General features: G+C 56.3%; 45 protein-coding genes (1 of these 45 running past the window's edge). 34 read left to right on the top strand and 11 right to left on the bottom strand.

The window, feature by feature from the left end:
- Positions 1–1,433, top strand: partial view of a DUF3369 domain-containing protein gene (locus tag HQL76_12375; GenBank protein MBF0109962.1) — the 3' portion only. The gene continues 133 nt to the left of window position 1, outside the view; the window shows 1,433 of its 1,566 coding nt (coding positions 134–1,566); its start codon lies beyond the left edge, outside the window; it ends in the stop codon at positions 1,431–1,433.
- A gap of 1,312 nt (positions 1,434–2,745) precedes the next feature.
- Here HQL76_12375 and HQL76_12370 read toward each other — a convergent pair.
- Together HQL76_12370 and HQL76_12365 are read right to left on the bottom strand one after the other, a co-directional pair.
- Entirely contained in the window at positions 2,746–3,654 is a 909-nt protein-coding gene (locus HQL76_12370) for an FkbM family methyltransferase (GenBank protein MBF0109961.1), read from the bottom strand.
- Complete coding sequence (locus HQL76_12365) at positions 3,651–5,354, bottom strand: diguanylate cyclase (GenBank protein ID MBF0109960.1); 1,704 nt, start codon at positions 5,352–5,354, stop codon at positions 3,651–3,653. The genes HQL76_12370 and HQL76_12365 overlap by 4 nt, the downstream gene beginning before the upstream one ends.
- 462 nt (positions 5,355–5,816) lie before the next feature.
- Between HQL76_12365 and HQL76_12360 the strand changes: the two genes are divergently transcribed.
- The 16 genes from HQL76_12360 to HQL76_12285 all read left to right on the top strand — a co-directional run bounded on the left by HQL76_12360 (position 5,817) and on the right by HQL76_12285 (position 26,974).
- On the top strand, positions 5,817–7,868 hold the full coding sequence (locus tag HQL76_12360; protein MBF0109959.1) for an EAL domain-containing protein: 2,052 nt from the start codon (positions 5,817–5,819) through the stop codon (positions 7,866–7,868).
- A gap of 233 nt (positions 7,869–8,101) precedes the next feature.
- Complete coding sequence (locus tag HQL76_12355) at positions 8,102–9,100, top strand: Rpn family recombination-promoting nuclease/putative transposase (protein MBF0109958.1); 999 nt, start codon at positions 8,102–8,104, stop codon at positions 9,098–9,100.
- Positions 9,101–9,630: 530 nt separating this feature from the next.
- Complete coding sequence (locus HQL76_12350) at positions 9,631–14,622, top strand: PAS domain S-box protein (GenBank protein MBF0109957.1); 4,992 nt, start codon at positions 9,631–9,633, stop codon at positions 14,620–14,622.
- Positions 14,619–16,394 (top strand): EAL domain-containing protein, encoded by a 1,776-nt coding sequence (locus tag HQL76_12345; GenBank protein ID MBF0109956.1) that lies wholly within the window; start codon positions 14,619–14,621, stop codon positions 16,392–16,394. The genes HQL76_12350 and HQL76_12345 overlap by 4 nt, the downstream gene beginning before the upstream one ends.
- The gene (locus HQL76_12340) at positions 16,363–16,707 is read left to right on the top strand and encodes a hypothetical protein (protein ID MBF0109955.1); all 345 of its coding nucleotides are present in this window, start codon (positions 16,363–16,365) and stop codon (positions 16,705–16,707) included. Before HQL76_12345 ends, HQL76_12340 begins: the two co-directional genes overlap by 32 nt.
- Positions 16,708–16,836: 129 nt before the next feature.
- The gene (gene truD, locus HQL76_12335) at positions 16,837–17,934 is read left to right on the top strand and encodes a tRNA pseudouridine(13) synthase TruD (protein ID MBF0109954.1); all 1,098 of its coding nucleotides are present in this window, start codon (positions 16,837–16,839) and stop codon (positions 17,932–17,934) included.
- A 132-nt stretch (positions 17,935–18,066) separates the two neighbouring features.
- A complete protein-coding gene (locus tag HQL76_12330) occupies positions 18,067–18,711 on the top strand; it encodes a 2OG-Fe(II) oxygenase (GenBank protein MBF0109953.1) in 645 nt (214 codons plus the stop codon).
- A 17-nt stretch (positions 18,712–18,728) separates the two neighbouring features.
- On the top strand, positions 18,729–19,562 hold the full coding sequence (locus tag HQL76_12325; GenBank protein ID MBF0109952.1) for a tyrosine-protein phosphatase: 834 nt from the start codon (positions 18,729–18,731) through the stop codon (positions 19,560–19,562).
- Positions 19,559–20,887 carry a radical SAM protein gene (locus tag HQL76_12320; protein MBF0109951.1) on the top strand — a complete coding sequence of 443 codons (1,329 nt, stop codon included), beginning with the start codon at positions 19,559–19,561 and terminating at the stop codon, positions 20,885–20,887. The genes HQL76_12325 and HQL76_12320 overlap by 4 nt, the downstream gene beginning before the upstream one ends.
- Positions 20,880–22,040, top strand: a complete 1,161-nt coding sequence (locus HQL76_12315; GenBank protein MBF0109950.1) for a histidinol-phosphate aminotransferase family protein — start codon at positions 20,880–20,882, stop codon at positions 22,038–22,040. The genes HQL76_12320 and HQL76_12315 overlap by 8 nt, the downstream gene beginning before the upstream one ends.
- Entirely contained in the window at positions 22,037–23,455 is a 1,419-nt protein-coding gene (locus HQL76_12310) for a hypothetical protein (protein MBF0109949.1), read from the top strand. The genes HQL76_12315 and HQL76_12310 overlap by 4 nt, the downstream gene beginning before the upstream one ends.
- Positions 23,452–24,213: an SDR family oxidoreductase gene (locus HQL76_12305; GenBank protein ID MBF0109948.1), complete on the top strand. Its 762-nt coding sequence runs from the start codon at positions 23,452–23,454 to the stop codon at positions 24,211–24,213. The genes HQL76_12310 and HQL76_12305 overlap by 4 nt, the downstream gene beginning before the upstream one ends.
- Complete coding sequence (locus HQL76_12300) at positions 24,210–24,872, top strand: 2OG-Fe(II) oxygenase (protein ID MBF0109947.1); 663 nt, start codon at positions 24,210–24,212, stop codon at positions 24,870–24,872. Before HQL76_12305 ends, HQL76_12300 begins: the two co-directional genes overlap by 4 nt.
- Entirely contained in the window at positions 24,872–25,906 is a 1,035-nt protein-coding gene (locus tag HQL76_12295) for an NAD(P)-dependent oxidoreductase (protein MBF0109946.1), read from the top strand. Before HQL76_12300 ends, HQL76_12295 begins: the two co-directional genes overlap by 1 nt.
- Positions 25,890–26,471 (top strand): AAA family ATPase, encoded by a 582-nt coding sequence (locus tag HQL76_12290; GenBank protein ID MBF0109945.1) that lies wholly within the window; start codon positions 25,890–25,892, stop codon positions 26,469–26,471. Before HQL76_12295 ends, HQL76_12290 begins: the two co-directional genes overlap by 17 nt.
- Positions 26,468–26,974 carry a hypothetical protein gene (locus tag HQL76_12285; GenBank protein ID MBF0109944.1) on the top strand — a complete coding sequence of 169 codons (507 nt, stop codon included), beginning with the start codon at positions 26,468–26,470 and terminating at the stop codon, positions 26,972–26,974. Before HQL76_12290 ends, HQL76_12285 begins: the two co-directional genes overlap by 4 nt.
- Before the next feature lie 45 nt (positions 26,975–27,019).
- Here the strand turns inward: HQL76_12285 and HQL76_12280 are convergent, their stop codons facing one another.
- The gene (locus HQL76_12280) at positions 27,020–28,948 is read right to left on the bottom strand and encodes a bacteriohemerythrin (protein MBF0109943.1); all 1,929 of its coding nucleotides are present in this window, start codon (positions 28,946–28,948) and stop codon (positions 27,020–27,022) included.
- A gap of 495 nt (positions 28,949–29,443) precedes the next feature.
- Between HQL76_12280 and HQL76_12275 the strand changes: the two genes are divergently transcribed.
- Both HQL76_12275 and HQL76_12270 read left to right on the top strand, forming a co-directional pair.
- Complete coding sequence (locus HQL76_12275; GenBank protein ID MBF0109942.1) at positions 29,444–29,710, top strand: type II toxin-antitoxin system HicA family toxin; 267 nt, start codon at positions 29,444–29,446, stop codon at positions 29,708–29,710.
- A complete protein-coding gene (locus tag HQL76_12270) occupies positions 29,694–29,927 on the top strand; it encodes a type II toxin-antitoxin system HicB family antitoxin (GenBank protein ID MBF0109941.1) in 234 nt (77 codons plus the stop codon). Before HQL76_12275 ends, HQL76_12270 begins: the two co-directional genes overlap by 17 nt.
- Positions 29,928–30,409: 482 nt before the next feature.
- On the opposite strand, the gene HQL76_12265 is transcribed toward HQL76_12270, so the two are convergent.
- The 5 genes from HQL76_12265 to nifH form a co-directional block, all read right to left on the bottom strand.
- Positions 30,410–30,829, bottom strand: coding sequence for a hypothetical protein (locus HQL76_12265; protein ID MBF0109940.1), 420 nt, complete (start codon positions 30,827–30,829; stop codon positions 30,410–30,412).
- A gap of 53 nt (positions 30,830–30,882) precedes the next feature.
- Entirely contained in the window at positions 30,883–31,095 is a 213-nt protein-coding gene (gene nifT / locus HQL76_12260; GenBank protein ID MBF0109939.1) for a putative nitrogen fixation protein NifT, read from the bottom strand.
- Between the two features lie 15 nt (positions 31,096–31,110).
- A complete protein-coding gene (gene nifK / locus HQL76_12255; protein MBF0109938.1) occupies positions 31,111–32,685 on the bottom strand; it encodes a nitrogenase molybdenum-iron protein subunit beta in 1,575 nt (524 codons plus the stop codon).
- Positions 32,686–32,749: 64 nt separating this feature from the next.
- Complete coding sequence (gene nifD / locus HQL76_12250) at positions 32,750–34,180, bottom strand: nitrogenase molybdenum-iron protein alpha chain (protein ID MBF0109937.1); 1,431 nt, start codon at positions 34,178–34,180, stop codon at positions 32,750–32,752.
- Positions 34,181–34,221: 41 nt separating this feature from the next.
- Positions 34,222–35,121: a nitrogenase iron protein gene (nifH, locus tag HQL76_12245; protein MBF0109936.1), complete on the bottom strand. Its 900-nt coding sequence runs from the start codon at positions 35,119–35,121 to the stop codon at positions 34,222–34,224.
- A 146-nt stretch (positions 35,122–35,267) separates the two neighbouring features.
- On the opposite strand from nifH, the gene HQL76_12240 reads away from it, so the two are divergent.
- The 8 genes from HQL76_12240 to HQL76_12205 all read left to right on the top strand — a co-directional run bounded on the left by HQL76_12240 (position 35,268) and on the right by HQL76_12205 (position 43,637).
- Positions 35,268–36,128 (top strand): NAD(+)--dinitrogen-reductase ADP-D-ribosyltransferase, encoded by an 861-nt coding sequence (locus HQL76_12240; GenBank protein MBF0109935.1) that lies wholly within the window; start codon positions 35,268–35,270, stop codon positions 36,126–36,128.
- A gap of 248 nt (positions 36,129–36,376) precedes the next feature.
- Positions 36,377–37,966, top strand: a complete 1,590-nt coding sequence (locus tag HQL76_12235) for a sigma 54-interacting transcriptional regulator (GenBank protein MBF0109934.1) — start codon at positions 36,377–36,379, stop codon at positions 37,964–37,966.
- A gap of 234 nt (positions 37,967–38,200) precedes the next feature.
- Positions 38,201–39,550 carry a nitrogenase cofactor biosynthesis protein NifB gene (gene nifB / locus HQL76_12230; protein ID MBF0109933.1) on the top strand — a complete coding sequence of 450 codons (1,350 nt, stop codon included), beginning with the start codon at positions 38,201–38,203 and terminating at the stop codon, positions 39,548–39,550.
- 10 nt (positions 39,551–39,560) lie between these two features.
- A complete protein-coding gene (locus tag HQL76_12225; protein ID MBF0109932.1) occupies positions 39,561–39,848 on the top strand; it encodes a 4Fe-4S binding protein in 288 nt (95 codons plus the stop codon).
- Positions 39,845–40,420, top strand: coding sequence for a nitrogen fixation protein NifQ (locus tag HQL76_12220; protein ID MBF0109931.1), 576 nt, complete (start codon positions 39,845–39,847; stop codon positions 40,418–40,420). Before HQL76_12225 ends, HQL76_12220 begins: the two co-directional genes overlap by 4 nt.
- Positions 40,375–41,325, top strand: a complete 951-nt coding sequence (draG, locus tag HQL76_12215; GenBank protein MBF0109930.1) for an ADP-ribosyl-[dinitrogen reductase] hydrolase — start codon at positions 40,375–40,377, stop codon at positions 41,323–41,325. Before HQL76_12220 ends, draG begins: the two co-directional genes overlap by 46 nt.
- Positions 41,326–41,349: 24 nt before the next feature.
- Positions 41,350–42,534 carry a hypothetical protein gene (locus HQL76_12210; GenBank protein ID MBF0109929.1) on the top strand — a complete coding sequence of 395 codons (1,185 nt, stop codon included), beginning with the start codon at positions 41,350–41,352 and terminating at the stop codon, positions 42,532–42,534.
- On the top strand, positions 42,531–43,637 hold the full coding sequence (locus HQL76_12205; protein MBF0109928.1) for a hypothetical protein: 1,107 nt from the start codon (positions 42,531–42,533) through the stop codon (positions 43,635–43,637). The genes HQL76_12210 and HQL76_12205 overlap by 4 nt, the downstream gene beginning before the upstream one ends.
- Positions 43,638–43,648: 11 nt before the next feature.
- Here HQL76_12205 and HQL76_12200 read toward each other — a convergent pair whose 3' ends face one another.
- Positions 43,649–44,065, bottom strand: a complete 417-nt coding sequence (locus tag HQL76_12200; GenBank protein MBF0109927.1) for a hypothetical protein — start codon at positions 44,063–44,065, stop codon at positions 43,649–43,651.
- A gap of 21 nt (positions 44,066–44,086) precedes the next feature.
- Here HQL76_12200 and HQL76_12195 point away from each other — a divergent pair, with 21 nt between their 5' ends.
- The 6 genes from HQL76_12195 (at position 44,087) to HQL76_12170 (ending at position 54,466) form a co-directional block, all read left to right on the top strand.
- Positions 44,087–46,075 carry a hypothetical protein gene (locus HQL76_12195; GenBank protein MBF0109926.1) on the top strand — a complete coding sequence of 663 codons (1,989 nt, stop codon included), beginning with the start codon at positions 44,087–44,089 and terminating at the stop codon, positions 46,073–46,075.
- Between the two features lie 339 nt (positions 46,076–46,414).
- Positions 46,415–48,274: a TolC family protein gene (locus HQL76_12190; protein ID MBF0109925.1), complete on the top strand. Its 1,860-nt coding sequence runs from the start codon at positions 46,415–46,417 to the stop codon at positions 48,272–48,274.
- The gene (locus tag HQL76_12185) at positions 48,238–49,119 is read left to right on the top strand and encodes an efflux RND transporter periplasmic adaptor subunit (protein ID MBF0109924.1); all 882 of its coding nucleotides are present in this window, start codon (positions 48,238–48,240) and stop codon (positions 49,117–49,119) included. The genes HQL76_12190 and HQL76_12185 overlap by 37 nt, the downstream gene beginning before the upstream one ends.
- Complete coding sequence (locus HQL76_12180; protein ID MBF0109923.1) at positions 49,116–50,483, top strand: HlyD family efflux transporter periplasmic adaptor subunit; 1,368 nt, start codon at positions 49,116–49,118, stop codon at positions 50,481–50,483. The genes HQL76_12185 and HQL76_12180 overlap by 4 nt, the downstream gene beginning before the upstream one ends.
- Positions 50,480–52,588 (top strand): HlyD family efflux transporter periplasmic adaptor subunit, encoded by a 2,109-nt coding sequence (locus HQL76_12175; protein ID MBF0109922.1) that lies wholly within the window; start codon positions 50,480–50,482, stop codon positions 52,586–52,588. The genes HQL76_12180 and HQL76_12175 overlap by 4 nt, the downstream gene beginning before the upstream one ends.
- Before the next feature lie 117 nt (positions 52,589–52,705).
- Positions 52,706–54,466 carry a GGDEF domain-containing protein gene (locus HQL76_12170; GenBank protein ID MBF0109921.1) on the top strand — a complete coding sequence of 587 codons (1,761 nt, stop codon included), beginning with the start codon at positions 52,706–52,708 and terminating at the stop codon, positions 54,464–54,466.
- Positions 54,467–54,557: 91 nt separating this feature from the next.
- Here HQL76_12170 and zapE read toward each other — a convergent pair whose 3' ends face one another.
- A complete protein-coding gene (zapE, locus tag HQL76_12165; protein MBF0109920.1) occupies positions 54,558–55,631 on the bottom strand; it encodes a cell division protein ZapE in 1,074 nt (357 codons plus the stop codon).
- Between the two features lie 160 nt (positions 55,632–55,791).
- Positions 55,792–56,385, bottom strand: coding sequence for an HD domain-containing protein (locus tag HQL76_12160; protein ID MBF0109919.1), 594 nt, complete (start codon positions 56,383–56,385; stop codon positions 55,792–55,794).
- Positions 56,386–56,587: 202 nt separating this feature from the next.
- On the opposite strand from HQL76_12160, the gene HQL76_12155 reads away from it, so the two are divergent.
- Complete coding sequence (locus HQL76_12155; GenBank protein MBF0109918.1) at positions 56,588–57,640, top strand: hypothetical protein; 1,053 nt, start codon at positions 56,588–56,590, stop codon at positions 57,638–57,640.
- Positions 57,641–57,671 lie beyond the last annotated feature (31 nt).

The raw sequence follows: 57,671 nt of genomic DNA, 5'->3' as shown, positions 1-57,671 counted from the left end.
AGGTCACCCGGATGATTCTCAAAACCTTTTCCTTCGACGGTCAGCGACTGGAGTTGATCAGCGGGTATTCGGGCGCGGAGGCGATGGAACTGTTGCGGCGGCATCCCGATGCGGCGGTCGTCCTGCTGGATGTCGTGATGGAAGAGGAAGATTCGGGGCTCAAGGTGGTTCGTTGGATCCGGGATGTGGCGCAAAACCGGTTTGTCCGGATCATCCTGCGCACCGGTCAACCGGGACAGGCCCCCGAGGACCAGGTCACGACCGAATACGACATCAACGATTACCGTGAAAAGGCGGGCCTGACCGATACCTCGCTCGCCACCTCCCTGATCTCCGCCCTGCGCTCCTACCGCGACATCCGCGCCCTCGACCGGACCCGGAATGGCCTGGAGAAAATCATCAAGGCCACGGGAAACCTGTTCGATGTCCAATCGCTCGACGAATTGGCGGCGGGAATACTCACCCAATTGACTGCCTTCTTCAACCCGGAAGGTTCGTCCCATGCCTCGGGCCCGGTCGAATGTTTCGTGGCGGCCCAGGAAGATGGGGTATCGTGCATCCATGCCGCCCTGGGGACCCATGCCCTCTTCATCGGAAAACCGGTGGAAGACGTGGTCACGCCATCCGTTCTGGAATTGATCGAAGAAGGACGAAAATCCCGCGGCAACCAATATCGCGACCGGGCTTATCTTGGCTATTTTCTTTCACGCAAGGAAAAGGAACACCTGATCTACCTGCAATTGGAGCAACCCCTCTCGAAAGCGGACCATGACCTGTTGAACATTTTTTCGCTCAACATTGCCGCTGCCTTCGAAAATTTGGCCCTGAACAAGGAGATCATCAACACCCAGAAGGATGTCATCTTCGTCCTCGGGGAGGTGATCGAGGCCCGTTCCGGGGAAACCGGACATCATGTCCGCCGCGTGGCCGAATGTTCCCGTCTCATGGCCCGACTCCTGGGCCTTGCCCCCCAGGAAATCGAACTCCTGTGGCTTGCCTCACCCATGCACGACCTGGGAAAAATCGGTATTTCCGATACGATCCTCAACAAGCCGGGTCCACTGACCGACGAAGAGTGGCACATCGTCCGGCAACATCCCGAAATCGGTTCCACCGTCCTCCAGGGGCAAAAACGCGAAGTGTTCCAATCGGGAGCGATCATATGTTCGCAACATCACGAAAAATGGGACGGCTCGGGATACCCGCGTGGACTCAAGGGCGATGACATTCATATATTCGCACGCATTACCGCCCTCATCGATGTATTCGACGCCCTGTACCATGCCCGGGCCTACAAACCCGCATGGTCCCTGGACCGGATTCTGCAACTTCTGGCGGAAGAAAAAGGGCGGCATTTCGAACCCAGGCTGGTCGATCTTTTCATGGACCACCTTGACGCTTTCATCACGATCCAGGCCAAATACTCCGGGTAGAGCCGAGTTGACCTCCGACCCTCCGGGGGGGGGGACCTGGGCAGCTACCTTTTTCCAAGACATGAACCCATGACAACCAGGAATCGGCAAGCCATGCCGCCCGGCATCGAACCCGCGAACGTCGAAAACATCCCCACCCGGTCCCCTCCCTGGATTACCTGGCTGGTTGCGGGACTCGTGTCGCTCGCCGCCTGCTGGGCCTCCACGGGAACCCTGGCCCCCTATGCCACCACCTCGCGCACCCCTTTGGAACTCCCCTGCGGGTACCTGGCCAACATCGATCACTTCGTCCATCGGCAACCGTTTCTGATGCTGGAGGGAGCACCAAAGGAATACTGGCAATCGGCAATGCTGTTGCGACGGATCCTCTATCCACTCATGGCCTGGCCTCTGGCGGAAACCTTGGGATATGAAATTGGCGGCGTCGTGACCAATGTCCTTCTGACTCTTCTGACGGCGGGAATTTGGATCGGATTCGTATACCGACGCTTCGGCCTCGGGGGAAGTATCGCTTCGGCATGGTTGTTGGCGACCTATCCGGGAATCGCCTATTGGGTCGGACTCCCCTACAGCTACGCCACCATCGTCCCCGCCATGCTCCTGGCAGGAATCCTGCTCTGGTCAATGGCCGAAAACCCCATGACGCCAAAACGGTTGTTTCTGTCAAGTTCGGGAATCGGCATCCTGTTTACCGCCTACGATGGCTTACTGACCATCCTTGTTCCCGCGGTGTGCTGGATATTATGGCGTAACGGTCGCGGACGCCTCCTGCCACTTTCACTCCTCGGACTGCTCTGGCCGCTTCTTTTGACCCTGGCGGTACTTCGTTGGGGCTTGCACAGCGGCCTTCACAACACCAACTCCCAATCCTACGGCCTGATCATCGAAAGCTGGGCCCGCATCGGCGCCTCCTGGCCGGAGGTCTGGTCCAGGATCACCGAACTGCCGCTCCTGACGGCGCAAATGTTTCTGTTCAGCAACTTTTCATTCCTCCCCATGGCCTTTCTGTTGGTTTTCCTGCTCATGCATCGGTATCCGGGAATGCGGCTGCATGTGGCGGAAGAGGGAATCCTGTTGGCGACGGCGGCATTCTTTCTTTTTCTGAATCTGGCCCCGAACTACCCCGGCTGGCAAATGCGGGGGGAATGGATCGCCCGCATCTATCAACCCGTCTTTGTGGTTTTCATTCTCTATCTGTCCCGCAGCCTGGGGCCGGTCGCCTTGGCGGAAGTAAACCGCCGACGTCTCGTCATGGTCACGGTTGCCCTGACGGTCCTGGCCAACGGCTGGATCGTGTTCGGCGGGTTGACCGTCAGCCGTATGAGTGATTTTGCCTACCGCAATTTTTATCAACACGGAGAACCGTTCCGTTATTCCTACAACCTGGAGAAGTACGGAGTTCGTCCTTTGGGGTTCTGTCGGCAACCTGATCCTTGAAAAGAAACAGGCAGTCCATGTATCCACATTCTTCCAGAACCGATAAACAGGTTTCGACGGTCATGGAGACAATTCGCCCCCCTGCTCCGTCGATCCGATGCGGAAGGTACCTCCAGTCGGTCAACAAGGTCAGAGTTCGCGACGTTCCCGGATCCCCCCAGGTCAATTCCACCAATAATGCCGGATGGCAGCGGTGGATCAACCGTTGGGCCCCGCGAAGGACCCGTTCCTCGCTTCCCTGGACATCGATCTTGATCAGACCGACCTGCGGCTCCCCCTGCCCCGCCACAAGGGCGTCCAAAGAGATCAGCACAACGGAAATGCCCTGGCTCGCCAGACGATGATCGGCGGGATGGTGGGGATTGAGCTGCAAAAACCCTGTCCCATCCCGTTCCGCCGCCGCCATGTTGAAGGACAGGACGCGATCTCCCCGAGGATGGGCCGCCATCCGCCGTCGAAGACTGGAAAAATTGACCCCCTCCGGTTCCAGGGCGACAACCCGACCCGCACCCCGCACCCAATGGGCAAAATAAAGGGAGAAAAAACCGATGTTGGCCCCGACATCGATGATCCAGGCATCGGGCGCGACCCATTGCCGCAAAACCCCGATCCCCCGAGCCTCGAAAAACCGTTTGTACATCAGATACAGGGTTTCAAACACCCACCGGCCCGCAGCAGTACGCAGGATCCCCGACCGGTCGATCAGAGGATAGAGCCACAGAAGAAAACGCTGCACCATGGAAAAGGAACGGCGACGATCCTCCCCCCCTGGACGATGGCTCATTCCAGTTCGACCAGATCGACGGGGATGGCGGAACAAACCCGGTTGCGACCGCGGCGTTTGGCCTCGTACAGGGCCTCATCCGCTTTTTTGATGACCTCCTCGGGTTTGCTGACCTCGCATGAGGGCAACACCACCATGCCAATGCTGACCGTCACCTTCAGACCATCGACCACCAGCCGTTCGATCCGGCGGCGAAAACGTTCCGCCACCACATAGGTCCCGCGAGGATCGGTATCGGGCAGGATGACGCAGAATTCCTCACCCCCGAAACGGCATGGAAAATCAACCTTGCGAAAATGATCCATCATCTCGCGTCCAAGCGCCTGCAAAACGCGATCCCCCTGATCGTGGCCATGGGAATCGTTGAACTTCTTGAAATGATCGACATCGAACAACAAAAAGCCGAGAAAATGGTTGTAGCGCTGAGACCTCTTGATTTCCTTGATCAGGGTATCATCCATGAACCGACGGTTGTACAACTGGGTCAGGGCATCGACCGTGGCCAACAGTCTCAGTTTATCCTCCAGCATTTTTTCCTCGGTGACATCCCGCAACATGAACGAGCTGCCGATGGGACGCTGCATGTCGTCGAAGAGGGTGGCGGTATGAATTTTCATCGCCCGCTTGTTGTAGACCACCAGATCCGGGATGTCCCGTCCCTGCCGGTCCAGCATCGCTTTCATATACTCCGGGTCATCGAGAATGTTTTCCCATCCCCCAGCCATGACCTGTTGGGAACTCTTGCCCAGCAGTCGTTCCGCCGAGGGATTGACCAGAACGATGCGATGTTCCCGGTCGGTGACGATGATGCCATCCAATGCCCCGAGGATGATGGTGGAAAGCTTGTCCTGCTCCCGATGCAACCCCTCGTAGGTCTCCCGCAACCGGATGGTCATCCGGTTGAACGAACGGGCGATTTCGCTGATTTCGTCCTTTCCCGGAACATTGATCGACAGGTCCAACCGCCCTCCCGCAACCTGTTCCATCGCCTCCTTCACCCGGCCCAGCGGCGCAACCAGGGAGTAACGGATCATGATGTAGAGCAAAAACAGCATGAGCAGTCCCGATACCGCCGCAATGCTGGAAGCCTGGATCCGCGTCGCCCGGATGTCCTGCTCCACCCGGCTCAGGGAGGTCGTCAGTTGCAGGATGCCGCGCAGACGATGATCATTACCATGGCAATAGGTGCATTTTTCGTCATTCTCGATCGGCGCCAGGTAGACGAGAAGTTGCACCCCATCGGCGCTCGTGGTGTACTTGGGCAGGATGTGCATTCGCTCGCGCACTTCAACCAGATCGGGATCGTGTTCATCCATGATCCGCAGCGTCTCCTCCTTGTCCCTCGGGCCAAAGGTGCGATCCCCAAGACGCCTGTTGACATCATCGATGGTCCGGTTGTCGCGAAAGGCCTCCAGACCGTCGGCGCGAAGGATGCGAAATTCGAGAATATCGGCGTTGTGCCGGACATCCGCGGCAAAATCCTGGGTGATGGAAGCGTGTCCGGCATTCATGATCGTCCGCAGAGCGCTGATCATGTTGTTGACCATCAGGGTCATGGTCCGCTCGTTCTGCGCCAGAATGGCCGTCTGCTGATGATCCACGTAAAACAGGATGATCCACAGGACAAGAAGACTGACGGCGCTGGCAGTGGACAACAAAACGCGCGCACTGATGCTGAGTGACTGATAGGCTTTAATCATGGATCGCGTATTCATCGAATTTCCGGTCGTTTTGCATTGGCGATCCCAGGCGTAAAGAAAGCCACCCTCGGGGTCTGCTGGCATTCATCCGCACCGGGAGTCCCCCGGGAAAAACCGGGTGGACCATCGCCCCCGATTTCTCCAATCATTTGACACCCCAAGGTCGATGTCAATACGCCACAATCTGGAATGGTATTTTTTTTGGTGATACCATACCTTGACTTCGGTCAATCTTGTTATCCCATCCACCACCCACCCCAAACATTGGATTCATGGTCGCGGAATGCCCCCCGCCCCGGCAACTCTTGATCAGCGCTCCATGGACAATTGAAAATAACGAAGGACTGTGGCATTCAGGTAGAATCTTCATGATATACTGGGTGTCTGGAAACGCCCCCACTCTTTAGTTGGAGAGACGCTTCCCGGCCTCAAGCATGACACTCCGATGCGGGAGAACGGCTCGTGTCCATACGACTCTGGATTTTCGTGATCCTTCCGGCGATGGTTTTGGGCGCCAGCTGCCTGTTGCCCTGGTCGCCGCTGCCGCGATTTCTCCTTCATGAAGAGGGGATGACCACCATGCTGTTGCTGTACCTCGGGATGGTCACCGTCTCCTGGTTGGCGTTTCGCAGCGCCTATTCAGGGTTTGCCCTGGGACGCGGCCTTTTTTCGGCAGGCCATTCTCCGGAATCGATCCGCAAGGCCATTTTCCGGGCGCGGATTTCGACGCAGGAACGTTATCAACTGGTCCGACAATTGCGCCGGGAAGTCCAAATCCTCAAGGAAAAAGAACAGGAACTCGATATTTCCCGACAGGTATTGCTTCACCTCAAGGAGGGGGTGGTCATCACCGATCCCCAGGGAACGGTGACTTCGATCAATGCCGCCTTCACCGACATCACCGGATATGCCGAAGGGGAAATCCTCGGTCTGAACATGCGTCTGCTCCACAGCGGGCGACAATCGGAAAAGTTCTATGTACACATGTGGCAGGATCTGCTCTCCCGCGGCCTGTGGACGGGAAATCTCTGGAACAAACGAAAAAACGGCAACCTCTATCCTCAATGGACCGTCATCAAGGTGATCCGCAATCGCGATGGCCAGGTGTCCAACCTGGTGGGCATCCTCTCCGACCTCACTGCCATCAGCGAAACCGAACAACAGATCGAATTCATCGCCCATTACGACCCGCTCACGGAACTGCCCAACCGCATCCTGTTCAAGGATCGCCTCAATCAAGCCATCGCCCACGCCCGACGGGACAAACAATGGGTCGGAATCCTCTGGGTCGGTCTGGATCGTTTTCAACAAGTCAACGCCAATGGTGGTCGCTACCTGGGAGACCAGGTTCTCAAGACCATGGCCCAGAGACTGAAAGGAGGCATGCGCGGCGGCGATACCATCGCCCGTATCGGTGGCGACGAGTTCGCCATTCTGATCAATCATGCCGAGGAACTGAGCCAATTCGGTCTGACCGCCGAAAAAGTCCTCTCGCTGGTGGGCAGCACCCTCCAGTTCGGAGAACATACCCTTCATTTCTCCGCCAGCATCGGCATCACCGCCTTCCCCATGGATGATTGCGATGCCGAATCCATGCTCAAACATGCCGAAACCGCCATGAAACAGGCCAAGATCCGCGGCGGCAACCACTTCAAGTTCTATACCCAGGAAATGGGCGAACTGGCAATGCAACGGTGGAACCTGGACAAGGGGCTCAAGCGGGCACTGGAACGCAAGGAATTCTTCCTGCTTTACCAACCCCAGTTCTGCGTCCGGACCGGAGCCATGGTCGGCGTCGAAGCCCTGGTACGCTGGCAAAGCCCGCAATTCGGGCTGGTCTCCCCAGGACAATTCATTTCCCTGGCCGAGGAAAACGGCCTGATCGTCCCGATCGGAGAATGGATCCTCAAGGAAGCCTGTCTCCAGAACAAACGGTGGCAGGAGGCAGGATTGCCCCCCATCCACATGGCCGTCAACGTCTCTCCCCGGCAATTCCAGAATCCCAACCTTGAATCTCAGGTCGAGCAGGCCCTGAAAATCTCCGGTCTGGATCCCCAGTGGCTGGAACTGGAAATCACCGAAAGCCTGTTCCTCGAAGACCAGGACCGGGCCATTGCCGTCCTCAACCGCTGGCGCGAACGAAACCTGAGAATTTCCATCGACGATTTCGGCACCGGATATTCCTCGTTGAGCTACCTGCGCAACTATCCGGTTCATACCCTGAAAATCGACCGCTCCTTCATCAACGACATCGCCATCGACTCGGAAAGCGCCGCCATCGCCAACGCCATTCTTTCCATCGCCCGCAGCCTGAAACTCAAAGTCGTCGCCGAAGGGGTGGCGACCCCGCAACAACTGGAATTCCTCCGTCGCTCCGATTGCGACAAGGTCCAGGGATTTCTTTTCAGTCCTCCGGTCGGCACCGAGGAAATCACCACGCTGCTGCATGAATCACCCCGGTTCAACCATTCCCTTCCCCATCCCGCCGCCACATCCTCGTCCAAAGCCGCCTGATCCTTCGGATCCACTTCGATCCGAAAACACCCAAGCGGTGTTTGATAACCACAATAAAATAAAAAACACTATATCGATTTTTCAATCATGAGTGCAACAGACCTGAGATCGCATATTTTGCTTGCCGAAATAAATGGCTTGTTGGAAGATGGCACTGGTACGGGTTGGCGGTCCGTTCGGAATGGATCAATGACCACTCATGAAAAAATCATCGGAAAGTCAATGGAACCACGATGGCTGATTACGATTCCGGATACAAGCAGTTGTTCAGCCATGCCGACATGGTTCGGGACCTGCTTCAAGGATTCATCAGGGAGGAGTGGATCGGGCAATTGGACTTTTCCAGCCTGGAAAAAGTCAGTGGCAGCTACGTCACCGACGACCTTCGCGACCGGGAAGACGATATCATCTGGCGCATACGCTGGGGGCAGACGTGGCTCTACGTGTATCTCCTTCTGGAATTCCAGTCCACGGTGGACTGGATCATGTCGGTTCGGATGACCGCTTACGTAATGTTGTTGTACCAGGATCTGGTCAAATCCGGGCAGGTGAAACACGGAGAAAAACTTCCCGCAGTGCTCCCAGTCGTTTTATACAACGGAAAGCCCGAATGGACAGCCGCCCTGGAGGTATCGGACCTGATCACTTCGATTCCCGGAGGACTGGATCCGTTTCGTCCCCGGATGCGGTATCTTCTGATCGATGAGACCCGATACGGTGATGCCGAACTGGAATCGATGCAAAACCTGTCCGCGGCGCTGTTTCGGCTGGAAAAAAGTCGAACGCCGCAGGAGATCAGGAATGTATTGAAAAACCTGATTGACTGGCTCAAGGCCCCAGGACAATCAAGCCTGAGACGAGCGTTTACAGTCATGTTGGGGCGGGTGTTGCTGCCAAAACGACTGCCAGGACAGTCGATCCAGGAATTCAACGACTTACAGGGGATGGATGCGATGCTGGCTGAAACGGTACAAGAATGGACCCAACAGTGGAAGTCAGAGGGGCTTCAAGAAGGCCTCAAGAAAGGCCTCAAGGAAGGCCGCAAGGAAGGCCTCAAGGAAGGCCGCAAGGAAGAGGCGGCAGCGATTCTTCTCAAGCAAATTCGCCGCAAATTTGGCCATGTTCCCGACGGGACAACTGAAAAGATAAAATCGGCGGAAGTGGAGGTCCTGGAAATATGGAGCGACAACTTTGTGTTCGCCACCTCCCTGGATGACGTGTTTTCATCTTGACCAGTGCCAGATCCTTACGTGTCATCCGGAAGTTTCGTATTGTGTCCACGGGGTTCTGTCCGGAATTCCGGGTCCAAAGCCGCTGCCTGATTCCCAAGCTCCACTTCGACCCGAAAACACCCGAAAGGTGTTTTCCAGGTTTTCACACCAATAAACCGCAACCAGCGTGGGATACATAGTTTTCAAACGTCATTCCCTGCTACGGCGGGAATCCAAAACGTTGATCGGTCGCGTTGAATTCTTGATTCCCGCTTTCGCTTGGAATGACAGACACGACGCATCTCGTGCGGATTGCGGTTTAGACGTTCATGAACAATCTTTCTTTGAAATATGGCCTATCGTTTGGCATAATTTCCAGATAAACTTTGGGAAAGATGCCTTCGCCAAAGACAAACACGGTCCCGTAACGTCACCGTGCCCTGTACGCCGTTCCAACCCTGACACCAATAAAAAAAACGGTCCCGCCAGGAATGATTTTCGACAGAAAGAAAACAGGCATTCCGTCCCATTTGGTGTCGATTGTTGTCATCATGATGGTGGTCACGACAGCAATCACCTTGATTTCACTGTCGATGATCCATAAGACCTCCATCGACACTTCCTATGAACGGCTGGTCGTTCTGAGACAAACCCTGGCCAATCTGCTCCAGGCCGTAGTCGAAATCAACACGGCGCAGGCCCATTCCGGGCGGATCCAATCCACCATGGAAGCGACGCGCGCCCATTTGATCGGGACCCTGGAACAACAGACGGGGTTTGGTGAAACAGGAGAATATGTCATGGGACGCCTGTCCGGGAACCATGCCGAATTTCTCCATCATTCAAGAAAATCACCACGACTGCTTCCCAGGGTGCCCATGGGGGGACCCAATGCCATCCCCATGCAACGGGCTCTCCAGGGAGAGACCGGGATCATCGAAGCCCCGGATTATCTGGGCGTGCCGGTTCTGGCCGCCTTTCAACCGATTCCCACACTTCAGGCGGGCCTGGTCGTCAAGATCGATGTCGCCGAATTCCGGCGACCGTTCACGCAGGCCGCCCTGATGGCGGGAATCATCGCCCTCTTCTGCATCGGTATCGGCACCCTGCTTATTCTTCAGATCGAATCAGGTTCCTACGAAAAGACAATCGGAACCATGTTGTCGGATGTCCCGTTCGGCATCGGCTGGAAGGAGCGGACCCTGTATCTGATCCTGACCCTGACTGCCATCTCCGTTTTGGTGACCAGCAGCTCGTTTCTGCTCTTGTTTCGCGCCCATTACGAAGGGGCCCAGTCCCATCTTCTCGAAATGGTCGAAAGCCAGGTCCGAATCATCGGGGAAAATGCGGGAAACGACAGTGAATTCAATAAAGCATGTTCCTGTGACAGTCCGGTCGATTTTCCGTCGGGGCACGCCCGATCCTGTTTTGGTCACGCCCCCTTCGGCGTCAGTGGAGAATTCATGCTGGGGTGCCTGGAAAACCGAATCATTCACTTCAAATCGTCATCGCGGTTCACGGGTCGTCCGGTCGTCCCGTTGCCATTGGCCTCCCTGATCGCCAGACCCATGCAACTGGCCCTGTCGGGAGAAACGGGAATCTCCCTGGGACCTGATTACCGCGGCAAGCAGGTACTGGCAGCCCATGCCCCCATGGATGGCCTGGGGCTGGGGTTGGTAGCCAAGATCGATCTGGAAGAGCTTCACAAACCATTCCTGGTGATCGCGTTGGAGGTGGCGGCCCTGGCCGTGGTCATGATCACCCTGGGGGCCTGGCTCATGGCCATCAAGATGGCCGATCTTCCTCGACATCCAGAAGAGGATCCTCTGCCCCGATCGATCGGACACACTTCGGACCACATGCCGGAACCTTCATGGATTCTCTGTTCGCTCACCGCCGGAGTCGCGCTGGTGGTGGCGGTCATCGATTTTCTTACCCCATTGGGCATTGCCGACAGCGTGCTCTACGTCGGTCTGGTATTGCTGGGCCGGTGGTTTCCGAAAAGAAAACATATCATCCTCCTCGCCGTGTCGGCGACCCTGCTGACCATCGCCGGTTATTTTCTGTCCCCGCCGATGGAAAATGAATGGATCGCGATCGTCAATCGTGGTTTTGCCCTGTTGGCCATCTGGACCACGGCGCTAATCCTCGGAACCATCAAGGCGTTCGAGATCGAAATCATCCATAAAACCTCGGCATTGCGAAAAATGTTCATCGCCGTCGGCCAGAGCCCCTCATCGGTGGTCATCACCGACCCCGAGGGCCGCATCGAATACGTCAACCATCGTTTTCGTGAACTGACCGGTTATTCCTTCGACGATGTCCTTGGAAAAAGTCCCGCCCTTCTGGATGCGCATGTGCCGGGAGAACTTCCTCATGAACCATTGTGGACCCATCCGCAACCCGGCGAAGTCTGGAGGGGAGAACTGCTCCACCGAAGAAAGGACGGCACCCTGTTTCAGGGAATGGTATCGATCAGTCCGGTCCGTGATCGTCATGGCCAGATCCGCAACCAGATGGGCATTCTCGACGACATCACCAATCTAAGGCAGATCGAAGGAAAACTCGCCCAATCCGAGGTGAGTTACCGGGTATTGTTCGACACCATCCGCAGTGGCGTCGCGGTATACCAGGCCAGCAATGATGGGGAGGACTTCATCATTCGGGACATCAACCGGTCGGGCGCGGCGATGAGCCATGTCCGGCGTCAGGACATCATCGGTCTCCCTGTGACCCAGGTATTTCCCGGAATCCGTGAATTCGGACTTTTCGATGTGTTTGTCGCGGTTCATCGGACAGGGAAGTCCATGTTCCACCCGGTCTCCTGGTATCAGGACGATCAACTCCAGGGATGGTTGGAAAACCATGTCTACCGTCTGGAAACCGGAGAGATCGTCGCCGTTTTCGACGACCTGACCGAAAAGAAAACCGCCGAGGATCGACTTCTTCTGGCCCAGGCCTCCCTGGAAAACATCCATGACATGATTTTCTGGATCCTTCCCGACGAGCGTATCTTTCAGGTCAACCGTTCCGCCTGCACGATCCTCGGTTATGATTGTCAAACGATGTCCATGCTTTCCGTCGCCGACCTTGTCTTCGGAGAATTTCACCATCGATTGTCGGTAGCGGAATCGTCACACCCTTCCCATCAAGTCCAAAGGCTGGAAACCACCTTCAAAAGAATCGATGGCAGCGCCATACCGGTCGAGGTCCGTTTCAATGACTTCCAGTTCAACAATCAATCCTTTCGACTGGCGATCGCCCGGGATGTCAGCGAGCGGAAAAAGGTTCAGCAGACCCTCGAAGAATCGGAATACCAACTGCGGGATCTGTATGAAAACGCTCCCATTCCATTTTTGTCGATCGATGTCGTCACAGGACGAATTCTCCGCGGCAACAAGGCTCTGGAGCTTCTGTTTGGTTTTCTTCCAGAGGCCCACGAAGGTGCGACCTTGTTGAATTTTTGCGCCAAAGGCAATCCCGAGTCGCGACGGATGATGGAACAGCTCCTTGACCGGGTGCGACAGGGAGAAATCATTCACGGTCAGGAAATGGAAATGATTCTCCAGGAGGACAATGCCATCTGGACCAGCATCTCCTTTTCACCCAGAAGAGAATCCGACGGCACGGTCCGGGAGGCACGATGCACCATCCTCGATCTGACCCGCAGACATCATGCCGAGGCGGCATTGCGCCGCCATGCCGCCATTGTTTCCGCCTCCCAGGACCACATGTCCTTTCTCGACCGGGACTATCGTTATCAGGCCATCAACTCCGCCTATCTCGTCCATCATGGAAAACGGATGGATGAGATTGTCGGACACAGTGTCCGGGAATTGATGGGTGAAGAGGTCTTTGCCCGCATCCGTCCCAACCTTGACCTCTGCCTTGGGGGAGAGACGGTCAATTATCAGAACTGGTTTGACTTTGCCGCTACCGGACGACGCTGGATGGATGTCTCCTATTTTCCCCACCATGGCGACGACGGAACCATTGCAGGTGTTGTCGTCGTTGCACGGGACATTACCGAGCGCAAGGAAATGGAAGATGAGTTGCGTCGCCGGGAAGAAGAAGCCAGACTGGCCAACAAGGCCAAGGGGGAATTCCTGGCCAACATGAGTCACGAAATCCGCACCCCGATGAATTCGATCATCGGAATGGGACATCTGGCACTGGAAACCAACCTGCAACCGGAACAACGCCGGTATCTGGAGAAAATTCAGCTTGCAGCCCACTCCCTGTTGCGCATCATCAACGATATCCTCGATTTTTCCAAGATCGACGCACAACGACTCGAATTGGAACAGGTCCCCTTCTCCCTGGACATGGTCATGCGACAAATCCTCGATGGTCTCGTAACCAAGGGAGGACCGGAGAAAAAAGTCGAAATCCTCTTCGAACCCACCCCGGACCTTCCCGGCATCGTGATCGGAGACGCGACACGTCTGACCCAGATCCTGGTCAACCTGTGCGACAATGCCCGTAAATTTACCGCGACCGGAGAAATTGTCATCGGAGCGCGACTGAAGTCCAAGGGAAAAAACCAGGGCGTCCTCGAATTCAACGTCCGCGATACCGGAATCGGCATCGATCCGGGAAAACTCGCCCAGGTCTTCGAACCCTTTCAACAGGCCGATGCCTCGACCACCCGGCATTATGGGGGAACAGGACTCGGACTGGCCATCTGTCGCAAACTGGTCACGATGATGGGGGGCGAAATCACCCTCGAAAGCCAATTGGGCAAGGGAACCGAGGTCCGTTTCACCATTCAGGTATCATTGCCGGAAGATGCGACGCCTCCCTTCGCATCTTCCCGGACCCCATCCAACAACATGGCCACCGCGATTTCGGATGACAATTCCATGTCATGGAGTGTAGGATCGAAACATTGGAGCCATCCCGATGCCAGCCTGTTGCATCGGAAACGAATTCTTGTGGTCGATGATCTCAACGACAACCAGGAACTGGTCCAGGGGCTGTTGGGACGGCATGGCGTCCTGCTGGCCCGGGCGTCCAACGGAGAGGAAGCGGTCCACATGGCACTCCAGGCCAATCCCCCCTTCGATGCCATCCTCATGGACATCCAGATGCCGATCATGGATGGGTTCGAAGCGACCCGAAGATTGCGGCGCAACGCGGGGAGCGGAAACCTTCCCATCCTGGCCATGACCGCCAGCGCCATGGTTCAGGATGTCGCGGCCTGTCTGGACGCGGGAATGAACGATCATATCGCCAAACCGATCAATCCCCGGGATCTGGTCTCCAAATTGCTCTTCTGGATCCAAAATTCCCGGATTCCAGCCGCCGACATCGAAGCAGTATTGGCCCTGGCGGATGACCTTGAACGTTCATTGCACAAACATGACATCAAGGGAGACCAGCAATTTGCGTTGATCAAGGAATTTCTTTCACAATGGACGGGATTTCGCGAACTGATGCATGAGATGGAATCCTGTCTGGACCTCATGGACATCCCCGGAGCGCTGACCACGTTGCACCAGGTCAGACAACGACTCGGAAAAGAACATCAGGGGGAACAATGATGGAACGAAATCTCAAGGATGCACGGATTCTCATCGTCGATGATGTTCCCAACAATATCCGCATCCTTGGCCGAATGTTGGAGGCCTACACAATCCTTTACGCCACCAATGGCGCGGATGCCCTGAAACTGGCCTGCGGCGATCCACCCGATCTGGTCCTCCTGGATGCCATGATGCCCGAAATGGATGGTTTTTCCGTTTGCGCGGCGCTGAAAAACAACGCCCATACAAAAGATATACCGGTCATCATGATCACCGCCATGACGGAACCGGAGGCGGAAGCCCATGGATTTGCCGCGGGCGCGGTCGATTTTCTGACCAAACCGGTCAATCCACCCACGGTTCTGGCCCGGGTTCATGCCCATCTGACCCTGAAAAGGCAGCGTGACGAACTGAAAAAAACCAACCAGGAATTGCATGCCGAGATCGAAAATCGCCGCCTCCTGGAAGACAAACTGAGAGAACAGGCCGAATTCGACCTGCTGACCGGCCTGCCCAACCGCTCCCTGTTCAAGGACCGACTGAAACAGGCGATCCTGCAGGCGCAACGCAATCACATGTTGTTTGCCCTCCTGTTCATCGACCTGGACCGGTTCAAATGGGTCAACGATACCTTGGGCCATGATGCGGGCGATTCGTTGTTGATCGAGGTTTCCCGAAGACTTGAACGCGAAGTCCGCAAATCGGACACGGTCGCCCGTCTGGGTGGTGACGAGTTCACCATCGTCCTCAACCATCTTTTTCACGAATCGATGGCGGAACTGGTCGCGCGCAAGATCCTCGAACAGTTGTCCCTCCCTTTTTCATTGAAGGGACAGCAGGTCGCCATTTCGGGAAGCATCGGCATCGCGCTCTTTCCCAACGATGGCGCCACCATCGACGAGTTGACCCGCAACGCCGACGCCGCCATGTATCAGTCCAAGGAGTCGGGAAGAAACGCGGTTCGTTTCTTCTCTCCAGAAATCAATCGCCAGGCGTGCGAACGGTTGCGCTTCGAAGGGGAATTGCGAAAGGCCATTTTCAACGGCGAACTGTACCTGGACTATCAACCCAAGGTCAAAACTTCCACCGGTCGTCTGACGGGAATGGAAGCCCTGGTTCGTTGGAACCATCCCGAACGAGGGATCATGTTTCCGAATCAGTTCATCCATTTTGCCGAGACCTGTGGTCTGATTTCGCAGCTTGGGGCATGGGTGCTGCGCAATGCGTGCCAGGACGCGGCGGCGTGGACCAAAAACGGGTTTGGCGGTCTGAAACTGGCGGTCAATCTTTCCGCGCTGCAACTTCAGAATGGTCCCAAATTGATTGAACTGGTCGAAGAATGTATCGCCGACAGCGGCCTGCGGCCAGGACAGTTGGAACTGGAAATCACCGAGAGCATGATGTTGAAGGATGCGACCATCTCGGCAAATGTTCTGATGAAACTGCATGAAATGGGAATTTCGATCACCCTGGACGATTTTGGCACGGGGCATTCCTCGCTTGCCCTGTTGCGCACCCTTCCGGTCGGGGCGATCAAGATCGACCGTTCCTTCGTTCACGGCGTCCAGGCGGAGTCGTACAACTGCAATCTGGTCGGCGCCATGATCGCCATGGCAAAAAACCTTAACCTTGGCGTGGTCATCGAGGGTGTGGAAAGCGCGGATCAATTGGATATCATGAAGCATTGCGGCGGCGATGAAGTGCAGGGATTCTACTTCAGCCCCCCCCTGGGACGGGAATCCTTCCAGGACCTTCTCCATGGAAGATTGCCATTGGGAGGAGGTTTATGATTTCCTGATTCGCCTGGGCTTCGCCGGACCGCATCTCCCTTTCCAACAAGCTGACCCTGACTGGCAGCAGTTGCGTTTGCGCACGCCGACCGTGCTGTCATTTCCCATCGAACTCAGGCGCTGCGATTCTTCCGCCCGTCTTTTCTTGTTTCAACAATACCTTCACCATCCCCCATCCGATCGTTCCGGAAAAAACAAAAGCGGACTCCTCGTTCCGACTTTAGAACGACAAGAAAAATTTAATATCGCACTAATGAAAATTATCGTAAAAATAATCCGCATACAAAAGACTGTTATTCGTTCAATCCATTGATTTGTCCTTTTCAATCCGCTATATTATCATAACATTTAGAATTCATAGTTCTTTTAATTTCGCAAGAATCCCCAATGGTGTCCTTGGACCGCGGGTTCATACAATCCCTCAAATCCTCAAGGAATGATCATGGCAATTCCGGAAGGCAATCGAATCACGGTGGAACCGCCGGCAATCCTCAAGTGCATTCATTCCGACTTTCGCGTGGTCGAGGTCCCCTTGATCTCACCCTGGACCACCAACGAGGGGGAATATACCCATGTCTGGCTCGACAAGGGAGGATGGACCACCTTCGATGCGGAAAAAACGATTGGCGCCTTTTTCGATCTTCCGGTTCAGGAGGTCGGCAGCGCCGGTCTCAAGGACGAGGACGGTATTACCCGTCAACTCTGTTCCGTCCGTCGGCGCCTGACCACCAAGGATCTCGAAGCGTTCAACACATGTTTCCAACCAGGGACTTCCGGCTCCTTTCTTCGTCTGCATTCCATCGAAGGTCATTCTCATCATCCGATCCGGCCACGCAACCTGTTCGGCAACAGCTTCCGAATCGTTGTACGTAATTTGAACGTCGCCACTGCCGGGAAGATATGGGATTCCCTGAAAAGCAACATTCATTTCTCCATGGCGAACTACTACGATCTGCAACGCTTTGGACTCCCCGGCCATCCCCCCACCAACCACCTCATCGGCGAAAGCCTCGTCCAGCGGGATCGGCAAAGGGCGCAACGGTTGATCGAAGAAGCCGGGGAACACATCATCCCCAAGGGTAACGACCTTCTGGAATGGCTGGAAAAAAATCATCCTAAAATTCTTGGCTTTTACGTCGATGCCTTCAACAGCATGCGCTGGAACACCTTGGCTTCGTTACGGTTCCACGCCACATCGTCCGCAGGTGCGCCGTTTCGACTCGGAGACTTGTTCGATCTATGGCTCCCCAGCGATCTGTCTCAATGTGCCGTGGAACCGGTGCTGGAATACGAATGCCATCAATGGAAACCGAAGGAAAACACACCTCCCATCCGCCGCCGCAGGCCAGCCGTGATCACTACCAACATCTTTGCCGATCCTCCCATGGACGATGCCCTGCATCCAGGCAGGGTGGCACTCCCGGTCTCCTTCATGTTGCCTACAGGCGGATATGCCACCATGCTGATGCGTCAACTTCTCCTCCGTTTCGGAATCCACATGCGGGTCAATGATGGCAGAAATGCATCTTTTCTTGGTTGAAAATAACCGAACTCTGAATAAATATTTATATTTTATGTGACGACCGATCAAACCTCCTTGACCGGATTGATTCGATGATTTACAGTCTTGTGAACGACGTATATATTCATCTTCAGACAAAGGATCATCGACATGCTCAACCTGGAAGCCATTCGCAATGCCAAGATGTTCGATTTTCCCTTTCAATGGGGAATCGCCGACGGGATTCTTCCCTCGAACCCAAAATCAATCCAGATGTGTGACGATTTTCCCGTCGATTCCTTTCGCTACCGCCGTCACCTCAACGGACGGTACATGCGCCGCCCCTTTGTCCCATTGGCGGCCAAGGACACCTTCAACAGCGATGAACTGCCCAAATCCTACAACGAACTGGGCGAAACCCTCACCAGTTCCGCCTATCGGGAAGCCCTGGCCAAGGTCACCGGAATCAATCTCAAGGATGCCCCCATGGAAGCGGCCATGTGGCGGTCGGATGCCAGCACCGTTTTCGCCATGCATGACGATCAGGCGCAGAAACTGCTGACCCATGTGATCTACCTCAATCAGGGCTGGAACAAACGCAACGGCGGCGTCCTGCAAATTCTTGCCAGCCATGACGAGGATGACGTGGCCTTCGAAATCGTGCCGCGTCTGGGGCTGTCGGTCCTGATTGGCCGGGCGGACAACTCATGGCACAACATCACCCCCATCAGTCGCGTCGCCCCGGATTCGCGCAATACCATCACCGTCCATTTCTACCGCCCCGGGACCCGCGAAAAAGATCTTCCTGCCCGATAAATGACCGGAGGAAAAATTTGAATAACCTTCGGAATCCTGGCGCCACGACGGACTGTCCCGGTCGATCCCTCGGGAATGGCCATGCCTTCGACGCCGAGCCAGGTCACGATACGCCATGGAACGGTCATGGCATCGGACTCAATCTTCGTCCACTGGCGGAGGGTGAGAACGTTTGCCATGGCCTGTTCCGCACCGGGGATGTAACGATTCTCCGACCTGACCAGGCCCGACGGTTGCGGGATCATGGGGGGATTCGCTTCTTTCTGGATTTGCGTGGCGAATCCGAACTGCGCCGCTACGGCAGGGCCTTATCCCTGGAACAGGTCGGCATCGCCATTCTCAATTGGCCAGTGATGGCCCGTGACGCCTCGGCCATCACCGGACGCCGTCCAGGCAACAAAGCCTATGCCCGGTATTATTTTTCCATCCTTGACGATATGGCCGCCCATGTGTCCGATCTGTTCGCCTGGCTTGCGGCCTTGAAGGGGGCGCCGCTTCTTTTTGGCTGCCATGCCGGAAAGGACCGCACCAGCCTGGTCGCCATGCTGTTGCTCCACGTCCTGGGGGCCAACACCCCGGTCATCGCCCGGGACCATGAACAAAGCGGCGCCCACCTGCTGCCCCATCTTCATCATTTCCGCGACAAGTGGGAACGAAAGGGTGAAACCCCGGAGGAATACGCCGTCCGACTGGATGCCCGTGGAGAAACCATGCGCCAAACCCTTGAAATGATCGAGGAGGCCTTCGGGGGAATCGGGGCTTGGCTTAAGCAATGTGGCGTCCAGGAACATCATCTCCAAGCCATCCGCCTTCATTATGGCCGTTCAACCATGACGCAGGGACCGACATGAACATTTTGTGTCTCATCCCTCCCTACATACCGAGCTATTTCAACGCCGGACACCATTTGTCGGTCTTCATGATCGGGGCCTATCTGCGCGCCCGGTCACGGGATACACAGGTCACCTGCCTCGACGGAGCCGCCCTCAACATGACCTGGCGGGCGCTCGGCGAGATATTGATCCAGGGATTCGATCTGGTGGTGCTCATCAATGATTTCGATGCCACCGATACCTTCGAGCGCACCATTGCCTACATCCGGGCCTTGTCCCCCCAGGCACGCATTCTGACCGCCGGGCGGCTGAGTTGCCGCCTTCCCGACCTGTTCTTCACCCTGGATCTGGATGCCGTCCACGGCTCGGGAGACCCGGAAGCCGCAGTGGCATCCTACCTGGATCATCTGGCCACATCCGAAAAGAAACCTTATGTGGCTGGTGTGGCGGTGCGTCGTGACGACGGTTCCTTTTCCCAGGCAGGCAAATCCACCCCCCTGCCGCCCGAAGCGTGGATCCTGCCCGAGGTCGATGAAATCCCCCATGAGGCCTACAGCCGCCTGTATCTCGATGACCACCACAAGTTTTGTGGCATCCCCGAGCGACTGGAACTCGTGGTCCCCGTGGCCCGAGGATGCCCGGTCGGCTGCGCCTTCTGCGATGTCCCGCCCCTCCAGGGGACGACGGAACGGCGTCTCGATGTCGAACGCACCCTGGATTACATACGTTCGTCCTTCCGGAAAAAACCGTTCGAATATGTCAGTTTCTACGCCCCGACCTTTACGCTCAAGGCCCAATGGGTGCGTGATTTGTGTCAGGAAATGATCGCCCTCGGGTCTCCATGGCCGTGGAAATGCGTGACCGTGCCGCACCTTCTGGACCGGGAACTGGTAGCGCTGATGGGCCAGGCCGGCTGCGTTCGCCTGAGCGTCGGCATCGAAACACTGGATTCGGTCCCCATGCAGGGCCTGCCAAGGCTCAAACACACATACAGGGACCAGTTCGACTCCCTGGCATACTGGTGCCGCAGTGCGGGCATCGAACTCAACTGTTTCATCATCCTGGGACTGCCCGGAGATACCCTGGCCGGAGTCCGGGCTACCGTTGAGGCGGTGTCCGCGGCAGGAGCGCGATTGCGAACTTCAATCCATACCCCCTACCAACTGCTCGCCCCCGGAATGGACCACCGAACAATTGCCCGCTTCAACCGCCATCTGTTCGTTTCCGACCATCCGGATCTCCAGGAGCGCCACGCCTACTACCGCATGTTCTTCGAACGCGACAGCAAACCAACCGCCGTGATGGAAATGATCCCCCAGCGTCGGGACTCGACCCATGGCTGACCAGACCGTGGATTCCGCCACGCCCATCGACCCGACCCGCCCCTGCCTGTTCGATACCCTGCCATTCCTCGATCCGGCAGTCATGAAACTCAACGTCCGGGAAAAAGCCGATTACCGGCACGTCCACAACCTTTCCAGCAATGAATCCGACCTCCCCGAAACACGCGCCCTCTTTCGTCGTTACCTCGAACAGGCGACCGAGACCAACGTCACCCGGTATCCCAACTGGCCAGGATTGATTCGCACGACCGCCCGTTTCTATGACGTTCCCCATACGTCCCTGGTGATGGACGCCGGTTCGGACAGCGCCATTCGCATGGTGCTTGGCCTTCTGGGCCGTTCCATCGGTCGTCTGATTCTGCAAACCCCGAACTATTCCAACTATAATCATTACGCCGCCCTGGCCGGAGTGGCCGTGACCCCGCTGAATCATCCGACCGATCTCTGGGGCGAATCGATCGTCGATCTGGCCCGGGAGCCACTGACGACCTCGCCGCCGGCGCTTGTCGTGGTGACCAATCCCAATGGCATCACCGGTACCCGAATCCCTCTGGCCGAAATGCAACGGCTATGCGATCTCTGCGCCCAGGGCAACCATCTGCTGCTCATCGACGAGGCCTATGCCCCCTTCGCGTCGGTGCCGCATCTGCCCCTGCTGCATCGTTATTCCGGCGTCGTCATTCTGCGCAGCTTCTCCAAGAACTGCGGCATGGCGGGATTGCGGCTGGGCCTGGTCATCACCAGCGCCGCCCTCGCCGCTTATCTCCATCGGTGGTATGGCGTCCATACGGTCAACGCCATGGCCGCGGGCTACCTCGCCTTCTGTTTCGACAATGCCAGCGATGTCGCCAATTTCCATCACCGGATCGAGGCTACCCGCAAGGTTGTCGCTCGGAGGGTGTCGCACCTGTTTCCCTCCTGGCGCATTCCACCCTCGGAAACCAACTTCCTGTTGATGGACACCGGCCAGTCCGGCACCGCCTCCCTGTTGGCCGACCATCTGCGAACCCGAAAAATACAGGTCAAACGGTTCGAGGATGGTCCCCACGGACTTCGAAGCTGCCTGAGAATGACGATCGGCGACCCGACCCTCATGACCACGGTGCTGTCGGAAATGGAATCCTTTTCCTCCCAGGAAGGGGATGGTTCATGACCCATCCCCCCCTTCCCCGACATGCACGAATCACCCCGGCCCCCCTGCATCCGGCAACGGTTGCCCTCGGCGGCTTCAAGCACGCCACGGTCGGATTGATCGCCCTGGCCATCGCCCTGGAACAACAGGTCGTGCTGACCAACGTTCCCGATATCGAAGACGTGAAGGTTCTCTGTGAACTCATCCGCCAGGGTAACGGCGTCGCCCATTGGAATCATGGTACCCTGACCCTGGACACACGCGGTTTTTTTCTGTCCGACATTCCCGAATCGTCAAGTCGGCGCGTCCATGGCGTCCTCTATTTTCTGCCGGTACTCCTGGGACGATTCAAGCGCGTCCGGATCGGTCCGAGCGGTGGCTGCCCCCTGGATGGCAGTGGTTCAGGCCCCCAGAGGCCGGTGCATCACATGCTCGCGGTCCTGGAACGATTCGGTGCCCGTTTCCGTCAGGAAGGGCATGAGATCCAGGGCGAGACCTCTGGATTCACCGCTTGCACCATCGATTGCATGTCTTTTTCGGAACGGCCCGACCTGCTCACCGGACCGTTGGTTTCCGGGGTCACCAAGACCGCCATCCTTGCCGCCGCCTGCACCCGATCCGGCCCGACCCGCATCCGCAATCCCTATCCCAAACCCGATGTCACCGAACTGTTGCTCCTGCTCGACCAGGCCGGTTTCATCGTGCGCCGCGAGGGCCGGGATTTGATCCTGATTCCCCCCGATACAGTTCCCCAGCCGCCACCGGCCCTGCACCACCATGTGGTCACCTGCCTGAGCGAAGTGATCACCTTCATCGCCCTGTCGCAACACTGCAAGGTGTCACTGACCCTCACCGGGCTGACCGTCAAGCGACTGCGTCAGGGATTGGCGGCGGAAATCGCCCTGCTCGACGCCATGGGAGTCGGTCTCGACTGGGGCAAGGATCTACTGGAAGTCACCCCGTCACCTCGTCTCGCCTCCCAGGACATCGAAGTCACCAGTGTCGGCATCTATTCCGATCACCAGCCGTTTTTCGCCCTCATGCTGCTGGATGGCGACCGCCCCGCCCGAATTTCCGAGGCGGTATGGAAAACCCGTTTCTCCTACGCCCATGAGTTGTCCCGCCTTGGGGCATGCATTCATCCAACGGAAGGGGGGATCACCATCACCCCCTCTTCCCTGACCCAGGGAGAGCGGACGGTGGTCGCCTGTGATCTGCGGGCCGCCGCGGTACTGGTGTTGGCGGCGCTGACCGCACCAGGAACCACGACGGTACAAAACGTTCATCACCTGGACCGAGGCTATGCCAACCTTCTGGACGTTCTGGCCGGCATGGGCGCCCGTTGCGACCTGGACGGGTCGCCCCAGCCAACGTACCCCTCCCCGGTCCCAGGGACAACCCGAGACCCACACATAAAATGGAGTCCGCAACCATGACCTCGGCCTTGCTGCTTGGAGCCACCAAAGGGCTGGGACTCGAATTGGCCCGTGAAGGAGCCAGGCGAAACCTGTCGCCCATCATCTACGGTCGCAGCGCCGGCGAACCGAACGCCATCACCGAAACGCCTCCCGGAGCGAAGTTGTACGTCATCGATCTTCAATCTCCGGAACAGGTGCGACGGGCACCGCTTCCCGACACCCCGGTGGACTTCTTCTTCTGGGTCGCCGGCGCCTTTCTCAAGGCGCCGCTGCAACAGACCGATGCTTCCCAGATTGACCTGCATGTCGATCTGCATTTTCGGGGTCCGGTGCAATTCCTGCGACGTTTTCTGTGCCACCAGGCCGAACCGTTCCATCTTGTGACCATCGGCTCGGTTTCATCATGGCGGTTGCGCGAGGACGAGGCCCTGTACTGCGGACTCAAGGCGGCGCAGACCGCGTTTACCCGCAACCTTGCCGTGGAACTGGTGCGCGACCGTCCCGGTTCCCGGGTGACCCTGATCAATCCGGGAGGACTGAACATTCCCACCTTCTGGGAAAAATGGGAAGCAACCGCCCCTGATCGTCACAAATTTCTCGATCCCGTGGCGGTCGCCCGCATCATCTGGGATCTGGCGATGGCCCAAAGAGAACCTTTTCGCGAAACCCAGATCATGCGCCGCAAACCCCATGGTCCAGGCGTCGATCCCATCATCGAACATCGTCCCCGCTGTCCGGAAATACCCGGTGGCGTCAACCAGGAAAATTCGCCATGACCCAAGACTGTCTTGACCTCGATGTGATTCGCACAACCCCGCTCGCCTCCGAGCCGTTTCGTTTCGCCCTGTGGAAGGAGGCGATCCCCCCCGTCAAGGCGCAACACCTGACCGACCATTTTCCCGAGGAGGGATTCGTCCGTCATCGACGCGAACAGGGGGGAGACAAAACCTACAGTTTCCTGGTGCGCAAAGCAGTGGAAAAAAACCGGCCCCTCGAATCCTGCTCGACCCTGGATCCCGCCTGGCAGGCGCTCATCAAGGCATTGACCGGACCGGAATATCGCCGGGTGGTGGGCGAGAAAATCGGTGAGAATATCGACGACTACCCCATCGATGTCGGCTTCTTTGTCTTTTCCGCCGGCAACGATATTTCCATCCATACCGACCACCTGACCAAAGCGGCGACCAATGTATTGTATTTCGGACATCGGTGGGAACCGGAATGGGGCGGATTGCTCCAGCTCTACCGCCGTCGCGGTGATGATTTCGAACCGTTTCATGAATTGCCCCCCGTCACCGGCAACGGCATGCTGCTGGTTCCCAGCGACGATTCCTGGCACGGGGTCAGTCCCGTCTCCGCCACCGCGCCACTGTTGCGGCGCACACTGCAAATCGAAACCTGGCGGCCCCAAGGGGCGGTCCGGGAGCAACGTTGATGCGGGTGCTGGTCACCGGCGGCTGCGGCTACATCGGCAGCCGTCTGGTCCCGTCCCTGCTTGCCGCCAATCATGACGTAACGGTCCTCGACGCCTTGATCTTCGGGCCAAGCACTCTGCCCGATCATCCGCGTCTGCGTCTCATCGAAGGCGACATCCGGGATACGTCCCACCTTCGGGAGGCGATGCGGGGTCAGGAACGTGTCATCCACCTGGCTTTTCTGTCCAATGACCCCGATTTTCGCCTCGATCCCGCCATCGCCCGGGACGTCAACCTCAAGGGGTTCGAAAACACACTGGAAGCGGCATTGTCCGCGGGGATCGACCGCTGGATTCAGGCCTCCTCGTGCAGTGTCTACGGCACGGGAAACTCCAGTGAATCGTTCGTTGACGAAACCCATCCCCCCATGCCCCTGACCGATTACGCCAGGCACAAGGCATCCTGCGACCATCTGCTCCTCGGAACCAGACGGCGGGGCTTCGCTCCCGTAAGCCTGCGGGCGGCGACGGTGTGCGGTTACGCACCCCGGCAAAGGATGGATCTGACCTTCAACCGGTTTGTCATCGAAGGTTATCTTAAACGCCGCATCGTGGTGGAGCGGAGCCAGAGATACCGACCCCATCTGTCCCTGTCCGATCTTGTCGCCCTGTATCTGCGCGTTCTCGAAGCGCCCGAGGAGACCGTTTCCGGGGCGATCTTCAATGCCGCCTACGGCAACCATACCCTGGCGCAATCGGCCCAAACCCTGGCAGCCCACATGGGTCCGGACGTAGTGGTTCAAACTTCCGCCACCGATACGGCGGATGAACGTTCCTACCGTATATCATCGCGTCTTGTGGAACGTCGGCTCGGCTTTCACCCGCGGGAACGTTTGACCGATGCCGCCGATGGACTGATCGACGCGGTCAAGAGGGGACTGCTGGTCGCGCCGGAAACCAATCCCGCCTACGACAACCGGATCATGCAACAACGTCACGACTGGTCCACCTATTGTTCTTCACCCCGGAAGGAATGCCATGAACACTCATCCTGAGGTCACGGCAAGACCGCTCCACAACGCCCAGAGGCTCCTGGTCGTGGGTTCACCCGGCAGTGGCAAGACAACCCTGGCCCGCCGCCTGGCGGTGGCGCTGCGCCTGCCACACATCAATCTGGATGATCTCTACTGGCAGGCCCAGTGGACCCGACCGCCCGAGGCTGAATTTTTGTCCCGATTGGCGGCGGTCGTGGCATTGGAACAATGGATCATCGATGGCAACTACAGTCGCTGTTTCCCAAACCGCCTGTCACGGGCCGATACCGTGATCTTCCTCGACCTGCCACCCTGGCAGTGCGCCTTGAGGGTGCTGACACGCGGGATTCGGCGCTGGTTCGGAGCCACTTCCAGCCTGCCGGCGGCGATGGCCCGGCAGACAGACTATCGACACCGACCACGCCTGGACCTTGGTTTCTGGACACTGGTACTTCGCTTCCGCCACCACCCGCGCCCGGAAATGCTGGCCCGGATCGCCGCCACCCCCGGAGTACGCATGATCGCACTGCGACGGGCCAGGGAAACACGCGATTTTCTCGCCACACTGGAAACCAATCAAGGATGATCGACCCTTCTGTGCGCCTTTTTTGCCGGGAGGAGGCCATCCTCTGGCTTGAACACCTTGAGGATCCGACAATCCTGCGCGGGGTGGTGAGCATTGGCGATCCCGGCTCCGAACCTCCGGCCATCCTCGCCAGTCTGGCCTGCCCCGTGTTGCGCCTGCTGTTTCTCGACCGATATGACAGCGGCAGCGTGGAAGGAGTGACTGGACCGTCCTCGGTTCACATTTTGAAGCTGGAGGAATTTGCCCGTATTTTGCGCCCGCGATCAGGAACAACGGTGGTTCACTGCGACTCCGGCTTGTCCCGAGGCCCGAGCGTGGGTTGGATTCTCGCCTGTTTTCTTTCGGGTCCCGGAAACGAGGCACGGCTTCTCGACAGCATTCTTTCGCAGCGGCCCGGGGCCGGGTTGAATCCCTGGCTGATCACCCTGGCCCAACGTCGGTTTCAACGTTTCGATTTCACCACACCGGCAGTCAAACAGCTCAAGAATGGCGTCCGACGCTAAAAGATGCTCATCCAGATTCCCGAAATCGTGTACTGTAACGAATTTTCAGAATACCCCCCGTTCGTTCAGCCAGCGACCATAACGGGTATCGGTGCCGATGATGTGGTCGTTGAGCCATGATTTAAGAAATCCGAGAAGTTCAAAGGCCAGAGAATGATCGCCCCCGTCCTTGAGCTTGCCCAGGAATTCCCCGACCTGCTGGATCAGCTTTTCATGAGCTTTCTTGTGTCCTGCCGCCTCGGGATAGCCGTGTTTGGCAAACAGGTCTTCCTCATACTTGAAATGATTGACGGTGTACTGGACCAACTCCGGGACCAGGGTGTTGAGACCGTGTTCCATCTTGCCCTCCTTGACGGCGGCATAGATGCGGTTGACCAGATCCACCAGATACCGGTGCTGCCGGTCCGCCTCGGCAATGTTCACCAGCAACCGGTCGGACCAGGGCATGAGTTGGGTCTGGGAACTCCCATCATCAAGCTGGAAGAAGGCGATGATCCCCTGAAGACGATTGGCCTGGGAGGCCAAGGTATCGGCCGATGCGGACATTTCCTCCGCGGCATGGGCGTTTTGTTGTATGACCGAATCGAGTTGCTCGATCGACTGCCGGACCTGGTCACTTCCCTGACTCTGTTCCCGGGAAGCCGTGGCGATCTCCTGGACAAGCCGGGAGGTTTTTTCGATGTCGGGAACCAGTTCGGCAAGAATGGACCCCGCCTGCTCCGCCACCGTGACACTGGTGGCCGAAATTCGATTGATCTCCCCCGCCGCCACCTGGCTGCGTTCCGCGAGTTTGCGCACCTCGGCGGCAACCACGGCGAATCCCTTGCCATGTTCCCCCGCCCGCGCGGCCTCGATCGCCGCGTTCAGAGCCAACAAATTGGTCTGGCGGGAGATTTCCTCGATGATGGAAATTTTTTCGGCAATGGCCTTCATCGCCACCACCGCCCGGGACACCACCTGCCCTCCTTCATCCGCCCTCCGGGCATTTCCCTGGGCCAAACGCTCGGTCGTGGTGGCATTATCGGTACTGTGATGAATGTTGGCCGCCATCTCCGTGACGGCCGCCGAGGTTTCCTCGACCGAGGCGGCCTGCTCGGTCGCCCCCTCCGAAACCCGCACCGCCGCCACGCTCACCTTGGCGCTCTCCGCCACGACATGTTCTCCCACCTCCACCAGGGACCGCACCGTCCGGTTCAGATTGTCCACCATTCCCGCCATCGCCCCATACAGGCCAATCCCGGATCGGGATGCATCAAACGTCAGGGAAAGATCGCCCCGGGATACCTTCTCGGCGATGGCCACCACCTCCGCCGGCTCCCCGCCCAACTGGCGGAAGATTCGCCGCGCCATGAATATCAAGAAAAGAATGCCCGCCACCACGACTGCCGCCGCGATCACCACCACCCCGCGCAACGACCGTACCACCCCCTGGGTCCGCTCCGTCGATTCACGGGCCATCGTCTCCACTGCCCGGTTCATCGCCTTGAGCAAAGCCATGTTGTCCACGATCAAACGTTCCTTGATCGCCTCAAGATTGGAAGAATCTCCAAGCCCCCCCTCGATGTTTTTCCTGAATCCGGTCCAGATCGACGCCACCTCCGCCAACTGCCCGCGCACCTCGGGAGAAGGACGGTTCATCGTCAACATTGGCGCCGCTCGATTCAGTTCCGCCGGGGCCTCTGCACCGTTCATCAGGCCCTGAAGCGTCTCCTCGAACGCCCACAGCGTCATGCCCAACGATTCCCGTATCTCGGGAGTCGGACGGGCCAACGCGATGAAGAACTCCTTTGTCATCTTCTGCGTCAACATGCGCTGTCGCCCCGCAAGGTTGATGGTATCGGCGTCTTGATTGTCCAACCGCGCCGAAAGCCAAAGCGAAACCCCCGTCAGGAGCGCCATCACCAGAAAAAAAACTCCAAGCAGCATGAACGACGACCGTACCCCCCAGCCGCCTCCCTTTTCAGTCGTTCCCATATCATCCCCCATCGTTGCCGACCCGTGATCCAAGCCCATCGTGCCTTGACCCAATTTGTACATGAACGGCACGTTATTATGACTTGACCTTGATCAAGATTCTACGACACAGGAACAGAATATTGCAACAGAAAGATGGGAATGAAAATCAAACTGGCAAGCCTTCTCCTTCAAAAACGATCAGGCCAAGCCATTGGGTGTGGGGAGATGTCTCTTTTGTCATGAGGCGGGATGATGGCGATCGGTATGAAACTTATTGACATTTCAATCAATACGGAAGAAAGTCTTGAAAAGGCGGGCCGGAATTTTGGGAAATCAGCCGCTCAAGGTGGTACACTATGGGTGAACATGGGTGGTACACTATAGGCGGCTACTGACATCACATGAATGCGATGAAGAAAGACTGAAAACCAGTTTATACGAGATGGCCGTTTGTCGGATTTGCGTTGAACCAGCACAGGATGAAACAGCAGGATCAAGTATCTGGAGCGAGTAATGGGCAAACATGACAAAACGCTTTGGCGTGTTTTAAGCGGACGCGCTGATGCCAACCTGTCGTTTGAGGATTTGCGAGGATTACTCCTTTCTCTGGAGTTCAAAGAGCGTATTCGAGGTGATCATCATATCTTCAATCATGATGGAATGCTGGAAATCTTGAATCTTCAACCCAGGAACGGGAATGCCAAACCTTACCAAGTCAAGCAAGTGCGCAGTCTGATACTCAAATATAAATTGGGGATGCCCTATGACGACACGCTATGAAATCATCATGTACTGGAGCGACGAAGATCAATCTTTTATCGCTGAGGCTCCAGAACTGCCAGGTTGCATGGCCGATGGACCTACTCGTCAACAAGCCATGGAAAAAATAGAACAAATTATGGAGGAATGGATTGAGACAGCAACCTCTCTTGGACGAGCCATTCCAGAACCCAAGGGGGTAACCGTTCACCCCCCCTTGACAAAGTTGGCATGTTAATGAGAGTTTAACTGGATGAGTCCTACATAGGATCGTTGGCGCATGACCAATTGAGGGTGCTGTCGCTTAAACTTCTGGCCAACCTCAAGGTCGCCCGTGATCGGCTCAACCGCACACATCAAAACAGTTCCGTCCTCCTTGGACCGGTGGAACCAAGGCTGCCGGGTGAAACAGAGGCTTGGCATCTACGAGATGGCCGTTTGTCGGATTTGCGCTGAACCAGCACATTGTTTCTGGATTCAAATATTGTGCTCTATGGAAGTAATCGTTCACATATCTGGTAACAGCCTGGTATTAACCCCTTGCAGATCGTCCTGGGAGGGGTTTGTTGATGGCTTCTCGGTAGCAGAAAATGATTTTCTCAAACACGTAGAGGAAAAGGCAGAGGACCTTCCCAGAAAGACTTTTGAGTGATCCGTTATCTGTTGGATACGAACGCATGTATCGGAATCTATGGTGGACCCCAGAAAGATGACCGTTGGTCAGGCCATAATTCCTCCCCCTGGATTGAACAAACGATCAGACCCGGCCATGGCCTTGGCCATCCATGGCGGTGGACCGTCGGCCAGACGCCCCTGAATCCGCTCAAGGATTTCCAAAATCGGTACGACCCGGGAAACCTTCAACGGCATCACCCCTGCCTGGCTCACCCGCCCTGCGGCTGGACCACCGATGGCCTGCATGCAAACCACCTGGCAATCGCGAATCAAGGTCGTCCGTCCTTCGGTGCCGAGACCTTCACAAGAGCGCCCCTCCAGGGTGACAATCCGGGCCACCGAAACATCGTGGATCATAAAACGCTGGCACGAACCAAAGTGGCCATCAAGCATCCCATCCCCGTCCGATGCGCAGGCCACGCGAATGCTGCCCGCCCTCCGAGGCAGAAAATCACCTTGAACCATCGCCATTCTCCAAAAAAAAGGGGGGCAGCCCAATACCACCCCCAGAATCGACACTATCCCTTTCGTACCCGAATTTCGAGCGGCAGACTGGGACGCGCCGGCAACGGATCGATCAGAAACACCGTTCCATCTTCCAACTGCAACCGGCCACCCCAACGTCGCTCCTCGTCATGCTCCAGTGCGACCACCTTTCCTTCAAGATCCTTCTTGGCCACATAACAGATCAGATTTCCTCCCATGTCGCGACGCAACATGATTTTGGGCATGGCAACATCCTTTCATCAACGAATCAGGTCGAAGTTGTAGTCGGTCGTGCCATAGCCCATGGTTTTTCGATCCAGTTCCGCAAGCAGGGTGTTGACCACCTCGGTCAGGATGTACATTCCCCCTTCATATCCCAGGGTCGTATTCCGGTGCAGATGGTGGCGGTCGAAAATGGGAAATCCAAGACGCACCAGAGGAACCTCGAACGCCTCTCCCTTGTGCCGGGTATCGCGCTGAATAAACTTGCCATAGGAATTGCCGATCAGAAAATCGGGCCGTTCCTCGAATACCAGGGAACGCAGGTGCCACAGGTCCCTGCCGATGTGCAATTGCGCCGATTTTCCAAACGGACTTTCATCCAGGATCTTCTTCAACCGCTTGCCAACCTGTTTGCTGGCGTTGTGAATCAGGACATGCAACGGCTCGACCCCCAACTCCATCATGAACTTGCACATTCCCATGACAAAATCGGGATCACCATACAGTGACACCTTGCGTCCATGCAGCCAGGCCTGGGAATCGGCCATCATGTCCACCAGGCGCCCGCGTTCCAATTCGAGTGACGGAGGGATCGCCTTTCCGGTCAACTCCGACACCTTCATCAGAAAGGCATCGGTCCATTCCAGCCCCATGGGGGGAAGAACCGCCTGCCCGGGTTGGCCCCAGGTATCCTGAATAAACTTTCGGGTCTTGGTTCCGGTGCAGACCGGCTGAACCATCAGGGTATCGATGGCATTGGGGGCATCCTTGATTTCCTCAACGGTCGTCCCCCCCGAATACATTCGATAATGACCGTCCGCAGGGGTATCGAGGACCTCCGAGGGATCCGACAACAGGGTGTATTCAACCCCCATTTCCTCCATGTAACGACGCAACAAACGGTAATTGCCCAGGTAGGTCTCAAATCCGGGAATGATGTTGATTTTTCCGTTGGACCCGACCTTTTTCTCATGGACCTCATTCAGGGTGAAATAACGCAGAATTCCTTCCATCATGTTGTCGTAGCCGGTGGTATGACTGCCGACAAAGCTCGGTGTGTGGGCGGAGGGAGTATGCGCCTCCATGGGAATATGCCCATTCTTCTTGGCGTTGGTGATGAAGGCATGGAGGTCGTCGCCGATCACCTCGGCCATGCAGGTCGTGGATACGGCGATGATGTTGGGCTTGTAAAGGGCATGGGCATTCTTGAGGCCGGCATCCATGTTCGGATGCCCGCCGAAAACCGCCGCATCCTCCGTCATCGAATCGGACACGCAGGCGATGGGTTCCTTGAAGTGACGGTTGAAATAGGTGCGAAAATAGGCGACGCACCCCTGCGATCCATGGACATAGGGAAGGGTATCCTTGAATCCCAGGGCGCACAGAACCGCACCCAACGGTTGACACGCCTTCGCCGGATTGATGGTCAGTGCCTCGCGCTTGAAATTGAGTTCCTTGTATTCGGGCGAGGTGGTCCACTGAAATGTTTCTTCCAGTTTCTCCATGTCGGCCTTGTTTTCGAACCGGGCCGCCTTGGCGGCCAACATGTCCCGATATTCCGGTTCGCGAAACAATGGATGACAGGGAAGAATGTTTTCTGCCGATTGACTCATGGTCATGATTCCTTTCCGATGCCACCGTGGCGTGGCTTGAGGTGAACCGATCGCCTGGAGGCGATCATTTCCAGGGGGGCTTGAGCCGGCTCCAGACAGGACTGTTCACCGCCATGTCCATGTCCCGGGCAAAGATGGCAAATCCATCGTAGCCGTGATACGGGCCGGAATAGTCCCAGGAATGCATCTGCCGAAACGGAATCCCCATTTTCTGGAACACATACTTTTCCTTGATCCCCGCCCCGATCAGATCGGGACGCAACCGTTCGGCGAACCGCTCCATCTCCACCGCCGTCACATCGTCATACAACAAGGTCGCATCGCCCATTTCCTTCATCGTCCGGTCATAATCGTCATTGTGACCGAACTCGTAGCCCGTCCCCACCACCTCCATCCCCAGATCCTCATAGGCGCCGACAACATGCCGCGGACGCAGTCCGCCGACATAAAGCATCACCCTTTTTCCCGCCAACCGCGGACGGTATCTGCCGATGATCGCCTCCATCATGGGTGTGTATTTGGCGATCACCCGCTCCGCCCCTTCCTTGATCGTGTCGTCGAAATGGGTCGCGATCTCCCGCAACGATTTGGCAATCTTCGTCGGTCCGAAAAAATTGTATTCAAGCCAGGGGATGCCATATTTCGCCTCCATATGGCGCGAAATGTAGTTCATCGAACGATAACAGTGCAGCAGATTGAGGCGCACGCTCGAACAGCGCTGCAATTCCGCCAGGGTTCCATCCCCGGACCACTGCGACACCACGTTCAACCCCATCTCCTCCAACAAAATACGCGACGACCAGGCATCCCCACCGATGTTGTAATCGCCGATGATGGCAACATCATAAGGCCCACCGTCCACCTTGGGCTGTTTGTCGAGAATCCAGTCGCGAATGGTATCGTTGGCAATATGATGCCCCAACGATTGCGATACCCCGCGAAATCCCTCGCAACGGACCGGAACCACGGGCTTGCCCAAAGATTCGGAACTCTTTCGCGCCACCGATTCGATGTCGTCGCCGATCAGGCCGACCGGACATTCCGACTGCACCGTCACCCCCTTGTTCAATGGAAAGAGGGCATCGATTTCATCGATCATTTTGGCCAGTTTCTTGTCGCCACCGAAAACGATGTCCTTTTCCTGAAAGTCGGAAGTGAAATTCATCGTCCCGAACGTGTTGACCCCGGTATAACCCACATAATAATTGCGCCGTCCCGCCCGGGAGTACTGTCCACACCCCACCGGACCATGGGAAATATGAATCATATCCTTGATGGGACCCCAGACCACCCCCTTGGAACCGGCATAGGCGCACCCCCTTGCCGTCATCACCCCCGGAAGCGATTTCCGATTGGAGACAATGCAGTTGGATTGCTGGCCCTCCTGTTCGTTGACCGCAAGGTGCTGGGCGCGATCCTTCCTGGCAGTCTCGGGATAGAGTTCAAGAACTTCCTGGATGAGGCCCCTGGCCTCCTCTTTGGTCAAAGCCGACATGATGGTTCTCCATGAACTTCCGCTGGTATCGACAGATTCCTTCAAAGCGAAGGTTGAATCGGGATCATACGTTCCTGTTCCGCCGTCCGACCGATGATCGATTCGTCCTCCTCCTCCAGAATGCCGAATTCGAGCAGCAGATCTTCCAGTTCATCCATCGTCAGGGGGGTTGGGACAACCAGATTCTTGTTGTCGATGATTTTCTTCGACAACGTGCGGTATTCATCCGCCTGGATGCACTTGGGATTGTATTCGATCACCGTCATGCGGCGGATTTCGGCCCGTTGCACATCGTTATGACGCGGCACGAAGTGAATCATCTGGGTTCCCAGTTTTCGCGCCAGGGCTTCGATCAGTTCATCCTCACGGTCGGTATTGCGGGAATTGCAGATCAACCCCGCCAGCCGGACACTGCCGGAACTGGCATATTTGACGATTCCCTTGCAAATATTGTTGGCCGCATACATGGCCATCATCTCGCCCGAGACCACAATGTAAATCTCCTGGGCCTTGTTCTGGCGAATCGGCATGGCAAAACCGCCGCACACGACATCACCCAACACATCGTAAAACACAAAGTCGAGATCCTCCTCGTAGGCCCCCTCTTCCTCCAAAAAGTTGATCGCCGTGATGACCCCCCGTCCCGCACAGCCAACCCCCGGTTCCGGACCACCCGATTCCACACATTTGATACCGGCATAACCCGACTTCAACACATCATCCAGTTCCAGATCTTCCACCGAACCGGCATCGGCGGCCATCTGCATGATGGTGGACTGGGCCTTGGAGTGCAGTATCAGACGGGTTGAATCGGCCTTGGGGTCACAGCCGACGATCATGACCTTCTTGCCCAGCTCCGCCAGGCCCGCAACCAGATTCTGGGTCGTCGTGGACTTGCCGATGCCACCTTTTCCGTAAATCGCGCATTGACGTATCGCCATGGGTACCGCCTCCTCGTTTGTTTGATGAACTGCCTTCCATCCTGCCTTTACTACCGCCAATGGCGTGCCAGTTTGGCATATCTATTGTAAGATTATGATACAAAACGATTTAGACGCTCCATTTTTCCAGGAATACGGGGGAGGAAATGCGACAGAAGGACCCACTTGGTCGTGAAGACGACATTGCCGATGGACAGCGGCTGGCACTACCAAAAAATGCCCAGAGCCCATTCAATCATACCAATCTTGGAACCAACGCCCTGGGAGGACTCGCCTTTCAAAAAAGCCCGATTCCTCTGGAACTGGTTGGCGTGCGGGAGATGCACCACGAACTGTTCGACAAGCTGGCGCCACTCGCGACCCATGCCGAGCGGGCGGTTCAATTCATGGATTACATGACCGTCCATTTCTACATGCGCCACCTGGAACGGGCAGGCTTCAGCGCCGGCGGACGCACCGACCGGCACAAAATCGATTATCAGCGAATTCTTCGCGGCTGGATGTTCAATCCCGACGGACGCGAGGCCGCAGTCCTGAAAGGATGGGTCGCCAGCCGCTTCGGTCTGCTTCCCCGCCACCACAACGGTCCCCTCGACGATTACGAAGGGGAGCCGTTCCAGAAATTCTTGAAAATGCAAAGCGCGGGTCTCTACAACACCAATGCCCTGGAATCACAACTCGATGTCCTCTACGCCTACAGCCAGTACGAATTGGCCCGCACCCATCCCGACCATCGCCACTGGCTCCTCTATCGCGGGTTCAATGGTCTGGGAGAACAGGACATCCGTCTGCGCCATGGCAAACGTCGCGCCGTTGTCCTGCTCAACAACCTCAACTCCTTCAGCGAGTTTCGCGAACGGGCCGACGAATTCGGCGACACCATCATGGAAGTCCAGGTACCCCTCCCCAAGATTGTCTTTTTCCACGGTCTTTTGCCCGGCGCCTTCAAGGGTGAAGGAGAAGTCATGGTCATCGGCGGGTTGTACGAGGTCCGCCTGTCCTCCTGACCCACCGTGCAAACATTGAAAAACAGGGCTGCCTGATATTCAATCAATTTGATGATGTTATCAGCAATTTTTTGCCCTCCGGCAATGCAAACTCGTGGATAAAGTGATAAATTTCAATTTTATATCAATAACTTGTTTGCTTGGCATAATCCATGCGGTCTGAAACAGGTGGTTTTGTAGCCGTGTGACCGGTTCAAAGCAACCGACCGCCTCTGGCCGTGCCACGCCCTCGATTTCAGGAGTTTGCCATGGATCTCCACACCGCCTCATCGTTTTCCCTCACCCGAAACGCCGTCATTGCCAGCCAGCTCAAAGCGATTTTTCTCGTCAGCCAAGCCGTCGCCGAAGCGGGTACCCTGGCCATTGCCATGCGCGCATTATTGGAAATTCTCGATCAGGAGGCGGGGCTTGGGCGTGGTGCGGTCACCCTGATGGATGGAAAGACCGGTGGACTCCTGGTCCAGGCCGCCCATGATGGCGGGCCGCTGCCACTCAAGAAGGTCTATTACCACTCCGGCGAAGGGATGGTGGGCTTGATCGCTCAAAGTGGCCATTCGATGGTGGTTGAACAACCCCTGGAAGAACCACGTTTTGTTCGCCGTCTTGGATTGATGGACCCGAACCGTCCCTTCATCGGCGTCCCGATCCGTCTCAGTGAACAGAATGTCGGCGGTGTACTGACAGCACAACCCAATCTGGGAAACCGGCAATTCCTGGACTGGCAAACCCTGACCCTGGAAACGGTCGCCAACATTCTGGCCCAACGACTTCAAGGAAGCCGCGAAATCGTGGTTCCCTCCCCCGAGACCGTCCCACGGATCGAAACGACCGATCCCCACCCGCAACCCTCCCGTACCAACCGGGGTACCGGGTTTGATCCGCGCCATCTGATCCGCTCCCGTTCGTATCGCATGGAACCCATCTTTCAACGGATCGAACAGGCGGCGCGTTGGGACTCTCCGGTATTGATTCAGGGAGAATCGGGAACCGGAAAGGAACTGGTGGCCCAGGCCATTCACCAGGCAGGCAATGGCGGAACCAACCGGCCATTCGTCAAGGTCAATTGCACCGCCCTTTCCGATACCCTCCTCGAATCGGAACTGTTCGGCCACGAAAAAGGGGCCTTTACCGGCGCGGTCCATGCCAAACCGGGCCGTTTTGAGCTGGCCGATGGCGGTACCTTGTTTCTGGATGAGATCGGCGACATATCCGCCTCGTTCCAAAGCAAACTCCTGCGGGTATTACAGGAAGGAGAGTTCGAACGTGTCGGTGGGGTCCGGACACTTCGTGTCCAGGTCCGCATCATCACCGCCACCAATGTCGATCTGTTTGCCCGGGTTCGCGACGGATCGTTCCGTTCCGATCTGTTTTACAGGCTGTTTGTCCTGCCAATCCACGTACCGGCATTGCGCGAACGCCCCGAGGACATTCCCCTTCTGACCGATCATTTTCTCGCCCGGACCAGCCAGAGGCAACATCGCCCCCTGAACATCACCCCTGGCGCCCGGGAAGCGCTCGCCAACAATCCCTGGCACGGCAACGTGCGTGAACTGGAAAATTGCCTGGAACGGGCCGCGGTCATGAGCGTCGATGGGACGATCGACGCAACCCTCATCCAATTTCCCGGATTCATGGAGGAACAGGCGGCAATGTCCCTCCCCGCGTTCGGCGCGACAATCGATTGCAACGATCCCAACCTCGATGAACGCGAACAAATCCTCGCCGCCCTGGAACAGGCGGGATGGGTTCAAGCCAAGGCAGCACGGTTGCTCGGGATGACCCCGAGGCAAATCGCCTATCGCATCCGAACCCTCGACATTCCCATGCGGCGCATCTGAATCCTTGTGTCGCAAAGACGACAAAACCGATCCATTGGACGGGAAGCATCAAGAAAATATCAAATAAAATACAACAATATCAATACAATAACCATTGGCAGACTTGTTGCGGAATCATTCATCGACGAAGGGAACGGCCCGCCGACGGAAAGCAAACCGGCCATTCCCTTCGCCCGGCCCGCCAACCCTTCCGACGGATGGTTTCATCCCACCTCCGTTCCCAGGGAGATTGCCATGACACGATACACTTCCGATGCCCAACGGACCGATCAACACCCCTGCTACAACCCCCTGGTCCGGGATCAATATGCCCGCATGCATCTGGCGGTGGCGCCGGCATGCAATATTCAATGTCATTATTGCAACCGAAAGTTTGATTGCGCCAACGAGTCCCGGCCCGGAGTGGTCTCGCGACTTCTGACCCCGGAACAGGCATTGACCCGGCTGGGGCAGGTCCAGGAACGGCTGCCGCAATTGAAGGTCGTTGGGATCGCGGGTCCTGGAGATGCCCTGGCCAATGAGCGGAGGCTCTTTGAGACGTGTACGGAAATCAGGAATCGATTTCCCCATCTGATCCTGTGCCTCTCGACCAACGGCCTGGCCCTGCCGGAACACGCCGCCGCTCTTGGACACCTCGGGATTCACCATGTCACCATCACCATGAATACCCTCGATCCGGTCGTTTCCTCCCGCATCCATCCCTGGATTTTCTGGGACCATCGCAGACTTCGAGGCGTGACGGCAACGCGAATCCTGATCGAAAACCAACTTGCAGGTCTTGATGCCCTGGTCATGGCAGGGGTTCGGGTCAAGATCAACTCGGTTCTCATCCCCGGAGTCAATCACGATCATCTTGCGGAACTCAATCAGGAAATATCGCGACGCGGCGCCGCCCTGCACAACATCATGCCCCTGATCAGCGATGCGGCGCATGGCACCTACTACGGGCTTCTGGGATTTCGCAATCCCGGCGAAGAGGAACTCAAAGAAATACGCAACGGTTGCCAGGGCGCCATCCCCCAGATGACCCACTGCCGCCAATGCCGCGCCGATGCCGTGGGTCTGCTCGGGGAAGAGCAACCGCCCATGGAACAGACACGAAAACACCTCCAACCCGTCACCCCCTTGAAACGATTGTCAGGAAAAAACAGGATTCTCCCCATCCGTCCGCTGGCGACCGGGACCATCCACACTCATTCCTTCTCCCTGCGCGTCGCCGTTGCCAGTCGCACGGGAGAAAAGATCGATCAGCACTTCGGTCATGCCGATGAATTCATCCTCTATGAGGTTCACGAGGAAGGATTCCACGAAATCGACAGGATCGCGACCCGCCGTTATTGTCACGGCGGCGACGACTGTGGCGATGATGGTCGGGATCCGACCCGGATCATTCGGAGCCTGAAGGGATGTAACGCGGTGTTGTGCGAACGGATCGGCTTTGGCCCGTGGCAATCCCTGGAGGCGGCGGGTATTCAACCCGTCAACCGTTACGCCGGATATGACATCGGATCGGCCTTGCTGGCATTCCGGAGGGAATCGATCGTGGGAAGAAAAGAAACGATTCCAAACCGCCGCGCTGTTTGAGGAGACGACCATGGCCTACCGCATCGATACCCCATGCACCGGATGTTGGGCCTGCCTGCCGCTTTGTCCCAACGACGCCATCCGTCCCCACGGGACGATATTCACAATCAAGGTTTCCCACTGCACCGAATGCGACGGAGAATTCGACGATCCACAATGCGTCTCCATCTGTCCCGTGGAAGAAGCGATCCTCGATGAATCGGGACGGCCCCTCAATCCCCTGGGAAGCCTGACCGGTATTCCCGCCGCGGTGCAAAGATCGGCACGGTGGGTGTCGGGTGGGAGATTGTCCTTGTGAACGTCATCGGCTGTCACACCCGACGCGCGCCCGCGGAAGTTCCCTTGCCGCCCCCGGCGGGCCGGTTGGAAAATCCCAATCGGGAATTCATCCGCCGCATGATGGCCAGCGCCCGGAAAAAACGCGGGGTCATGCCGTTGGACCTTGGCCTGGGCCTCCAGGATCTTTACGAAATGACACATCACTTTCAACTCGTTTTACCCGACTGGAATGACGTCGCGCCCCCCAGACCCCCGCCTCTGCCCGAACGGATGGACCTCTGGAAACTTCTTCATGACCATCGGAGCGTCACCGATCGCGAGGCGCGATGGATGGCGACGATCATCGTCACGGGATGCCAGGGACCGGATCATCTGTGGTCCGATCTTGGCATGGAAAACCGTGAACAACTGAGCCGGTTGATGATGCATGATTTTTTCCCCCTGGCCTCCAGCAATACGATGAACATGAAATGGAAGAAATTTCTTTACCGCCGCTTATGTCAACGCGAGGGACTGTCGCTCTGCCCTTCCCCATCGTGCCAGGAATGTTCGGATTTCCCCCGGTGTTTCGCTCCCGAGGCGCCATCCTGAAGTCGAGCGGCTGGACCTTCGCGCAACAGCGGGCCGTGGGGGCCTATCTGGGGTTGGCCATCGGTGACGCCCTGGGGGGAACGGTTGAATTCATGCTCCCCGAAGAAATCCGGGCATCCCTGGGAATTCACGATCGGATCATCGGCGGCGGCTGGCTGCGCCTGAGGCCGGGTCAGGTGACCGACGACACCGAAATGAGTCTGGCCCTTGGCGCCGCGATCCTGGCCAGTGGTGGCCGGGTGACCGCCGAAGCGGCGGCCCGCGCCTTCGATCAATGGTTGCGCGGCAAGCCCATCGATGTCGGCAATACCGTGCGCCGGGGCATCATCAACTACCGCAACTTTGGTCGAACCGAAATGCCGGAAGATGTCCACGATGCCGGCAACGGCGCCTGCATGCGGACCCTCCCGGTCGCCCTTGCGACCCTGGGATGGCCCTGGGAGGAGGTCGTCGCCGCCTCGCGCGCCCAGGCCCACGTCACCCACCACAATCCCCTCTCCGATGCCGCCACCGAGTGCGTCATCCGCATGGTGCGGATGGCCATCGGAAACAGCACCAAGGAATCGCTAATCGATGGTCCGATGGCCGAGCTGGTCGTCCGTCATCCCGAGTTTCGTTATCGCCGCAAACGTCCCGGAACAAATCCGTCCGCCTACATCGTCGATACCATCCGCGTGGTGTTCGAGGTCTTCGAACAGACCCATGATTTTGAAACCTGTCTCGTCGAAGTGGTCAACCGCGGTGGCGATGCCGATACCACCGGCGCCATCGCCGGCATGATCGCCGGGGCCCTCCACGGCCCGGAGGCAATTCCCGAACGCTGGCTGCGCCGCCTTGAGGAAAAAACAAAAAATCAATGCATCTCCCAGGCGTTGACTTTGGTAGATAAGACATTATATACTTAAAAAAGATTATGAGATTTATTTAGCATGAGCAGTAAGTGCTTTCGGAAAGACGACATTGATCAAATAATCGTCATGGTAAATCTCTCCGGATCATCGACCATGCCTCTGTCAGAGCGACTTTTTGATTATTTAAATAATATAATTGCCACGGCACGCCCACTTGATACGCGAAAGGGCTCTCATATTGGTGATCTCATCCGTGCAAATCTGCTCGATGGGCTGGAGCAGAACCTGTTTGGTATTCCTTTTGCCGAATGCCTGATCACATGTTGGATGCGAGAATTCGGCAGGAAAAGAAAGGAGACCGACCTGGCCCGTGCGCATTCTTCTTCCACAGGGGTTCAACCCTTATGGAAACCATCGTGTATGCATGAACTGTTGGCTGACAGCTTCGACACCCTATGCGACATGCGCCCTGTCAACTGTCTTGATGCCACCACCCGAACAAGGGGATTTCGAATTCACTGCCAACGTCCGCTTGGCCCCCCAGTCGCCAATGAAACATATACCAACGTGACCGATGCCGCGGATTTTGTGTCATGTCGCATGGACCCGGAAGAAAAAAACCGACTTGCCGGCGAACTCTGGATCCCGGTCGCTTTGAACAAGGTTGACATCCTCTGGGCGAACCGATCCATTCCCGGACCGGTTACTGTCAAACTGAACGCTCATCGGATCGGAACCCATGAGCCTACAATCGGAAATCCCGCAAGAGTTCTCTGGATCACGCCAGAAAGCGGTACGCTTGGCCACAGGAAAGATGCAACCGCCGCACGACAACTACGAGACAAATTGGGTCTCGTGCATCATTTTGACAAACCGCTGATTGCCATGTCGCTTCCCGCGACAACAGTGCAACGTTTGGATCATGGCCGCCCTACCTTGGCGGATGCCGGAAGTCAGCGCCGTCATATGGCTCGTGGAAAGCGGCATGCTGCCCCCAATGACGATCCCTGGGGGGTAACAGCGGACTTGTCCATGGTCAACCCGAATCCTTCTCATGGCTTTGACGGCCTTCCGGAACGGGTTGTGCAGCCAATACCTGTCAAGGAACTTCCCAGCGTCACAATCCAATATCTGGGATTTTGTGGTCCGCAACAAGGAATGACACCGCACCAGGACGATGACCAGGTCTTCATGGACCGCCTCTACCAAAAGCATGGTGGAATCGAATGCGCAGTCGATAAATTGAGAAAGATACTGACATGAACGAGCCATCCGAACCCATCATGGATCCTTGGGATGAGCCCGAGGAACACTGGAATTCCGACGCTGCCGACCTCCTTTCGCCACGGAGGGCCACCTCCCAGGTCGATGGGTTTGAACGTTGGCTCAAGGAAGGATTGGAAGGATACTTCTGGGATGGTTTGTCTTTGGAAGAGGCGTTTCCCGAACTTGCGCCGATGCTGAATCACAGCTCCTCTCTCGCCGCGGCCATGAAAATGCTTGTCATGCGCCAGGACAGTGTCAGACGCAGCGATTTCAGACAAGCACTGGCCAATCTTCTGGCCTCCCCCGCTTTAAAGACAGATTCCAAGACAGTTCCCCTGTTTGCCATGATTCTCCATATCGCGGTTGAAGTTGAAGCGACAGAAATCTTCAAGCCCCTGGTTTCTCGCGTTCGCGAAGGTTCCTGGACCCGCCTCGTCTCGGATCAAGGCACCCAACTCTTTACCGAGGCGATGCTGACCGTTTCCCGGATGGCGTCCCCGAGGAAAGACGCCCTGGCGTGCATCAATTCCTTGATCGATTCCATCCCTTTCCAAACATCACCCTACCCCTTCGCCTTCACTGCCCTGGAGGCCTTGTGCCACTGCGAGCCTGAACATTTTCTCCAAAACATGAAACGCTTGCGGAATCAACTGAACGCACAGTTCGCACACTATTCCCCCAAACCCGTTGACATGCAGAGGGCCGTCGCCAGTCTGATCACCCTGGTTGGTCCAAAACGATTCCTGGAGGATCTGATCACTTTTTTAGGCCAGGACAATCCATTCAACATAGAGACATCTCCTGATCTCTGGTTGTTCCGGGCAGTTTTCTCCTCCGCCGACGAACCGAGTCCCTTGATTGACTGTCGCGAATCGTCGGCAGACAAGGACTGTGAATTGACGTTCCATCTCCCTGAAGAACCGCTTGCCCTCGATTTTTCAATTCCTGATCCTCTTGGTTGGAGCCGTTTGCGAGGGATGTTGTCCAAGAATGGATGGATTTCCAGTCTCCTGCTCTCAAATTCAGCAAACGATGAGATGGTTGCATTCTTTGAAGAGGAGAGCGGCGTGAATACTCCCATGCAACGGAAACGATCATGACCCCATTGGATTCACAATCCCAATTGATCGACCTGTTTCAAGCCGCCGCCTCTCAGCGGCGGTATATGGACGGTTGGCGGAATGATCAATATTTTGTTGCAGAAGAAGGAGGCCATGTCTGGTACGCTGTCGATGCCGATGTGGTCGTATTTTTTGCCAAGCCCAAAGATGCCCTCCCTGACACAAGTAAGAAAAATTATCGGCCAGGTTACGCAAAGGTGTTCCCCAGTGATGTCTCCGATGACGATGAACGGAATGCGACCATCGCCTTGGGTCGTGCCCTTGCCCACCATATTTTCTTCAAGGCATCTTCCGATTTTCCCCTGTTTGCGCTGCCCCCGACCCGGAAAGAACTGAAACGGGTCTTTGCCGCCATCATTAGAGCAGCCGAGGATGAACAATACCGGGCTTTTGCAGAGTTGAGACATATCAAATCCGAATTGGACGAATTGACGAAACTCAGCGACGACCGGCAGCGCCAAGACTGGCTGGAAAGAAAAGCCCCGGCCCTCGGTGCTCAATTGTTCGGCTTGGGAAGCACGGGAGAACTGCTGCGCTTTGCCTATCTGTATCGCATGCGAAGGCTGGCCAACTTGTGGGAAATGACCGCGATTGCCAAGCCTGAGTTACCGGTCCCCCTGGTCAACGCCCTGAAAACTCCTGATTCCATTGTCGTCTCGGAGGAGTTCACCTCCATCAAGGAAAAATGGTATCTGGGACTGATCGAACAGTTCACCGGAGACCTCAACCAGGAAAAATTGAACATACTCGACAGCGACGCCGAGATGCTTGCCTGGGTCGAGTGGATCAACAACGAACTGCAAGGAACCCGGCATCGGCTGGTTCTTCTGACTGGTGCGCCCCTGCTTTTTGCTCAGGCCAGGAAAGTCATTTCCAACAGGTCATCCTCCAGCAAGAAGCTCAATTTTGCCGATTCATACCTGCGCCATCCCAAGGCATTTCTTGCCGAGCCCTCCGTCCTGTTTCCTTCCCCAAGAGTGGATGCCCAGAAAAATATTGCGCCACATGACAATAAAAAACGTTTTTGGGAATGGCTGGAAAGTGTGCTCTCTTATTCCAAAGGGTTCCAGGATGGGTGCAGCCGCAAGGAACTGGAAATACCCGCACGGGAGGCATTGACGACCCACCCGGAACTGTTGCAGGACTTCAAGAGGGAGTGGACCAATTATCGCTTCTCCGTCCTGCCCGTCCATCCGATAAGCGATCCGGCGCTCGCGCAAAACCAGGGTCTGCGAATGGCGATCGATAACAGGATTTTCGATCTGTTCAAGGTTTCCCAGGGAATCGATGATGAACGAGACAAAATACGTAAAATCCTGGAAGACCAGGTTGAACGGAATTGGTATGAGTGTTTTAGTATCGGCACTCTGACAGGGATCCTCTTGTTTCAGATGGGAAGAGAAGGATCGATTCCCGTCCGCAATCCGCCACCCATTTTTTTCAGTACCTTCAGTCAAGCGTTCAGGTTCATTCAACTTCCTTTCTTCGACCTGTTGATTCAGGCCAGCGCGAATGGATCTTCCCCAAAAGCCGATGAATTCAGGAATGCCCTGGACCAACTTCGGGAAGAGGACCCAACTGGATATACGTTCTACCTGGGAGCCGCCCAGCTTTATGCCATGGCAGGCTATTGGAACATTGCCAACATCCAGGCCAAACAAGCGTTCCATATCGCTGAATACCTCTCCCATAGCAAGAGCCGAATCTCCGGGCGGGAAGCGGCATATATGCGGGCGGTGACCAGGCGGCACATGGCCAGGAGCATCGACGACCTGCCTCGGGTCCAGGAGCATTTGCAAACGGCCCTGGACCGGCTGGAACGGGACCGGAACCGTCCAAACCCGACATCCACCACCGACCTGCGTTTTCGCGCCGAAGCACTGGCTGTTCATGTCACGGCCCACCTTTTCCGGGCATTTCCCCTGAACAAAGGTCCAAAAGTTCCACAAGAGTTCAGTTTGTTTACGCTGGAATCCACGGAAAAGCGCCTGAAGGAATTGGTTGAATCCCTTGTTGACCATGACCAGACAAACCCGTGGGTGTTGTTACAGGTTGAACAAAACCTCCTTGTTAATATTTTCATGATCGCTCTGCTGCGTTACCGGGAAGGACCCGAGTCCATTAATGGAACCGATTACCTTAACTGGTACCAGAAACTGGCCAACTGCATCGAAAAGATGAAAAACAACACCCCTCCCATTACCATCACATTTTACGTCAGGGTGATCCGCGGCGTTGCCAGATGGTGGGTCGGCACCGATGATAACGAGCGTGAAGAAGCAAGACGTGAAGTCGATCGCCTTCTTCCGGATCGAATCATTGATGACCGATCACATTCAGTATTCCCCTATGATAAGAAACGTTATCGTTTTCTTCGGGGTCTGGTTGATGGAACATGGCTCCACGAGAAGAAATGACGACCAGGCATACCGTAAAGCACCGTCAACAACATTCATCGGAATATGCAGCGATGAAAATCCACTTGATTAAAAATTGAAATGACTCAACTCTTGTGATTCTCATTGCATCGCACGATGGATGATGGTAGAATTATGACGTTGATTTCGTGCCATATCTTTCGAAAAATACCTACAGACAATTGAAATGGCCTCTGGCATGCCCTCATAACCGGTTCCAATCCCCAGCCTTCGGTTTCGGCGCCGGGGAACGGTTTGATCAGGCCCATCCCTGGAGTTAAAGATGGCGAAAAAATGCCTTTGCACCTCTGACCTTGGGTTCATCGTCCGATGACAGAAATGAAACGTTCGCCACGTTCCCGATTTTTTCCCAAATATCTGTTTCTCGCCGCATTGCTGACCGCCGGCTGCGTGGTCACGCCACAAACGTTGACCGTCGGCGAAATGGAAACGTCACGCAAGGTGGATCTGGAGCGCATGTTCGGGCCGGTCGCCCGGATCGAAAAACCGTTGTCGCTGCCCGAGGTGATCGCCCGCGCCCTGAGATACAACCTGGACCACCGGGTCAAGGTGGTCGAGGAGGCCCAGGCGCTGGATCTGACAAAACTGGACAAATTCGAACTGTTGCCAAAACTTGCCGCCGGCAGCGCCTATTCGGGACGTTCCAACGACAGCGCCTCCAGCAGTCGTTCCATGTTGACCGGAAACCAATCCCTGGAAGTCTCCACCTCCCAGGACCGGGAACACATCACCTCCGATCTGGACCTTTCGTGGAATATTCTCGATTTTGGCGTCAGTTATTTCAACGCCCGTCAGAATGCCGACCGGCAGCTCATCGCCCGCGAACGGGAACGCAAGGTCATCCAGAATCTGATCCAGGAGGCACGATCGGCCTACTGGCGCGTGGTCGCCGCCCAACAACTGAAACCCAGGGTCGCGGCCATCATCCAACAGGCCGAAACGGCCCTGGAAGACGCACACAAAGCGGAAAAGAGCGCGCTCAAGGCCCCATTGGACTTTCTGCGCTACCGCAAAACCTTGCTGGAAAGCATGCGTCAGTTGGAGTCGATTCTTCAGGAAATGGCGACGGCCAAAGTGGAATTGGCCGCCATGATCACCCTCCCCCCCGGCACGGACTATACCCTGGAAGTGCCCGATGATCCGCGGCAGACCCCGACCTGGACGATGCCTCTGGAAACAATGGAAGAATCGGCCCTGATCAACCAACCCGACATGCGTGAAATGGCCTATCAGGGACGGATCGTCGTCGATGAAACCCGAAAAAGCCTGCTGAAACTGTTCCCGGGAATTTCCCTGTCCGCCTCGCGCAAACGGGACGACAACAGCTACACCCTCAACAAGGATTGGTATGAAACGGGACTTCGGGTCACCTGGAACCTCATGAACCTTTTGTCGGCTCCCGATCGCTGGGCCTATGACAAATCCAACGAGGAAGTCCTTAAGATCAAACGGCTGGCATTGCGCATGGCACTTCTGTCCCAGGTTCATATCGCCCATCACCAGTACGAAATCGCCACGACCCAGTTGAAACGGGCGCAAGCGCTGTTCGAGGTGGAGAAGGAAATCGCCCGGCACATGCGCAACCGGGAGGCGCAGGAATCTCAAAGCCTGATCGACCGGATCGCCAGCGATACCAGCGCCGTGCTGGCGGAATTGCGTTACTACCATGCCCTGGCCCTGACCCATGGGGCCGTGGGGCGGATGATGGCAACGACAGGTCAGGATCCGAACGTGGGATCCATCCAGGAGGGGACTCTTTCGGATCTGACCCGAAGGGTCGATGCCTGGCTGGTCCGGCAGGCGTTCGACGGGCAATCATCCCCTGATCGGCCAAAGAGTGATCGGGTTGGCAACCCAACGCACCCCAAATCCGATTCTCAGTCCTTGAAGCGACTGCCCCATGATGCCACCTCCAAGTCCCCAGCCCCCGAAGTCGCCGCCAAGGGGAATAAAAGTTTTTCATCGACGTCCGGAACCGGTAGCTCCGTCCCCTCGAACTCGGGGATCGTCCACACCCGCGCCCATGTCCGCTCCGGCCCAGGCCACCATTATCGCAGGATTCGAAGCCTGAACAGCAATCAGCCCGTCGTGATTCAGGATTCCAGCCCGGATGGCGCATGGTTGCGGATCGGCGATGGGGCATGGATCGCCGCCTCCGTCGTCACCCGAACCCCATGAAGCCAGGGACGATCAAGGTCATCTCGATCCTGTTCCCGCTCCTCTCCGGGTTTTTCCAGGAGGCAGTGGCGGCAACCTTCTCTGCGCCATCGCAGCCGCCGACGGAATCGGTAACCATTCCGGTCGCTGCGGATCGACCCGCTCCATCCGCCTTGCCGGATGCGCTGCATGCCGACAGCCTGCGGGCCCAGATTCTTCCCAGGGATTATACGACCCTCTCCAGCGAATTGCCGGCGCGGCTGGTACGCATTCATGTCGCGGAAGGGGGGCGATTCAAAGCGGGGGAGCCCTTGGTCACCCTCGATTGTGCCATTCAGCAGGCACAACTGCAAAAAGCCAGGGTGGTCCTCGCGGCGGCAGAAAAAGTATCCGCGGTCAACGCACGACTGGTGGAGATGAAATCGGCAGGCCGCATGGAAGAGGTCACGAGCGCCGCCGAGGCGGCAAAGGCCCGTGCCGAAGTCGCCCTGATGACGGCAACCGTTGCCAAGTGTATTCTTCTGGCCCCTTTTTCAGGACGGGTTGCCGAACAAAAAGGACGGCAGCACCAGTACGTCCAGGCCGGTCAGGCCATCCTGGACCTCATCGACGACAGCGCCATGGAAATCGAGTTCATCGTCCCTTCCCGATGGTTGCGCTGGATGTCACCCCATCTTCCCTTCGTCCTGCAGGTCGATGAAACCGGACGTGACTATCCCGCCCAGGTGCTGCGCATCGGCGCACGGGTCGATGCGGTCAGCCAATCGATCAAGGTCACCGGTCGGTTTCAGGAAAAGCCTACCGACCTTCTCCCCGGAATGAGCGGTCGCGTCATGCTGAATCCCCCGCCCACGGTCCCGCCATGACCGGTCCGGTTCAACCCATCGACGTTGAACCGACCGGAAACACCCGCTCCTCGCCCCCACCCCTGGTCGTTCTCCTGCGATTGGCCGAGCGGACGCGGGAAGCAGGATCGCTTGCGGAATTGTTTTTTGTGATGGTCAATGAAACTTATTCATTGGCACCCTATCGGCAAGGGGTGTTGTGGTGCGGTACCGAACGAAAGGTGGTTGCGTTGTCGGGCATTCCCAGGGCCGAACCAGGGGCCCCCTTTGTCCTGTGGTTGCGGCAGCTGTTTGTACCGCTGGACAAGGCATCCGCCACGACCCCGATTCCGATGTCGTTGGACGAGGCCCCCGAAGCCATTGCCGAAGGATGGCGCGAATGGTTGCCGCCCCATGCCATCGCCCTTCCCTTGAAATCGGCAGCGGTGCGAAAAGGATGGTTGCTTCTGGCGCGCGAGACCCCGTTTGTCGAAGCCGAAGGGGAAATCCTTGACCATCTGGCAGGCATTTACGGCCATGCGTGGCATTGTCGGGAGCGGCTCCGACAAAAATTTTCCTGGTGGCGGTGGCAACGGTCGTGGAAATGGCGTCTCCTGACGGTCCTCTCCCTGGGGATTCTCCTCGCCTTCCGGATTCCGCTGACGGCACTGGCCCCCGCCGAAGTCGTCCCCAGTCATCCGGAGGTGGTGCGTTCCCCCATGGATGGGGTGGTAGAACATTTTCATGTCGCACCCAATACCCTGGTCGTTCCCGGACAACCACTTTTCGATCTTGATGACACCACATTGAGCAGCCGATTGGAAATCGCCGAGAAAAGCCTGGCCATCGCCGAATCGGAATACCACATCACAACGCAATCGGCATTGCAGGATCCGCGCTCCAAGGGACAACTGGCCATTCTGTCGGGCCGGGTGGAAGAAAAAAAACTGGAGGCGGAAGGATTGAGGGAATTGCTCGGACGCTGCCGGGTCAAAGCGACTCGGGCGGGTCTCGCCCTCTTCGGCGATACCCAGAGTTGGATTGGCCGTCCCGTGGTCACAGGAGAGAAAATCCTGACCATCGCCTCGGAACAGGATGTGGAAATCGAAGCCTGGATTGCCCCTGGAGACCTGATTCCACTGCCCGAAGAAGTTGCCGTCACGTTGTTCCTCAACATCGATCCCCTGCATCCACGGACAGCGCGCATGCGCATGCTCGCCTACGAGGCGGAGGTTCGACCGGGTGACCTCGTGAGTTACCGAATGCGCGCCCGTTTCATCGATGCGCTCCCGCCACCCCGCCTGGGACTCAAAGGGACCGCACGGATCGCAGGGGAGACGGTCACGGTGGGTTGGTGGATGATGCGGCGACCGATCGCGCTTATCCGTCAATGGTTGGGACAATGATGGCGACGGCCTCCGGACCCCTGCCCAAATTGCGCCAGGAGGTGATCCTCAGGCCAGCCCCGCCGGCCCGCGATGGTTCCCCCTCCTGGACACTGGCCGATCCTGGGAGGAATCATTTCTTCCGCATCGATTGGGTCGCCTTCGAAATCCTTTCCCGCTGGCACGAAGGGAATGTCTCGCGAATCCTCGAACGCATTGCCCAGGAAACGACTTTGGACCTGGAAGAAAGAGATGTGACGGCGTTGTCCCGGTTTCTCGCCGACAACCATCTGACACGATCGGTCCATCCCGCCGGGAGCCGCCGACTGGCGCACAGGGTCACGTCGGAAAAAGGTCCGTGGCTCCAGTGGTTGTTGCATCATTACCTGTTTTTCCGCATTCCCCTGGTTCGACCGGATTCATTTCTCGATCGCACCCTGCCCTGGGTGGCGCCATTTTTTTCCCTCCCTTTTCTCTGGGTCATGATCGGTCTGGCAGGGATCGACGTTTTTCTGCTGTTGCGACAGTGGGACCATTTCCAGGCGACACTTCTCGCTCATCTGGGTCTGAACAGCCTTTTCGGCTACGGCCTGACCCTGATGGCGGTCAAAAGCATTCATGAACTGGGACATGCCTACACCGCCAAACAGGCGGGTTGCCGGGTTCCGACCATGGGGGTAGCGTTTCTGGTACTTCTGCCGATGCTGTATACCGACACCACCGAAGCCTGGAAACTCGACGATCGCCGACGCCGTCTTGCCATCGCCTCGGGCGGTGTCGTGGCGGAAGGGGGCCTGGCCGTTCTGGCCCTCCTGGCGTGGAACGTGTTGCCAGGGGGAAGCGCTCGGGACATCGCCTTCTGGATCGCCACCACCTCTTTGGCCACGACCCTGGCCATCAACCTTTCGCCATTCATGCGATTCGATGGTTACTTTGTCCTGTCCGATGCGTTGGACCTCGCCAATCTGCACCAACGCGCCTTCGATATGGGACGCTGGTGGTTACGAAAACTCCTGTTCAACCCAATGACCCCGCCTCCGGAACAAATTTCACCGGTCATGACCCGGTTTCTCGTCGTCTTCGCCGTGGCGACCTGGATGTACCGATTGTTGCTGTTTCTTGGCATTGCCTTGTTGGTCTATCATTTTTTCATCAAGGTGGTGGGAATCGCCCTGTTTGCGGTCGAAATCGGCTGGTTCATTCTGCTGCCCCTGGGAAGAGAGCTGAAAAAATGGCCCGGGGTCTTCAGTCAGGCGCGCTCGCGCTTACGTCTGCCGCTGCTGGTCAGCGGACTGATGGCGCTGGCGCTGTGGCCGTGGTCGGGACACATCACCGCCCCGGCCCTTCTTCAGGGAGAGGCGCTGGTCCACCTCTATGCCCCGCGTCCCGCCCGCCTGGCAGGCATGGATCTTCCCCCTTCCGGAACGGTGGTCCAGGGGCAGGCCTTGTTCGTGCTTGACGCTCCCGAACTTGAACACTCAAGAAAATTGCATCAGGTCCGCCTGGATCATGCGGAACGGGAACGCGCCATCGGCGGATTGGATCTGGACTGGGCACGGCGGGTGCGGGTTGCCCAAGGTGAACGGGAACGCAGCGCCGCCTCCCTGGCAGGCATTCAGTCCACCCTGGAACGCCTGATCCTGTCGGCTCCCTTTGCAGGAACACTGGTCGATGTCTCCCCCGATCTGGCCGTGGGGACCTGGTTGCGCTCCGGTGAACACCTGGCGACGGTGATACGTCGGGAACGTTTTTCGGTGGATGCCTTTCTCGCCGAGGAGGTTCTCAAACGGGTCGGTCCCGAGGCCAAGGGATGGTTCATCGCCGATGTGGCGGAGATGCCCCCCATCGCCATTCAGCGCACGTCCACCGAAACGATGGGCATCACCGACATGGACGAACCATTGCTCGCTTCGTTGTTCGGCGGTCCCGTCAAGGTGGTGGAACAAAACGGCCTTCTGGTTCCCGAGGAAGCGCTGTTCCGGATCCGCCTCCAGGGAACGGGTGCGTCCATGAAGCCACCGTTGCGTCAACGGGGGGTGGTGCATCTGGAGGCGCACCCCCAGTCCCTGGCGCGACGCTGGGGGGCAATGATGCTCATGGTCCTGGTCCGGGAGTGGAAAATGTGACCCGATTCGACCAACCCTGGTGTGACACGCCCTGCATCATGCCACCAATTGATGTCATGTCTACCAGTCACAGAGTCATCAACAGAAAGTTCAATATTTCTCTATGTGAGGTGCATCATGAAGGTATTTAATACCATCTATAGGGGTGGACAAAAAATTCGGAATTTTATACTCGAAAACGATATCCATAAGCTGGGAAACCTTCTTGTCCAGGTATATTCCGGCGTCCTTGACAGAGGATTTATTTATAATATCTTGTCAGAGCTTCATCAATATCTTCCTGATGCCATTATTGTTGGGGCAACAACAACTGGAGAAATTATTGATGGCGCATCGCAGTCAGACAGTGTGATTATCTCATTTTCAGCGTTTAACTCAAGCCAAGTTGCCGCATCCGTATTGATTGATGGCGAAATATCCAATGTTGGGTGCATTGTCAACAAAAATACAAAGATGTTTCTTCTGCTAAGCGCTGGCATCGATGTCATTCCTTCGGAACTATTGACGTGTCTTGGACACATCGCGCCATCCGCCATCGTTGTGGGTGGCTGCGCCGGAGATAATGATCGATTGAAAGAAAGTCTCATTTTCCACGGAAAAGATATTATTGGAAACGGAGCCGTCGTTGTTTCTATTTCTGGTGAATCACTATTTGTAAAACAATTCATGAAATTTAATTGGGAACCTATGGGAAGTGAAATGATTATCACAGACTCCCATATGAATATTGTGCGCACCATCAATGGGTATAAGGTGACTGATTTATATAGATATTATTTTGGCGGCGTTACCGAGGACAATCTAATCTCAATAAGCAGTGTTTTTCCTCTAATGATAAAACGAGGGAACATGTACATTTCCCGTATTCTCCTTGATATTGATGAAACAACAGGATCATGCCATTTCTCAGGAATAATGAATGTTGGAGAGCACGTCGTATTTGGTTACGCCAATGTAGACATGCTTCTCGATGATGCCTATCTTGATGGCAAAGTTGAAAACCATATCGAATCAATCTGGATGTTCAGTTGTGGCGGTCGGAAAAAAATATTGCACAAGAGTATCGACCAGGAAATCGCGGCAGTCTCAAGAATTGCACCAGTTTCAGGATTCTTTACCTACGGAGAATATTTTACCCATGAAGAAGGTCATCATGAGGTATTGAACAACACAATGACGTTTGTCGGTATCAGCGAAAATCCTGTACCTCGCCAATATATCCTTCCCAGGCATCAGGAAACATCAGGTCCAAATCTTCTTGACGTTTCACCAAGAAAAATTTTCCAGGCAATCACACATTTTGCAAATACTGTTACAAAAGAACGTGATGACTCATATCGTGAAATGGAACAGTATGCCAAAGATCTTGATGTCAAGAACTCACAATTGGAAAGACTCTACATGACCGACAGGCTGACTGGGGTCTATAACCGATACAAACTTGATGCGACGCTGTCTGAATTGATGAAATCATACAACAGGTATGGAAATGTTTTTTCTGTCGTCCTGGGTGATGTCGATAAATTTAAAAGCATCAACGATCGATTCGGGCACAATGTTGGAGATGCTGTGCTGTGCAAAATCGCAGAGCTGATTCGGTCTCATGTACGAGATACCGATGTATTCGGGCGATGGGGTGGAGAAGAATTCATGTTGATCTGCTCTGAAACAAGACTGGAAGGGGCCTATGAAATTGCAGAAAAAATACGCCGAATCATTGAAAAAAATCCATTCAATGATGTTGGCAATGTCACAGCAAGTTTTGGAGTGAGTCAATGCACGGACGATGACACTGTCAACGTATTGGTCGGTCGGGCTGACAAGGCTCTTTATTCCGCGAAGAATCGCGGGAGAAACAGGGTGGAGCGTGAGGTCTGAATAGATCATCCACCGGATCACCGTTCAGACTCCGTCATTCCCTGCTCAGTGGGAATCCTGTCAAGGGGAGTATGAACGGTTGCTCCACCGGTCAAACGGTACCGTTGAACCGCATCAGTTCGACGCAACGGGACGCCGCCCGGCGAAACTCGAACGCCACCGGTCCCTCGGGACAGAGGTCGTCGAACTCCAGGTCACTGTAAAGACGCAACGGAATTCTCGATTCATACAAAAGATCGACCAGGATGACAAAACGGGAGGCGGAATCGACCACATTGGCCCGAAGGTCGGGAATGCCGGAGATCAAAAGTGTCGTCGCCATCCCGCACAGGTCCATGAATTCGGCAACCCCCAGGGGACGCATGCATAATTCACGAAAGTCAAACCAGAAAAGCCCGCCCTGCCGCCCCCTTGCGCCGATTTCATGACGTCCCAAAGTCACCAGTTCCGGACGGGCCTGTTGCCCCGCCAGGCGCGTAAACTCATCCTCGGGCGACCCTTCCTTGAGGCTCGCGGTTCCCCCCCCCTTGCGCCGCCAATCCGCGCCACTGGAAAGATCCAGAGGTTCGATGTTTTTTTTGATGATGTTGAGCAATGGAAGAAAACTTGCCCGATTGTATCCCCCCTTGAACAGATTGTCCGGTTCCCAGTTGGAAGTGGCGCACAGGGTCACCCCGCATTGGAACAGGGCATCGAGCAACCGGCCCAGAAGCATGCCATCGGCGATATGATCGATGAAAAACTCGTCGAAGCAAAGCAATCTTGATTCCATGGCGATGGTGCTGGCGATATAAAGCATCACATCGACATTGACCTCCGGTTTGGCCTTGTGGAGGCGCTGATGCAGTTCGTCCATGAAGGGATGAAAATGGACCCGTCTCTTCTCGGAAAACGAGACCGAATCGAATACCGACTGCATGAGCATCGATTTTCCACGGCCCACCGGCCCATGCAGGTAGAGTCCACGGGGTTCCGGAGCCCCATCCTCATAGCGCCAGACCAGCACCCCCTTGTAGGCGATCCTCGTCACCGGACGCTCCAGGGCTTCCACCAAACCGTCCAGATACGGCAAGGTCGCGGCCTGATCGATGTCCTCGGTCAAGGCCCCGCCAAGCAACTGCTCACGGTAGTGGGCGCTGGGTTTTTTCATGATCTTCTCGGACATGTTGGATTTCCGAAGGGTTGCGTCTCAATGGACAACGCCCCGGCAGGGCGTCGAAGCGGTTTGAAGAAAACAATGAATACCGGTCCGGGTTTAACAAAGGTCAAAGACCTTGTCAAACGCAATGATACGCCAATCGGGAATGCTGTCAACCAAACGTCCCTCAAGGCTGCCCCTGATCGGGAAAGGCTTCCTTCACTTCGAGAATCCGCGGCAGGATGTCGTGGAAAACCGCAACGATCCCCGGCTCGAAGGCAGTCCCGGAACATCTGCCGATTTCCTCGACCGCCTGCTCCACACTCCAGGGCTGTTTGTACGGCCTCCTGGAAAGAAGCGCGTCGAAAACATCCGCCAAACTGCAAATGCGCCCCATCAGGGGAATCGCCTCTCCAGCCAAACCATTGGGATAACCACGGCCATCCCAGCGTTCATGGTGGCTCAGAGCAATCTCACAGGCCGCCCGCAACAAAGGAGCGGGATCCTGATCCAGAAGTTGCCCACCCAGAAGGGTATGGGTCTTCATGATGTCAAACTCCTCCGGTGTCAGTTTTCCCGGTTTCAACAGAATGCTGTCCGGAATGCCAATCTTGCCAATGTCATGCATAGGGGCGGCATGAAGCAGCAGTTCCTGTTCCCCGGCTGACAAACCCAGCGCCTTGCCAATCAATACCGAATAATGGCTCATCCGCTGAATGTGCATTCCAGTCTCGTTGTCGCGATATTCCGCCGCCTGCCCCAGACGCCTGATGATCTGCATCCGGGTGTGCAACAATTCCAGTTCCCGATCCGCCAAAGACTGGGCGGTGCGGGCGGCGCGCAGAATATAACGTCAGACTTCCTGATCCCGGACGGTATTTCCACCAATTAGCCGGAATTCATGACGGCACTTTGATTCGCTGGTTTCGGTGGTAAACTCTCTGCGGTGACTACCAACGGTCAAGCCTGGAAAGCGAGCGGAGATGCGTCAGCCATTTTTACCTGGGTTCCCAGAAGGTGCCGAGAAGATCGGTGCAAGCCTGAGCATTCTCAGAAGAGACGGTCACGTCACCTATTTTATCGGCAGCGACAACTACTTTTCCCACAGCGAAGGTGACAAAGGCGGAGAGCGTTTTGCAATCGCCAGCCTGATGGTCAACGGCCATGTACGCGCATTTGAGTTGGAACAAACACCTTTAAGTCTTGCACACCGCACCCTGATGAACTGGACGAAGCAATATCGGGAAGAAGGACCAGGTTCTTTTTTCATGACCAGTTCGATCCAATACAAGCCCCGCGTTCTGAGCAAGGATAAAATCGCCGAATGCGAGAGACTCTTGGCAGATGGGCACAGACCCGCCGAAGTTGCCCGACGTGCTAAGGTCGGAGAATCCACTCTACGCAAGGCCATCACGCAAAAGCGGGTTATACTTCCCGGAGATTGTCCATCAAGGGACCAAGCAGAACCCTCCGGGAGTACCAAAGCCGAGCGAAGCCAAGCAGATGCCCAGGCCGCCAATGGTATCGGAACCGCCTGCACCCGTGCCGACGAACGCATGTTCGCCGCCATTGGTCTTGCTCAAAGTGCCGTCAGCCGTTTTGAATTATGCGCCGATGTGAGCATGGGCGGTCTTCTGGCCGGATTGCCGAGTCTATGCGCCAACGGTCTTCTGAGTGGCATCGGCAAACACCTAAAATTGCCCAACGGCTTCTACAACTGCCTGCACATTTTGCTCACCCTCGGCTTTATGGCTCTGGCCCGTATCCGTCGTCCAGAAGGTTTGCGCCATATTCCGCCCGGTGAATTTGGCAAAGTCATCGGCCTGGACCGCGCACCAGAAGTACGCACCCTGAGGGAAAAGATCAGCCTCATGGCCAGTACAGGCAATCCAGAAGCGTGGATGAAGGAACTTGCCAAAACCTGGATGGAAGGAGACCCGGACGAAGCTGGCTATCTGTATGTCGATGGTCATGTACGTGTTTACCACGGCTTCACTACCGGACACTTTTTTAGGAAAAAAAGTGGAAGTTCCTAAATTTGATTGATTTTTCTAAATTATTAATGAA

It is taken from the genome of Magnetococcales bacterium (assembly GCA_015228815.1).
GTDB lineage: Bacteria > Pseudomonadota > Magnetococcia > Magnetococcales > UBA8363 > UBA8363.
This window is presented reverse-complemented; position numbering and strand designations above follow the sequence as displayed.

What these genes read in the sequence shown, in the direction of transcription:
- HQL76_12365 (MBF0109960.1), bottom strand. Translation starts at nt 5,354, where the DNA reads ATGATTAAAGCCTATCAGTCACTCAGCATCAGTGCGCGCGTTTTGTTG.
- HQL76_12310 (MBF0109949.1), top strand. Translation starts at nt 22,037, where the DNA reads ATGACCCATCCCCCCCTTCCCCGACATGCACGAATCACCCCGGCCCCC.
- HQL76_12210 (MBF0109929.1), top strand. Translation starts at nt 41,350, where the DNA reads ATGAGCAGTAAGTGCTTTCGGAAAGACGACATTGATCAAATAATCGTC.
- nifH (MBF0109936.1), bottom strand. Translation starts at nt 35,121, where the DNA reads ATGGCGATACGTCAATGCGCGATTTACGGAAAAGGTGGCATCGGCAAG.
- HQL76_12350 (MBF0109957.1), top strand. Translation starts at nt 9,631, where the DNA reads ATGATGGTGGTCACGACAGCAATCACCTTGATTTCACTGTCGATGATC.
- HQL76_12180 (MBF0109923.1), top strand. Translation starts at nt 49,116, where the DNA reads ATGACCGGTCCGGTTCAACCCATCGACGTTGAACCGACCGGAAACACC.
- HQL76_12175 (MBF0109922.1), top strand. Translation starts at nt 50,480, where the DNA reads ATGATGGCGACGGCCTCCGGACCCCTGCCCAAATTGCGCCAGGAGGTG.
- HQL76_12170 (MBF0109921.1), top strand. Translation starts at nt 52,706, where the DNA reads ATGAAGGTATTTAATACCATCTATAGGGGTGGACAAAAAATTCGGAAT.
- HQL76_12200 (MBF0109927.1), bottom strand. Translation starts at nt 44,065, where the DNA reads ATGTCTCAACTCTGCAAAAGCCCGGTATTGTTCATCCTCGGCTGCTCT.
- HQL76_12280 (MBF0109943.1), bottom strand. Translation starts at nt 28,948, where the DNA reads ATGGGAACGACTGAAAAGGGAGGCGGCTGGGGGGTACGGTCGTCGTTC.
- HQL76_12205 (MBF0109928.1), top strand. Translation starts at nt 42,531, where the DNA reads ATGAACGAGCCATCCGAACCCATCATGGATCCTTGGGATGAGCCCGAG.
- HQL76_12265 (MBF0109940.1), bottom strand. Translation starts at nt 30,829, where the DNA reads ATGGTTCAAGGTGATTTTCTGCCTCGGAGGGCGGGCAGCATTCGCGTG.
- HQL76_12340 (MBF0109955.1), top strand. Translation starts at nt 16,363, where the DNA reads ATGGAAGATTGCCATTGGGAGGAGGTTTATGATTTCCTGATTCGCCTG.
- HQL76_12285 (MBF0109944.1), top strand. Translation starts at nt 26,468, where the DNA reads ATGATCGACCCTTCTGTGCGCCTTTTTTGCCGGGAGGAGGCCATCCTC.
- HQL76_12240 (MBF0109935.1), top strand. Translation starts at nt 35,268, where the DNA reads ATGCGACAGAAGGACCCACTTGGTCGTGAAGACGACATTGCCGATGGA.
- HQL76_12355 (MBF0109958.1), top strand. Translation starts at nt 8,102, where the DNA reads ATGGCTGATTACGATTCCGGATACAAGCAGTTGTTCAGCCATGCCGAC.
- HQL76_12295 (MBF0109946.1), top strand. Translation starts at nt 24,872, where the DNA reads ATGCGGGTGCTGGTCACCGGCGGCTGCGGCTACATCGGCAGCCGTCTG.
- HQL76_12330 (MBF0109953.1), top strand. Translation starts at nt 18,067, where the DNA reads ATGCTCAACCTGGAAGCCATTCGCAATGCCAAGATGTTCGATTTTCCC.
- HQL76_12315 (MBF0109950.1), top strand. Translation starts at nt 20,880, where the DNA reads ATGGCTGACCAGACCGTGGATTCCGCCACGCCCATCGACCCGACCCGC.
- HQL76_12345 (MBF0109956.1), top strand. Translation starts at nt 14,619, where the DNA reads ATGATGGAACGAAATCTCAAGGATGCACGGATTCTCATCGTCGATGAT.
- HQL76_12185 (MBF0109924.1), top strand. Translation starts at nt 48,238, where the DNA reads ATGGATCGCCGCCTCCGTCGTCACCCGAACCCCATGAAGCCAGGGACG.
- HQL76_12160 (MBF0109919.1), bottom strand. Translation starts at nt 56,385, where the DNA reads ATGCAGATCATCAGGCGTCTGGGGCAGGCGGCGGAATATCGCGACAAC.
- HQL76_12275 (MBF0109942.1), top strand. Translation starts at nt 29,444, where the DNA reads ATGGGCAAACATGACAAAACGCTTTGGCGTGTTTTAAGCGGACGCGCT.
- HQL76_12305 (MBF0109948.1), top strand. Translation starts at nt 23,452, where the DNA reads ATGACCTCGGCCTTGCTGCTTGGAGCCACCAAAGGGCTGGGACTCGAA.
- truD (MBF0109954.1), top strand. Translation starts at nt 16,837, where the DNA reads ATGGCAATTCCGGAAGGCAATCGAATCACGGTGGAACCGCCGGCAATC.
- zapE (MBF0109920.1), bottom strand. Translation starts at nt 55,631, where the DNA reads ATGTCCGAGAAGATCATGAAAAAACCCAGCGCCCACTACCGTGAGCAG.
- HQL76_12270 (MBF0109941.1), top strand. Translation starts at nt 29,694, where the DNA reads ATGACGACACGCTATGAAATCATCATGTACTGGAGCGACGAAGATCAA.
- draG (MBF0109930.1), top strand. Translation starts at nt 40,375, where the DNA reads ATGTTCGGATTTCCCCCGGTGTTTCGCTCCCGAGGCGCCATCCTGAAG.
- HQL76_12225 (MBF0109932.1), top strand. Translation starts at nt 39,561, where the DNA reads ATGGCCTACCGCATCGATACCCCATGCACCGGATGTTGGGCCTGCCTG.
- HQL76_12155 (MBF0109918.1), top strand. Translation starts at nt 56,588, where the DNA reads ATGCGTCAGCCATTTTTACCTGGGTTCCCAGAAGGTGCCGAGAAGATC.
- HQL76_12290 (MBF0109945.1), top strand. Translation starts at nt 25,890, where the DNA reads ATGAACACTCATCCTGAGGTCACGGCAAGACCGCTCCACAACGCCCAG.
- HQL76_12370 (MBF0109961.1), bottom strand. Translation starts at nt 3,654, where the DNA reads ATGAGCCATCGTCCAGGGGGGGAGGATCGTCGCCGTTCCTTTTCCATG.
- nifD (MBF0109937.1), bottom strand. Translation starts at nt 34,180, where the DNA reads ATGTCGGCTTTGACCAAAGAGGAGGCCAGGGGCCTCATCCAGGAAGTT.
- HQL76_12300 (MBF0109947.1), top strand. Translation starts at nt 24,210, where the DNA reads ATGACCCAAGACTGTCTTGACCTCGATGTGATTCGCACAACCCCGCTC.
- nifT (MBF0109939.1), bottom strand. Translation starts at nt 31,095, where the DNA reads ATGCCCAAAATCATGTTGCGTCGCGACATGGGAGGAAATCTGATCTGT.
- HQL76_12190 (MBF0109925.1), top strand. Translation starts at nt 46,415, where the DNA reads ATGAAACGTTCGCCACGTTCCCGATTTTTTCCCAAATATCTGTTTCTC.
- nifK (MBF0109938.1), bottom strand. Translation starts at nt 32,685, where the DNA reads ATGAGTCAATCGGCAGAAAACATTCTTCCCTGTCATCCATTGTTTCGC.
- nifB (MBF0109933.1), top strand. Translation starts at nt 38,201, where the DNA reads ATGACACGATACACTTCCGATGCCCAACGGACCGATCAACACCCCTGC.
- HQL76_12235 (MBF0109934.1), top strand. Translation starts at nt 36,377, where the DNA reads ATGGATCTCCACACCGCCTCATCGTTTTCCCTCACCCGAAACGCCGTC.
- HQL76_12320 (MBF0109951.1), top strand. Translation starts at nt 19,559, where the DNA reads ATGAACATTTTGTGTCTCATCCCTCCCTACATACCGAGCTATTTCAAC.